Below are 56,950 nucleotides of genomic sequence, written 5' to 3'. Positions count from 1 at the left end.
ACGCCAAGTACAAACGAGAGAAACCGGCCGGCTACCCGGACGCGGACCTCTATCAGATGCTGGCTTACTGCACCGCGCTGCGGCTGCCACGCGGCCATCTGATCTACGCCAAAGGGAACGTCAATGCAGCCTCTCACGTGGTACGGCATGCGGGGATAGAAATCGTCTGTCACGCACTCGACCTCAATGAAGCGCCTGAGGTGCTTCTGTCGCAGGTAAGTCGCATAGTGGCCAATCTGGCGGCGGAGTCTCGGACGCCTGGAGGGAGGATAGCGTGGCACGGCTGAGGCATCGAGAGCGGTGGCCGCTTACACCGGAATCCACTCAGAGAATCAACGACCTCCCACAACAGTGTCGGCGACAGGATCGACCAACGCCTACTGCAGCGTAGTCCTCGCGCCGCATCCAGACGACCTCTACATGCTGTATCAATATGGCCCATTGCGGCCAGTTGTACACGTGGACGCGCCGCCTATGAGTCACCGCAAATTGCGCAGTCGGCGTATCCGAGTCACCGACATCATGGCGGTCGAGGATGCTACGGCCAAGAACTATCACCGAACATGCTGCGAGATGCTTTACCTGGTTGAGCGAAGCAGAACCACCCGCGATCAGTACAGGCGGTGCCATCATGTGTGAGAGCGACTTGGCGGTGTTCGTTCACGATACGAATCACAAATCAGGGGAGCTGAAGCTAGGGTACGAACAGGCGAAGGACCGAGGCTGGCTGGTGTTCCGCTACGACATTTGGGAGCAACGTGTGGGAAGGTTGACCATCATTTTCAACCCTAAACGGAGAGCCCGATGACAGGCCCTCCCCTACGGGACGACCTGATACAGGACTATCTACCCGGAGCGCTGGTGCGAGCTCGTGGCCGTCATTGGGTAGTGCTGCCAGAGAGCACAGCTGACCTCGTGGTGGCCCGCCCTATAAATGGTGACGGCGCGTTTGTAACTGGGCTGTTCCGGGACGAGGTCCTCCCCGCGAAGTTCCTGCCGCCGGTGCCCGTGCCGGGCGCCATCGGTGACCACCGCGCCGCATCAATGTTGCGCACCGCATTGCGGTTGGGTCCCGCAGCAAGCGCCGGGCCACTGCTGTCGCTCTGCGCGATTACCGTTACCCCACGACGGTACCAACTCGCCCCCCTGATTCTTGCCCTGCGCCAGCAGACGGTACGCCTCCTTATCGCTGACGATTTCGGTATTGGAAAAACAGTTGAAGCTGGGCTCATCGCCAAGGAATTACTCGCGCGAGGGGACGCACAAGGACTTTCGGTGATATGCCCACCGGCACTGGTCGAGCAATGGAGAGATGAACTGGCGAAGAAGTTCGCTATAGATGCAGAGCTGGTTCTGCCCTCTACTGCGGCGCGCCTACAGAGGGCAGCGGGAAACGACTCAATCTTCGAACGGCACCCGTTTACCATTGTCTCGACGGAATTCATCCAGCAGGAACGGCGCTGGAATCTATTCGCCCGTACATGTCCTGACCTCATTATCGTGGACGAGGCACACATCTACGTCAACTCGATCGGTAGTAGGCAACGCCAGAAACGGTATGAGCTACTGCGCAGGATCGGGATGAACACCGCCGCCAACTGGTCCTCCTCGTGCCGCGGGCAGAGTTTGTGCATGGCCTGAACGAGACGACTGCCACGATCAGCGCCAGCAGAAAACACACCGGCGATCGTCATCCGCTGGATTCGGCACACAGCAACGAGGTCCCCAGCCATCGCTGCTCAGGCCTCCTCGTCGAGGGAAAGGTCAGCGGCAACGATCCGCGCATAGTGATTTGGTTCAAATCCCCCTCCGGCATCAACTCTTGTGTAAGATCAAGGGTTACTCCCGGGCTGCGGCTCCACTCCAAGGAGCCTGAGCAGTTCGGCGGTTGGGACGAGATAGGCGACGCCGACGCGGATGATGCGACAGGGGAACTCGCCCTTCTTGGCCAGCTCGTACGCCTTGGTCCGCCCAAGCCCACGAGCCCGGGCGGCGGTGAGCAGGTCGACCGTCGCAGGCAATTGCTGCAGCTCGGCCAGGGTGAGGCCCTTCATTTCTTCTCCATCAAGCTTGCCGGCCGGGTGAACCCGACCACATCAGAACGAGCCGAATAGGACGCGTAGCGCACGACGTCTCCGGTGTGCGGCGCATGGATCATCTGGCCGGGAGCGACGACGATCCCGACATGCCCGGGCCCGCCGGCTCCCGGGTGCATGAAGACCAGGTCGCCTGGCTGCTCCTGGCCGCGAGTGACAGCGGGCCCCTGGCGCCACTGGTCGGCGGCGACGCGCGGCAGCAGGATCCCCGCGTACTGATAGGCGCGCATGGTCAGCCCCGAGCAGTCGAACGCGCCGGGCCCCTCAGCTCCCCAGGCGTACGGCTTGCCAAGCTGCATCCGCGCGTAGGCGAGGACACGGCCGGCCACGGCAGTCGGCGCCAAAGGAAGCGCGCACAGCTCCTCCCCCACGCCAGCCGAGCCCGAAGAGTAACCGCGGGCGAAGTCGAGGACCCGGCGGACGTACCAGTCGGCGTGGTTGTAGCGCCAAATGGCCCGGTACATGTCCGCCGGCGCTCCGCTCGCCTTCAGGTACTTCGCCGCCGACGGGATCGCGTCGGCCGGGTCGTAGACGTCGGTCCGCCCGTCGCCGTTCCCGTCCACGCCGTACGCCGCCCAGGTCGAACCGAGGAACTGCATGGGCCCCATCGCGCCGGCGCGGTTCGCACCATCCCGGGTACCGACGCCGGTACCGCGCCCGTGGTCGCTTTCGGCCTTACCGATCCCCGCGAGCACTTGCCAGGGGATGCCGTACCTCTGCCCGGCCTCCTGATACAGCCGTAGGTAGTTCGGCGGGATGTCACCGTCCTGTCCCTGACCGCAGCCAACGGAGCCGCTCAGGGCGGTGAACGCCAGGATCAGCCCGAGCGGTATCGCGATGAGCAGACCGGCGGCCGCCACGAGCAGCCGCACGGTCATCGAGACCGGCCGGTGTCACAACTCCCGCGCAGCTCGGTCCCGAGCCTGCTGCGTCGCCAGTCGTCCGGCACCCGGCCTGCTCTCGTCATTCCCACTGCCCCCCGCTATCGGATGGGGCTGTCGCAGCACGTCGAGGACCGCGTTCCACGAGTAGCGATAGTCCTTGCCGGTCCGCAGCGCCGGGATCTGGCCGGCGCTGGCCATGCGGCGAACAGTCTGCGCCGACAGCCCGAGCTTGGCGGCCAGCTCCTTGGTGGTCAGCACGTCCGGGTCACGGCCAAGCGGATCGCTCATGGTCACTCCTCGTGGTCAGCGGTCACCGTTCAGTTTCCCCCACGCGACTGCGACAGCACGTCTTGTGAATACCTGAAGACGGATGCAGCCGTTTGAGACTGCTTGCGCTCTGGAATACCCACGGAGCGTGACAGTCACGCTACCGATTGCGACAATCCATCGACCCCATGTCAGCAAAGGGAGGGCAATCCATGCTGGTCAGCGCAGTTGCCGACATGCTTCAGGCGGGGCCGGTGCCGAATCCGGCGCCGATCGCACCGCCGGGCCTAGAGAGGCCGATCACGACCATCCTCGGCTGGGGGAAGTGGGGCGTCATCGTCGCTGGCGTCGCCGGCCTGCTCATCTGCGGCGCGCAGATGGCGATCGGCCGCAAGAACCGCTCCTCCTTCGCCGCCGACGGCGCATCCGGCATCCCCTGGGTGCTCGGCGGGCTGAGTTTGGCCGCGACCGCCTCCGGCATCGTCGGGATGTTTCTCCGATGAAGGCACCCGTCCTCGTCCTGGTGCTGCTGACGGCGTGCGCCTGCGGCACGTCGACAACCCCGGCTTCCCCGGCTCGCCAGGCGCGCATCACTTGGCAGGACTTCCATGGAGTACGGCTGCCGCTGTCGGACCTCGACGGCCCACGCGTGCTTGACCATGACCGCGCCAAGGGCTTCTCCCACACCCGGGACGGTGCGCTGCTCGCCGCACTGCACATCGGCATTCGGGCGAACTCGCAGTGGGGTCCGACCGTGTTCGAGCCCACAATCACGGAGCAGGTAGTCGGTCCGGACGCAGGTCGTCTCTTGGAGCAGACGCGGACCACATACGAAGAGAGCAGGCAGGAAGCCGGGCTCCCCCAAGGCAGTCCGCTCGGGAAGGCCTACGTGGACGAGGAGGCCTACCGCTGGGAGTCCTATGCCACCGACGCCGCCACCGTCGACATCGTCAGCGCCGGCCCGGACCCACGTGGCACCACGGTCCGAGCCACCACCCGCATCCAGGTCGTCTGGCGGGACGGCGACTGGCGCGTGGTCGCGCCGCTGGACGGCGACTGGGGCAATGCCGCGACGGAGCTCAAGTCTCTCGACGGCTACACCCGCTTCGAGGAGTGACCAGCCATGCCGTGCGAAAGCCTGCTTTCTCCAAGCTGTTCGGTGACCGAGTACGTCGCCGGCAAGGTGGCCGCCGGGGCCGCCAACGGCGTGCTGGGTGAGATCGCCAAAGCCATCCAGGACGGCGTGGCGTGGGTGGTCGGCAACAGCATCTCCTGGTGGGTCAGGGTTCCCTCGCCCGACCTCGCCACCGAATCAGCCGTGGACCGTTTGCGCGAATGGACGTTGCCGATCGCGATCGCGGTCGCCGTGCTCGGCGTGCTCAGTGCGGGCGGCAAGATGGCGTTGACCCGCAAGGGCAGCCCGCTGGTCGACGTCGGCTCCGGCCTGGTCGTCATCGCGGCGACCTCGACCATCGGCGTGATGACCGCTTCGATGCTCGTCAAAGCCGGCGACGCCTGGTCCACCTGGGTTCTCGACACCGTCTCCCACGACGACTTCGGTCGGCGCCTCACGAAAATTCTGGCCCTGACCGGCGCGGCACCCGGTGTGGTGATCGTGCTGGGGATCGTCGCCATCTTGATCGGCGTGGTGCAGGCCGTGCTCATGCTGTTCCGCGAGGCGGCCCTGGTCGTGCTCGCCGGCCTTCTCCCCTTGGCCGCCGCCGGGTCGATGACCGTGATGACCAAGCCGTGGTTCCGCAAGGTGACCGGCTGGATGCTCGCCCTGATCTTCTACAAGCCCGCCGTCGCCGCCGTGTTCGCCACGACGTTCACCATGGTCGGCGAAGGCAAGGACGTACGGACCATCCTCATGGGGTTCGCGATGATGCTCCTGTCGCTGATCGCCATGCCGGTGCTGATGAAGTTCTTCACCTGGACGACGGGCTCGCTGGCAACCGCCGGTGGAGGTGGCGGCATTCTCGGTGCGAGCGTCGCCGGAGCCGTCGCCCTCAGCTCCTTCCGTAACTCGTCTTCGTCCTCCTCCCCCACAGGCGCGAGCAGCCACGCCGATTACTTGTCATCTCAGCTCGGGGGCACACGAGCGTCAACTGGCGCCCCTTCGTCGTCCGGGGCGGCCACCGCGGGCTCGACGGCGGCAGGAGCAGGAGCCAAAGCGGCGGGACCGGCCGCCGCTGCGGCGGCGACCGCGGCGAGTGGCGTGGCATCCGGTGCGAAGTCCGCGGCGAACTCCATGCGAGAGGACCACCAGCGATGACGGACATCCGTACCTACGGAGGCTGGCGCCGGCGGCGCGGTCTCGGCCTGCTCGGTCTCGGCACGACCGGGACGTTCGTCGCGCTGGGCGCGCTCACCGCACTGGTCCTCACCGTGTCCGTGGACCTCCGTGCCGCGCTCTACACCGGGCCGCCCGCTGCCCTGGCAGGAGCGCTGGTGCTGATCCAGGTCAGCGGCGTTCCCGTCGCCCACCTCATCACGCGTCGGATCCGCTGGTCGTACGGCAAGGCCCGCGGTCACACCCGCTACCGCGCCGGGGTCGTCGTCGCTCACCCGCGCGCCTTCCAGCTCCCCGGAGTTCTGGCCGCGACCCGGCTGATGTCAGCCGAGGACGCCTTCGGCCAGCCGTATGGCATCGTGTGGGACCGCCGCGCCGGGCTGTTCACCGCGACGCTGAAGGTATCGCCCGCCTCGACCTGGCTGGCGGAGCGGTCGGATGCCGACGCCTGGGTGGCCAACTGGGGTGCCTGGCTGGCCTCGCTCGGGCACATGCCGGCCGTCCGCTGGGTCACGGTCACCGTCGAGACCGCACCCGAGCCCGGATCCGCGCTCGCCGACGCCGTCGGTCACGCGCTGTCTTCCACGGCTCCTGAGGCGGCGGCCCTGCTCATGCGGCAACTGGTCAGTACGGCACCGCGTACGGCCGCCCGCGTGAACACCTACGTGAGCGTGACCTTCGACCCGGCCCGCTCCCCCGCCGGACAGGGCGACATGAGCACGGCGATCGGCGAGCTCGGCCGCACCACGGAGGCGCTGGCCTCCGCGCTCGGATCGTGCGGCGTCACCGTCACCGGCCGGGCAACCGCACCCGAGCTGGCCGGGATCGTCCGCGCCGCCTACGATCCCGCGGCCAGAGCCGACACCGCCCGCGCCGACGAGCTGACGTGGGCGGACGCCGGTCCGGTCGGTGCCGAGGAGCACCCGGATCGCTACCGGCACGACAGTGGCATCAGCGTGAGCTGGGCCTGGCACGAGGCGCCGCGCCAGAACGTGCCCGCCGACGTGCTCAGTCGGCTGGTCGCTCCGGGTCCATACCCGAAGCGGGTCAGTCTGCAATATCGCCCGCTGCCCGCCGCCGAAGCCACGCGGGTGCTCGAAGACGAGGTCAATGCCGCCGCGTTCCGTGAGCAGTACCGCCGCCGGACCGGGCGGGACGAGACCGCCCGCGACGCCTACGACCAGGCCCGCGCCCGGCAGGCCGCCGCCGAGGAAGCCACCGGGGCCGGGGTCACGCTCGTGACGCTGTACGTCACCACCACGGTCACTCACGAAGAGGACCTGGCCCAGGCCGTCGCGGTCACCGAGGCCGCCGCAGAAGCCTCCCGGATTCGGCTTCGCCGGCTGTGGGGCAGCCAGTCCGCCGGATTCGCCACCACCTTGCCCTGCGGCGTCTGCCCGGCCGAGCTGACCAGGAGGTCATGGTGAAGACTCCCGCGCGCGGCTGGCGAGAGCCGTACGGCGGATGCGTCGTGCACGTCGAGGCCGGCGCGGAGTTTCAGGCGACCACGGCACAGGTGTGCGGGCTGTTCCCGTTCGTGGCCGGCTCGGGCTCCCCCGCCGTCGGCACACCGATCGGCCGCCATCAGCTGTTCGGGGAGGTCGTGTGTCTCGACCCGCTGGCCTGGCTGCGCGCCGGGCTGGTCACCAACCCGGGCGTGTTCGTCCTCGGTCAGCCGGGGACCGGCAAGTCGACCCTGGTCAAACGCCTCATCGTCGGAGCCATCGCGTCCGGCTCCACCGCGCTCATCCTCGGCGACACCAAGCCCGACTACACGATGCTCGTCGAGCACGTCGGCGGGCAGGTCATCCGCGTCGGTCGCGGCCTCGACCGCATCAACCCTCTCGACGCAGGCCCGCTCGGCGCCGCCGTACGGACCCAGCGCGGGGCCGAAGCCGAACGTACGCGCTGGGAGCTGCGCGGACGGCGGCTCTCGCTGCTGATGGCGCTGTGCACGCTCATCCGCGAGGCGCCGGTCGGCAACGCCGAAGAGGTCATTCTCGGCCGGGCTATCGATCTGCTCGACGAACGACTCACCGCACCGACCGTGCCTGATGTGCTCGCCGTACTCGAAGAAGGCCCCGAAGCGCTGCGATCGGCCGCGCGGACCGACGACCCGGAGCGGTACCGCGAGCGGGTCAGCGACCTCGTCTTCACCCTCGAACTGCTCTGCACCGGTTCGCTTGCCGGCGTCTTCGACGGGCCGACCACTCACCCCATTGACCTGACCGCGCCCGCGGTCTCCGTGGACATCTCCCGCGTCGGCGCGGCCGGCGACAAGCTGCTGACCGCCGCCATGCTGTGCACCTGGGCGTACGGCTTCGCCATGGTCGACGGCACCACCGGCCACTCCTACCTGGCGGTGATGGACGAGCTGTGGCGGGCACTGCGCGGGGCACCGGGCCTGGTCGAGTACGCCGACAGCCTGACCCGGCTCAACCGCGCCAAGGGCATGGCCTCCATCATGATCACGCACTCGCTCGCCGACCTGGAGGCGCTTCCGACCGAGGAGGACCGGGCCAAGGCCCGCGGCTTCATCGACCGCAGCGCCATCACCGTGCTGGCCGGGCTGCCCCCGCGCGAGCTGGCCCGCGTCAGCGAGATCACCCGCCTGACCGGGCCGGAGCAGGAGCTGGTCGCCTCCTGGTCGGCACCGGACTCCTGGCAGCCAGGAGCCCGGCACCCGGGGCGCGGCAAGTACCTCATCAAGACCGGCGACCGGCTCGGCATCCCGGTCGAGCTCGCGCTCGTCGGCGTCGAACACGAGCTCTACGACACCGACCAGGCGATCCGATGACGAGGGCGGTGGGACCGCGCACCGGGTTCACCCCGCACGGCGCAACCGGAGCATGGGTGGCGCTCTTCACGGGGTGGGGTGTCGTTGCGTTCTTCGGTCTCATCTGGATTGCGGCCCACGTCGCGGCCAGTCTGTTCGGTGGGAGGGTCCGCGCGTTCGGCACCGGCTTCGCGTGGCGTGTGCTCGAAGGCCGTACGGCTTCCGCCTGGCCCGGCACCCCTACGCTCGCCGTTGTCGTCGTTGCCGCCGTCTTCGTCACAGCCGCGCTCGCCCTTGTCGTGGCCGGCTGGTGGTTCGTCATCGGACGGCTCCCCGATCCCGTGGATCCGGTGGCCGCCCTCGCCGACAATCCCGGGCTCGCTGCGCTGAAGCCGGAAGCGGCGGAGAAGAAGGCCCGCGAGCTGCGTCCCTCCTTGCGCGAGCCGGTGATGCCCTGCGACATCGGGCTGGCGCTCGGCGACCTGATGCGCAGCGGGCCCACGTTGTACGCCTCCTGGGAGGACACCATCGTGGCCTTCATGGCCCCCAGGTCGGGCAAGACGACCTGCCTGAGCATTCCTTACGTGCTCTCGGCGCCGGGACCGGTCATCGCGACGTCGAACAAGTCCGATCTGTGGGCGGCGACCGCCACCCTTCGCACCGCCGAAGGGACGGTGTGGCTGTTCGACCCGCAGCACATCACCTATCAGCCGCAAACTTGGTGGTGGGATCCGCTGCGCGGGCTCGCGACCGTGGAGGACGCTCACCGGCTGGCCGGGCACTTCGTCCTCACCGTCGACGACGGCACCAAGCGCGACCTGTGGGGACCCGCCGCGCAGGACCTGCTGTGCGCGCTGTTCCTCGCCGCCGCGTCCTCCGGGCGCACGATGCGCGATGTGGCCAAATGGCTCGATACGCCTGCCGTACCCACGCCGGTCGAACTGCTGGAGGCTGCGGGCTTCTCCCTGCTCGCCTCGTCGCTGCGCGGCGCGCAGAACGGCGCGGTCGAGACACGCGACGGCATCTACCAGACGGCTCGTACCGCAGCCAAAGCGTTGCGCGACGAAGCGATCATCTCCTGGGTCACACCGTCGACCCTCCCGGTCTTCGACCCGAAGGCCTTCGCCGCCGGAACCGACACCCTCTACCTGTTGTCGAAGTCGCGCTCGGCTGCCGCGCCGCTCATCGCCGCGCTCACCGACACCGCGATGCGGGCCGCCGAACGCCGGGCCGAGCGCATGGGCGGCAGGCTCGACCCGCCGATGGTCGTCTCCCTCGACGAAGCGGCTAACATCTGCCGGATCGCCGACCTGCCCGAGCTGTACAGCCACCTCGGCTCGCGCGGCATTGTTCCGGTGACGATCCTCCAGTCGTACGAGCAGGGCGTCACTGTATGGGGTGAGGCGGGCATGGCCGCCATGTGGGGCGCGGCGACCCGCAAGGTCATCGGTGCCGGTGTCGACTCCCCGCGCCTGGCTCGCGACCTCGCCACGCTCGTCGGCCAGCACGACGTGCCCGTCCGTTCCGTCTCGTATGCCGACGGCCGAGCGTCGGAGCAGATCTCGCTGCGCCGGCAGGACATCCTCGAACCCGCCGCCATCCGCGCGCTACCGCCGGGCACCGCACTGCTGCTGGCCACCGGCGGACGTCCCGCCCTGATCTCACTGCTCCCCTGGTACGAGAGTCGCGACGCCGACCGGATCCAGGCCTGCCGTGACCGGCTCGAGCGGCTCATCGCGGAAGGGGCGGCACGATGACCGAACCGGTCTACGAGACGGTCGAGGAATGGGTGACCGAGCGGTTCGTCCCCATGTACCGGCGGACGCTCGGCGGGGAGTTCCGTTGGTGCGCCCAGTGGTGGAGGCACGCCGAGGCCATCTCGCGGCTCACGGCGCTGTGGCACGCGTGGGAGGCGCTGCGCTTGGAAGCCGGCACCGGCATGGGCGTGTGGTACCGCGACCACCTCGACCACCAGCTGCCCATCCTGCTCGGTGCCCGCGGCCCCTTCTATCAGTGCAGCGAGGACGAACACCTCGAACCCCATCTGGCCAACGTCGACCCCGCCCCACCTGGCTGGTGGGGGCCTTCCACAGAATCCGCTTCGGATGGTCCGGCGGATGAGCCCGAGCTCGACAGTCATGTCTGAATCACTAGGAGGTCTCGTGTCCCTGATCGATGAGCTGTCCAAGGCGCACGCCGAGCTGGAGGCATGGCGCGACGTCGACACCGCTCTGCACGCGTTCCTGGTCGCGTCAGAGGCAGCCCGGGCCATGGAAGGCGCGAGCGCCCCAGAGGAGTTTCCCGCATGGGTTTCGGCCGGAAGCGCCGCGTTCGAGGGCGCGTCCGCGCTGAGGTCGGTTCCCGCCACGGCGTACGACATGCCGCTGGTCTTCAAGGACGCCGACGACCGGTCTGCAGTCACAGAGGCCATGGCTGCACTGGGCGGGCTTCTCCGCGAGGTGATGGCCGAAAGGGCTCTCGATCTGAAGACCCCGGACGCCCGGCTTGCCGCGCTGACCGCCTCACGCTGCGGCACCCGCATCCAGCTTGTTCTGGGCGAGTGAGCCGCCATGACAACGGTCTTCGGCGACTTCCTGCGTGAGGCGTCCGAGCAGATGAACACCGCCGTCTATTGCGCTGAGCGCTCCGTTTCCGGTGTCGCCGCCATCGCAACGATCGAGCCGGCGCACCGGATGACGACGGTCCTGCTCCGATACTTGGACGATCTCGCGCCCGAACGCGCCCCCGCGCACGAGCGGCTGTCTCATCTGTGGAACCGGGTGAACCATCCGCGCGTCCTGATTCAGGAAGCCGACGTGATCCTGCGCGACCTCGACCGGCAACTCGCCGGCCGGAATCGCAACACCGCGCATCCCGTCCCGGTCCATGTTGCCGGCGCCGCGCTCGCCCTCGGCACCGGCCATGACCTGCTGAAGACGCACTACAACCCGCGATCGGACTGGGCGAACGCTATCGAGGACATGGGCGTCCGGCACGCGGTGCTGGACGTCGTGGCACGCCAGGCACAGCTCCTTGGCCGAGTCATGAAGGCGGCCCGAGCCGAAGTGCGCAGGGCGGGTCTGGACAGCGTACGGCTCGACCGGTTGGTCACCGCCCTGCAGACCGCGGGTGACATCGCCTTCCGAGTGACGGCGCCGGGAGCCACCGAGACGCTGGCCGCCGTCCCCCTCAGGACGGCTCCGCCGCCGTCGACGCTACCTGCGATCGCTTCGGTCGAGCAGCTCTGCGCCGGGATCATCACGAACGCCGAGGGCATACGCACGGCCCAGCCCGAGGCGGGAGGACAGCTGTCGTCCGCGGACTGCCGACGCAACGCCACCGCCGCTGTCGTGGCCCTTCACTGCGCCTACCAGGCCGTCACAATGCTGACCCGGCGGCACACCGAACTGCATCCCGCCCGTGAACTGCTTGTCCGCCGCACGCTACGCCTGTCCGCGGAAGGTCTTCACCGCGTGCTCGACCGCTGGCAGGCCGTACGGCACCGCTGGCAGCGGCTCCTATTCGACCAGCGGCGTCCAGGCGCTGCGGATCACCTCGATCAGATGACTATCCGCCTGGGCCGTCTCATCTCGACCAACCCGGAGTGGACTTTCGAGCTGCGGAACCTGCCGACGCTGAAGTCCCCCGCCGAGCTGGCGCCGACGACTGCGGACATGTCGCAGATCCTGCTTTCCGTCCGGCACGCCGTAGAAGCCCTCGCCGTACTCGGCCATCGTGATCTGGCGCAGGTCACCGCCCCCGGCCAGATCGAAGCAATGCAGGCGATGTCGAGAACCACCGCTGCCGTGAACGGCCAGGTGGGAGCATCCGGGATACGAGCTCTTGTGAGCTCATACCGAGAAGTCATCGGCTACACGAACGCGGTGCTTGCGGATTTGAATCAAGCCGCTCTCGATACGGCCACTCCCGCAGAGCGTCCACACGTCATGGTCGCGCTGTCCATCCTCGACCGCCGCCGAAATCCCGCCCTGGTCTCGACACTCTTCGACGACACCACCGCGGTCAACAGAGCGACGGCATCCCAGCACACCTCGAACATCTCAGGGGTTCCCGTCAGCGCGGTCACGGCAGCCTCGAGGTCCGGGTTGCACGGCGAGCGGCGGGCAAGCAACCCGGCGAGGTAGTGGCGTGGAGCGACACGAAAGCAGGGAAGGCCTCACTTTTCTATCCCGCTTTCGTGTGTTCGGCCATTCTGGCCCTAGCCTACGACTTCCATGAGGGAGACCCGAAGCTAAGAGCAGGAGGATGTTCGTGATGGAGGGAAGGAAACGGCTTTTCCTCGTCGCTCGTTGACGCACACCCCCGGAGTTCAAGCCCGGAAGGTCGAGCATGTGACCAGGTCGATACCAGGACTGTCCGGAAATATTACACTTTCCGCCGGGGGAGATTTCGCTGATCAGAACGCCGTCAGCGACTTCACCCCCTTCGAAGACGCGGTAAGAGGTGTCTTCGGGTCGCTTGGCTCACCCATATGTCTAGCCGATCTCACCATGCATGGTGAGCATAATGTCGACTAACCGATCTTGCTCTCGCTCTCGTTCATGGTTGATCCATTCCTTTCCTTCGGCAGCGACACCTTCGAGAACGTGCAGGGTGTTTCCAAGTCCTGCGGTGTCGAGCGTCGCTTGTGACACGGTGCGCGCGTCGTCCTCCGCACCAGCCTCGGACTTTGGCGGAGGTCCGGTCACTTGGACCGTGATCGGATGGCCGTTGACCAGCGTCAGTTCGAACGTTCTGTGGCCGTCATCAGCCTCCGCGGCCTGCACCGCAGCGACGGCGTCGTAACGGTAGTTGATTCTTCTCCGGTTGTGAAAAATGGCCTTTTCGAAGTCGAGATCGACGGTCATCTGCCGGACGCCGTCGGCGGTGAGCAGGAAGACGAGGATCTCGTATCTGGAATAACGCCAGGGCCCTTTTGGGACGTGTGCCCGTTTGTAGGGAGTCGACGGGGCTTCGATGAAGGCATGGGCGATAACGTCGTGTGGTTTCAGCTTGTAGTGCTGCATCGCCTCCTCTGTCAGCGCCTTGCGGTCGCAGTCGAGCCAGCGCGCCATCTCCCGGTCGTCCGGCTTGTCGGAGAGCTTGCGCCTCCATCGCATGAAGGCTGCCCGGCGACCCTCCAGCAGCCGATCGGCTTCTTCCTGGTCGGCGGCGTACCTCTTGCGCTTCAGGACGATGTGCAACCAACCGCGTGCGGCGAACCTGCCTGCCGCCGAGGCGGTGATCGCGGCCCCCACGACGCTGAGCGGCGCGATGTTCAGCCCGCCCCAAACCAGCCAGGTCACACCTATCCCGAGGGCCACGACACCGAGAGCGAAGCAAGCCTTCATGGACGCAGGGACTTTGAGCCGGTCGCGGTACTCCCACAGTTCGCCCCTCTGCCAGCGGTCCTTCACGTCGCTGACGAGGTATCGGACGAGCCATGCGACCCGTTTGGCGTCGACCCTGCTCTCCCGGTACAGCTCGACGACCTCATCCCGTAATGCTTGGCGAACACCGGCCGTCTGTGCCAGCCACTCCCCTCTGTCCGTGTTACGCGGTACGTACCGTGCGAAATACTCGGCGAACTGCCGGTCAATCCGGCTCGCGAAGCCCTCTGGCGGCGGTTTCCGCACGGCCTGTCGCTCGCTGTCCTTGGCCCGCAGGCGTTCGGCCCGGAAGCGCCACTCCACACCCTCGCGGCCGCAGGCGTACGAGCCGGCGGTGACGAGCGCCAGAGCGAGAGTGGCCGCCGGCCAAGAATACCGCCACGCGTGGACGCCGATATGACCGATGGCGGCCAGCGTGATGGCCGTGGTCGTCATGGACGACATCCAGGTGCCGATCGTGGTGTCAGGCGGACGCGGCAGCCGTACCCGTGGCCCGATCGGCTCCGGCTGGAAGAACTTCCAGACCCGTTCCAGACGCCCTCGGTCGCATCGATCCCGCTTGGCGGCATCCAGGGCACGCACCCACATCGCGTCCCTGATCGAGCCGTGCAAGAACATCTCGAGATGACGGACGATCTCGTTGCGCCGGTCATCTTTCAGCTCGCTGAGTCGTTCCTCGATGGCGGAGAAATCCACGTCACGCTCCTGAAGCGAGGCCAGGAGGCGGTTGATCACCTTGATCGCGTGGGTCCACTCATCCTCGACGTTGCCGGTGAGCTTCTGCTGCGCGATGGCGAGAGGGGCGAGGTCCTCCTTCGGCACCTGCTGAAGCGTCCGCCCGCTCAGCAGGGCGAGCAGCACGTAGAAACAGGAACGGCTGGTGACGTAGCCGTCCATGACGGCCTCGCCGATGTGCTTTCTCGCCTTTCCTGACATGCCGCCGCTCAAGCAGCGCAGACCCACCTCGAACCTCTCCTCGGGAGAGGCGCCCGGCGGCACCTGGTACACATGGACGTCGCCATGCACGGTCTCGGCCTGAATACCGACCGTGGCAGAGCCGTCCGCGATATTGGTCGCACCGGCGCCAGCACTGCTCATGAGGCGCCTCTGATCGCGGTGATGATGGCTGTCACCTTGGAAGCCAGCTCGGCCAGGTCCATCAGCAAGCCGCGCAGTTTTCTGAGCGCGATCATCGCGCGGTGTCTGCCCTGTTCGCTGTCTCTCGACAGAGAATCGGCGGCGACGCTGAGCTCTTCCTCGGCTGCGGCGAACGTGTCCTCGTCAACCGTCCCTGAGGTCCGTGCCCGCGCGAGCTCGTCACGGAGTTCGGTGAGGAGCGCCCGCGCATCGGCGGTGAGCGCGGGCGGCTGTCCCACCGAGACATTGCCGTAGATGGCGCCCGCTTGCACTCCCACCCGCGCATGGTCGCGGGCGACGTTCCGTACACCGTCTGACATCCCCTTGTCCTCCGCCTTTCTCAACGAGGCAGTGCGCCACTTGTGATGTGGCTGCTTGGCAAGTTCCGCGGCGAGGGCGGTGGCGTAGGCCGCGGCGGCGACGACCGCCCGCGGCTGCCAGTTCGCGCCATCGGTGGTGACCTTGGTGCCGTCGGCTCGGTCGCTGACACCACGAACCACGATCATCGGCAACGACCTGTTGAAGTGGGCAGCCTGCGCAACACCGGCGGCCTCCATCTCGATCGCCAGAGCGTCGTTGTACGTCTGGCGAACCCATTGGGCATGTATGGAGATCGCGGAGTCCTGCACGACCTCACCGGCCGCGATTGGCCCGAACCGCACTTTTGGAATGTCCGCACCATCGGGCAGGCGCCGAGTCCAGGCGCCGCTGCGATCAAGGTGATGCGCCACCTGCGCCACCTCGTGCGAAATCTCCCAGACGCGGGGACGGGCCTTGAACCCGTCGTCCTCGCTGGTGCCCCCGTGGTAGGCGTAGACGTGGGTTGCGACCACCACATCGCCCAGGCCGACTTGCGGCCACAGAGCGCCGGCTACCCCGACGAACAGCAACGCGAGGGGATCGAACTCGCTGATCGCCCGTTCGGCGAGCACAGCGGCGGGGTGGTTGCCCTTGCCCACCAGACCCAGGACCACTTGGCAATCGCCGTCTGCCAGGTGGCCCACCTCGAACAAGGTGCCGGCGCGGTGGTGATGCGTCCGCAGCCCAGCCAGGTGCTTGCGGACGGCCCGATATTCCAGATCCATCGCGGTAAGGATCACGACAGGACGCTCGTTCATGCGAGCTCGCCTCCTTCGGGCGCGATTTCAGCAGCGTGACCGCCGAGGACTTCGTGTCCAGGCTGAGTGGAGCGGACCATGGGCGGATACAAGGCCTGAACCGGCCCAGCCTTGAAGAGCCGGGCGGGGCGGCCGTTCTGTGGACGCCGCATCGGGCCGGCCGCGACGATGAAGCCGCGGGCGCTCTGGACCTTGCGATAGAAGTTACGAGGATCGAGCCGGACTCCCCATACCGCCTCGTAGACCTGCTGGAGTTCGGAGATGGTGAAGGTCTTGCCGCAGAAGGCCGTGGCGAGTGACGTGTGCTCGAGCTTGGTCCGGGCCCGTTCGACTCCGTCGGCAAGGATCCGCCGATGGTCGAATGCCAGTTTCACGTATGCGGAGGCGGACAGGACGTCCTCAACCGGCGTCCAGCAGGCGCTGGCCGCATCCGTACCGGCGATCGGGTCCGGCAACCAGGGCGCGATGGCCAGGTGAGCGACCGAGACCACCCTGCCGCGGGGGTCGCGCCCTGGGTCGCCGTACACGCCGATCATCTCCAGGTGGACGTCGGCTAGGCCGGCCTCCTCTGCCAACTCCCGGCGTGCCGCCGCTTCGATGGCCTCACCCTCGTCGCGCAGGAAGCCGCCCGGCAGGGCAAAGGCTCCCCGATAAGGATCCACACCGCGTTCGACGAGTAGGACGTGCAGGCGGGCGTCGCGCAAAGTCAAGATCACCAGGTCGACCGCGAGTAGAACGCTCGGCGGCTCCCACCGGTCGTCAGTCATGAAACGACCGTAGCTTTTTGTCGGATTGACAGTAACTTACTAAGGGGTGACACTTCCCGTGCCAGCAACAGATCGATCGCCGCCGATCCACCATTCGACAAACAGCGGCTTAGACAACGACGTGCGGCCAGCTGAATCAGCATCGCCGCTCGAAGTCCCCGTCATTGAAGGACAGGCGGAGTCACGGCCTTGTGGGCCTGTGCCATGAAGCGCTTGCGGCGAGCGTCACCGCCAGGAGGGTTAGACCAACTGCGACTGCCAGCGACCTCGGCGCTGTACAGCTGGTCGATCTGCAAGATGGACAGGTGGGGAAGAGAACAGCAACTCCGTGATCTCACTCAGCATGATCAGCAACACGCACGTAGCCGAGCGGTGGAAGATCAGGATCCGCGCCAGGGCCAGTTTTACGTGTTGTAGACAGTTCTGAACGATGATGAATCGGTGCGGATACTGATCCTGGGAGGCTCGTGGTTCGTCGGCCGTGCCGTGGTGGAGGAGGCCGTACAGCGAGGCTGGGAGATCACCCTATTCAACCGCGGACGCAGCGCCAGGCCACCATATGGAGTGCAGCACGTACGCGGCGACTGGGAACGTCCCGAGGGTCTCGCGCAGCTCTCCGCCCATGGGCCATGGGATGTGGTGCTCGACGTGGCGGGAGCCGTACCCGCCCTGGTGCGCAACGCGGCGCGGGCGCTCGCCGGCAGCGTGGATCGCTACGTGTTCACGTCCACGATCTCGGCGTACCGCGACTGGCCGTACCGGCCCATCGACGAGTCCTCCCCCTCGTGGGATGGCGATCCCGATCTCGACCCCGGCACCCGCAGATGGGACCCCGACGCGTACGGCCCGCTGAAAGTGGGCTGCGAGCTGGCGATCCGGCGAGAGTTCGCCGACGACACCCTGTTCATTCGGCCGCACGTCATCCTCGGCCCCGGCGAGTACGTGGGTCGGCTGCCCTGGTGGTTACGTCGGCTCGGCCGCGGTGGCTGGGTGCTCGCCCCGGCTCCGCCTGACCGAACCATCCAGCCGGTCGATGTCCGCGACGTCGCCCGCTTCACTCTCGACCTGATCGAAGGGCAAGCCACGGGGGTCTACAACGTCGCCGCACCGATCGGCCGGGAGACCTACGGCGGCATGCTCCAGGCGTGCAAGCACGCCACCGGTTCGACTGCCGAGTTCGTTTGGGTGGAGGAGTCCTGGCTGGCCGAGCGCGGCGTGCTGGAGTGGACCGAGATCCCCATCTGGCGGACCCTGCCCACCGCATGGGCTATGAACACCGACAAGGCCAGAGCCGCAGGGCTCGTCTGCCGCCCCCTGAGCGAAACCGTCAGGGATACCTGGCAGTGGTTGCAGTCAGGCGGAGTTCCGGTAGATCACGAGCGATTCGCCGAACACGGGCTGAGCCCCGAGCGGGAGGTTGAACTGCTGAAGGAATGGGCGATCAGCAGGCCAACTCCTCGGTGAACATCCCGCTGAGCTCCTTGACGAAGGCCCTGTTGATGGCAGGGTCACGACCGTCTACATAACGCTCGGTCGGCTGGTAGCCGACCCCGGTGTACAGGGCGAGCGCCGCCGTGTTGCGTACGCCGGTCTCCAGGATGGAGCGCCGCGCCCCGTTCCGTGCGGCACGGCGTTCCAGCTCCTTGAGGATCCGCTCCCCCAGCCCAAGCCCACGGAAGCGGGGAACGGTGTACATCTTCTTCACCTCGACCGTGCGCGTCTGCTCGTCGAAGGTGCGGTAGCCACCACAGGCAACCGCGACACCGTCGAGATAGCCGACCAGGAAGAGGCCGTGGGGTGGAAGGTAATACGCGGGGTCGGCTTCGAAGGGATCGGCGTAGCCGTACCGCTCCTTTTGATCGTCGAACAGCGCGCGGACCAGCCGACGCGCATCCGGGTGGTCGTACGGGCGCGGGGACACGACGAAGCGGTGCGGGTCGAGCGAGTTGGTGGTGCCTGTAGTCATACGTGCGCGAGTGCCTTATCGAATGCGGGGAGGAATTCCGAGACTATCGGGGAACGGCTTCGGCGGGCGAAGTCCAGACGTAGCCGCCGCAGGTAGTTGATTCCGCGGATCGACTGGACTTCGCTCAGCCGGGTGAGCGTGGCTCGTGCCGCCGCGACGGCCGCCTCCAGCTCACCGCTCAGCAGGTACGCCTTCGTCAGGAAGGCACCGTGCAGCAGCGCTGACCTGGGGTAGTCGGGCCGCGCGCCGACCTTCGAGATGGGGGCGAGCAAGTCCAGCGCCTCACTGAGCAGGCGCTTGCGATATACCGTCATGTGCTCGCCCAATACCACGAGCGCCTGGCCGGCCTCCGCGATGAGTTGTTCGGGCTCCATGTAGTACAGGTACGCCGGAGCGCCGTCTGCCGAGGCCAGCAGTTCCCTCGCCTTCTCCGAAGCGCGTCGGAAGCCGGACAGGTCACCGGCCGCCGCTGCCGCAGTGGCGACGCGGCCGGTGATCCTCGCCTGGAGGATCGGATCGCGGGGTGAGCATTGCTCCGCCGCCGAAGCGATGTGAACCGCCTCCTGACCGTGCCCCGCGAAAGCCGAGACGTAGGCGAGCATGCCGATGGCGTTGGCCGCCCGGCCTTGCTCGCCGATCCCTCGTGCGACCCGCTCGCTGAGAAGCAGATATCGCTCGGCCGCACCGTACCGATGCGCGTCGAAGTGCACCCATCCGACGAGCTGGGCGAGGTCGGCGACGATGGTCATCAGGTCACGCCCGACGGCGGGCTCGTAGTCGGCGGACTGCACCAGGTCGAGGACGTTGCGCAGTTCGCTGGTGACATACCTCAAGCTGAGCGCGCCGCCACCATGCCGGTCATCGAGCTTGCGCAGGGCCTCGACGTGCGCGCCGATGAGGCGCACCTGCATCGGCAGGACTCGCTCGCGGCCGGCGCGCCGGTGGGTCCAGGACAGGCTCGTCCGAAGCCCGTCGAGCACGGCCGCCGCCAGATCGGGGCCGGACGCGGCGGCGACGTCGGGGTGTTTCCCTGCGCTCAGCGTCGTCAGCTCGCTGAGCGACTGCAGCATGTCATCGACGCTGCCGTCCTGAACCAGGCCGGACGCGGCGGGCACCGCCGCCCGCTGCCTACTCGGCCAGAGCTGATCCACCCGCACCGCATAGCCGAAGTGCTCAGAGAGCACAGCCGCCACGACCGAAGGGATCGGATCGTACGGCTTGTAGCCGTGTCGCACCCAGGCATAGGGCGCGGTGGGGTCGATGCGGCGGGAGCCCAGACCACGGCCTTCGAGCCACGCGTTAACCGCAGCGGCAAGCTGGCGCGGGTTCATACCAGCACGCCGCAGAGCCTCTGCCAGCGCCGTCCCCGGCTCTTGTCCCATCGGCACCTCCCGCTGCGAAGCGACGGTAATCCCATGGTCACCTCTCGTGAACAGTTTGGCAGCCCCAACGGCCCACCTTCACGACCTTCACGTAGAGATCGGGAGCTTCACGACCTTCACAGCGCAGAATCGTTCACTGTTCGCGTCCGTGCTGGTCCACTGGGTGACGAAAACGCGGCCGGTGAGCACCGGCCCGCCGAACAGACCCCCGGAGGTACGGCGTGGCACCCCCAGCCAGGCTCCACGACTACCGCGTGCTCGTGAAAGTCCTGCGGCCCGGCTCCGCCGCTCATCGGGCGCGAACCGTCGTCCGTCAGGTCCTCCAGGCCGCGGGCGTCGACGACGAGGGAGTGAGCGACGCGGAAAGCGCGGTGGCGGAGCTGGCGGCCAACGCCGAAACCCACGCGCGCCGGCCGTACGAGCTGCGCATCGTCACGGTGGACGGTCTACCGGCCTGGTGTGAAGTCGTCGACGGCGACGAGGACCTGGCCGACATCCCGAGGATCCTGCGCGAGTTGCGCACCTCGGACCCGTTCACCCTCTGGCTGAGGGAGAGCGGCCGAGGCCTTCTTATGGTCCACCGGCTCTCGGCCGGGCGGTGCGGCGCCTACCGCACGAGGACGTACGCCACCGGCATCCCAGGCAAGGCGGTCGCCTTCGCCCTGCCCATGAAGACCAGTCCACCTTCTGGTTCCCCCGTGCCGGAAGGCGGACTCCCCCAGGAGGCGGGCACCGCCACCAGCGCTCTCGTGCCGGTGCCCGCCTCCATCTGACCCGTCTCTCAGAGGACCTCTATGAGCACAGACGAACGCCCGATCGGACATGCCGTGGTCGTGGCTTCCGGCGGGCTGGATTCCACCACGCTGGCCTACTGGCTCCGGGCGAAAGGCACCGCCCAGCTCACCCTTCTCGGCGTCGACTACGGGCAGCGCCACCGCGTCGAGCTGTCCTACCTGGTCGGTACGGCCAAGGCGCTCGGTGCCGCCTACGTCCAGCTCGATTTGCCCGGCCTGGCCACTTTGATGGCGGGGTCTGCGCTGACCGACGCCCGTATTTCGGTGCCGCACGGCCACTACACGGACCTGTCCATGCGTGCCACGGTCGTGCCGAACCGCAACGCACTGTTCCTGGACCTCGCCGTCGCGCTCGCCGCGACCGCGAAGGCCGATGCCGTGGTGTTCGGGGCGCACGCGGGCGACCATCCGATCTATCCCGACTGCCGGCCCGGCTTCGTCCAGGCCTACCGGCAGATGTCGGCGAAGGCCACCGAGGGCTTCGTGGCGGACGGCTTTCAGATCATGGCGCCGTTCATCGCGATGACCAAGGCGGAGATCGTACGCCTCGGCGCGGACCTCGGGGTGCCCTTCGCTTACACCTGGTCGTGCTACCTGGGCGGGCGGCGACACTGCGGGCGTTGCGGCACCTGTGTCGAGCGCAAGGAAGCCTTCGCCCTGGCCCGCATCACCGATCCGACCGACTACGACGATCCCTCGCCGGTGGCGCCATGCATGTGATCGCCAAGAGGTTCCACTTCAGTGCCAGCCACCGCCTGGACCTCCTGCCGGAGGGTCACCCGTGCCGGCGGCTGCACGGCCACAACTACACGGTGGAGATCCAGCTCGCCGCTGACGAACTCGACAACGTCGGCTTCGTCGCGGACTTCGGCGAGCTCGACGCCGTACGGGACTTCCTAAGGGACTCCTACGACCATCGGCATCTCAACGACGTACTCGACGTGCCGCCGACCTCCGAGCGGCTCGCCCAGGTGATCCACGCATGGTGCGGCACCAACCTGCGCGTCGCGCCTCTCCTGTACGCGGTCAGGGTCGCTGAGACCGACTCGACGTGGGCCGAATATCGCGGAGGCGCGACATGAACCTCCTCGTCAGCGAGATCTTCGGCCCTACCTTTCAGGGCGAGGGGCCGTCGATCGGCCAGCAGGCCACGTTCCTGCGCCTGAGCAGGTGCAATCTGACCTGCACATGGTGTGACACCCCGGAGACGTGGGACACGAGCCGCTTCGATCTGGCGAGCATGACGCGTCGCATGGCCGAGTCCGAAGTGCTGCACGAGCTGCTGGCCGTTCCCGCCCCGCTGGTCGTCATCACCGGCGGCGAGCCGTTGCTGCAGCAGGACCGGCTCGTCTGGCTCGCCGACATGCTCCGTGCCAAGCAGCGACGGGTCGAGATCGAGACGAACGGCACGGTTGTGCCGATGCCCGGGCTACTCGCCGCGGTCAAGCACTGGAACGTCTCGCCCAAGCTGGCCTCCTCGGGTGTGCCGTACGACAAGCGGGTCAACCCGGAAGCTCTTCGAGTGCTCAACGGCTCACACCGAGCGGTCTTCAAGTTCGTCGCCGAGAGCCCCTCGGACCTGGAGGAGGTCGCCGGTTTGGAGGCCGAGTACGGCCTCGCGCCGATCTGGGTGATGCCGCAGGCGACGACGCCGGCCGCGGTGACGACGGTCATGAGGGAGATCGCGAACGAGACGCTGGCGCGGGGCTGGAACCTGAGCACCCGCCTGCACATCCTGCTGGAGGGCACCGATGTCCGCTGATCACGGGCCTGAGCGGGGCCGTCGTTCCGCGTTTCTCGGGCCGCGCGTGCTGGAGTGCAAGCCCTTGACTGACGGAGAATCGGGGATCGTTCCTGCCGCTCAGGTGACCCCCAGCGTACTCCCGCAGAGCCATTCACTGATGCCGTTTCTCGGCGAAAGACATCTGGCCGCCGCCCTTCGACAGTGCGGGCGGCGGCGTTCCTCCACCGGTGGCGACGGCATGACCTGGGCGGACTATCGGCGAACCGCCGCCGTCCGCATCCCTCGCCTGGCTCGGGCGCTGCGCGAGGGGACGTGGCTGCCGGGGCCGCTGCGCGTCAACCCGATCCCCACCTACTGCGGCAAGCAACTGCCTTGCGTGATTCCCACTGTGGAGGACCGGTTGGTGCACCGTGCGATGCGCAATGCCGTCGAGCCGGTCCTGGAAGCGCACGTCTTCGCCGACTGGGTGTCCGGCTACCGCCCGGGCCGTAACCGCCTGACCGCGCTCCGGCAGTCAATGGCCTTCGTCGAGCAGGGCTTCACCTGGGTCGCGGATGTGGACGTCGCGCACGTCTCACAGGGGTCCGACCCCGAGCAGGTGACGGGTTGGCTGGCCGCGCATGTCCACGACGGTGCGTTCCTGGACCGGTTCCGGACCGCGCTGGCCGGCTTGCCCTCCCCGCTGGCGCCCGGCACGGGTGTGTCCCCCCTCCTGATCAACCTGCGGCTGTCCCGCGCCGATCGGCTGCTTCCGGAGCTGCGCCTCGTCCGGTTCGCCGACAACTACTGCGCTTTCACGGCGAGCCGTACGGAGGCCGAAAGAGCGATGGAGCGCGTCGTGGACGCCCTCGATGCGATCGGGATGACCGCCAACGCGGCGAAGAGCCGCGTTCGCGAGAACGCGTGTGTCGAGGACCTCTTCCTCATCGCCGGATAACCCGAAAGGAGGAGAACCGTGGACGTCACCTGGATCCTCGTTCCCGGCGGAACCTGCCGGTACGGCGACGATGGCCGCCCGGTCGGGATTGCGCCTCTGTACTGGAGCGCCACTCCGGTCGCCGGAGACAGTGGCCATCCGCTGACGGGGCTGAACCGTGAAGAGGCCGCCGCTGCGGCGCGCGCCTTCGGTGGACGCCTGCCGAAGTCGGCGGAGTGGGAGTGGATGGCGGCCGGGCCGGACCGCCGGCTGTACCCCTGGGGCGACCAACCATGGCGGCCTGAGCTGGCCAACCTGCGAGAATCGAAGCTCGCGCAGCCTGGTCCCGTCGGCGCTCACCCTGCGGGTGCCACTCCACTCGGCCTGCTGGACGTGGCGGGCAACGTGTGGGAATGGACCGCTTCGACGATCATGGGCGGCGGGGCCATCATCCGTGGCGGCTCCTTCGCCTCACCGCCCCTCTACGCCCAGTGCACCTTCCTCAACGCCGCCCCGACCGAGCTGCGGTCGCGGGGAATCGGCTTCCGGGTGGTGCGTGAAGCGTGAACCTCGTCATCCTCGGCTGCTCCCGCCGCAAGCGGAACACGGCCGTCCCTGTACCCGCGCTCGACCTCTACGAGGGCGGCTGCGTCCCTCAACTGCGCCGACGCGTCGGGCACATTCCCGAGTTGCGCCACCAGGTCCGCATCCTGTCCGCGGAACACGGCCTCATCGATGCCGACCGGCCACTACTGCCCTATGACCGGGTCCTGACCCCGGCTCGCGCTGTCGAGCTGCGCTCCCTCATCGCCGCAGTGCTCGCCAAGGAGTTCGAGTTGTACGGCATGCCGGCCGAGGCTCTGGTGATCGCTGAACCGCTCTACCAGAGCGTGGTACGCGATCACCTGCTGGGCGTCTCGCTCCATCTTTTCGACAACCCACGCGACTGGGTGTCGGCCTCGGCCGTTCTCGACTCCTGGGGGTGGCCGTGACCGAGTCTCTCCGCGCTTTGCTGCAATGCCAGGGCAACGACCATCGCCGACTGACCCACCGTTTCGAGGCCGAGAACGGGCACGGGTGGCACGAGCCCGGAGCCGCCCCCGTGAACTCGGACGTGTCGGTGGTGATTCCGGCGTTCAACGTCGACCACTGTCTGCGTGCCGTCCTCGACGCCCTGGCTGCGCAGACGCTCACGCCCGAGGTCGTCGTGGTCGACGATGCCAGCACCGACGGCACCGCCGACATCGCCCGATCCCATCCGGTCGTCGACCGGCTCATCCGGCTTCCCGCGCGGCTGGGTGCCGCAACGGCACGCAACGTCGGTACGGCCGCCGCCAGCGGAAGCACGATCGTCTTTCTCGACGCCGACATGGTCATCCCACCCCACGTGATTGCGGACATCGCGGCCAGAGCCACCAGCGACGCGGTGCTCATCGGCTTCCGGCACAACATCGCGCACGGCGCCGAGCTCCCCCCGGCTCCGGACATTCACGCCGACCATCGCGTCACCTGGCGACCTCCCGTGGACACGCCGCTGATGTATTCGAGAATCGTCCTCGACCAGCCTCTCGACGGCCGTCCACTGGACGACACTCGGGACCTGGTCGATCTCGGTTACGGGCGGACGTACTACGACTGGGACCTGCCCCGGATGGTCGTCACGGCGCTGCTCGCCGTACCCCGGTCGGCGCTCATCGACGTCGGCGGGTTCGACCCGGAGTTCGGCCGGCTCGGGTGGGGCATGGAGGACACCCATCTCGGCGCGAAACTCATCGCCGCCGGCCTGCTCGTCGTCCCGCTGCGGCAGGCCGTCGGCTTCCACCTCGACCCGCCCGATGCTGCCGCCGCTTGGCAGGCCAAGCTCGCCACCTGGCCCTCGACGCTGCGTCACTATCGCCGCCTTCTGGAAGCACCGATGCCACGCGACGTGGCCGCTTCCTTCACCGCCACCGCACACCGCCAGCTCTCCCGATGCGAGGTATACCGATGATGCGAACCTTCCGCGTTGCCGAAAGGAAAGGAGCGACGCTGGCCCACGACCCGGCTACCGGCCTCACCCACCGGGCGGGCCGTGACCTGCCGACCGGACGTCTGGCATTGGACGCCCGCGAGGTCGGCCAGTGGCCGGTCGTCCATCCCGCCGCCTGTGGCGGGTCAACCCCTGTCAGCGTCTGCTGGTCCCCCGTCGTCCGCTGCAACCTGCACTGCCCGCACTGCCTGGACGACAAGAACGTCAGCGAACTCGGCACGGCCGAACGGCGCAGGATAGCCGGGCTCATCGGCGAAAGCGACATCCTCGGCGTGGACATCTCCGGTGGCGAGCCGCTCCTGCTGGGCGACCTCGCCGACCTGGCTGGCGAGCTGACCTCGGCAGGATGCGTCGTCAGCGTCACCACCAACGGCTGGCATCTGCGGCGGCGCGCCGCGGAGCTCGCGGACCACGTCGACGCCGTGAAGGTCAGTCTGGACGGCCCGACCGGGCTCGTCCACGACGCCTGGCGCGGCAAGGACTCCTACAACCGGGCCGTCGACGGCATCAAGGAGGCTGTGGACAGGGGCCTGACCGTGCAGATCCAATCCGTGCTCATGGCCTCCAACCGCACCCTCGCCCAAGACCTGGTACGGCTCGCGCAGCGCCTCGGAGCCAACGGCGTCACCTTCCTCCAGATGCTGCCGATCGGCGAGGCCGTACGGCTCGGCGGACAGGAAATGCTGAGCGACAGCGAAGCACGCGCGATCGTCGAAGATCTGGAGGTGCCCGACGACCTATCGGTCCGAGTGCGCACTCGGGACGGCGCGGGCGGGTTCACCGTCATCCGGGCCGACGGGCAGGTGTGGCGCAACGACCGGCCCGCGGAGCGCATCGAGACGCTGCATGCCCTCCGTACCCCGGCCGACCTCGCATTGACCGGCCCGGACGGTTCCGCATGAACCCCACTGCCTCCAGGCGACGTATCTTCGAGCAGAGGCGCCTGTGGCGGATGACGTCAGGCTCCTACCGAAGCGCCACCCGCCTGCTGGCCGAGGCCGCGCTGGAACGCCTCGGCTCTGTTCCTCAGGTCATCGGGATCGGCAACGGCGGGCGGGCCCCCGCGCTCGCGATCGCTATGCAACTGGACGCCTCAGTCAGCATGATCACGGCCAGGCACAATCCTGACGACACTGTCGGCCTGCCCGCCACCAGTGAGGTCTCCTGTGATCTCGGTACGCTCTCCTCTCAGATGCCGCTACAGGGGCCGATCCTGCTCGTGGACGACATCTGCGGCAGCGCCGGCACGCTGAGCACGGTCATCGCGGCCCTACAGGTGCCGGAAAACACGATCTGCACAGCCACCTTGTGCCGTAACGCCGGGGCGCCGGAGGGCTTGCCCGACCTCTACGTCTGGGACGTCGCCGACTGGGTCGTTTTCCCCTGGGAGCGGCTGCCTCACGGACGCGCCTTCACCTCGTTGCCCCCGCCGAAGGAGGTGCGGACAGCGTGATCGCATTCGTGCTGGCCTCGTACGCCCCCGACACCCCGGCCGGGATCGAACGGGCCACTGCCGCCCTGGCGGCCGGCCTCCGGCTGCGCGGCCACGACACCCTCATCATCTCGGCAGCGACCGAAGCCGAGGCCATCGTCCGGCTGGAAAGCCTGCGGGTGACCTTCCCTATGGACGACCGAGCGCTGCGCCGTGCAATCGAGACGTCCTCCGTCTCCGACGAGATCGCCGAGATCCTCGACCGGCATCGGGCTGACGTCGTCGTCTACACCGACGCACTGTGGGGACTCGGACGGGCGATGGCCAATCACCCAGCTCGGAAGGTGCTGGCCGTACACGTCGTGGGGCACGACGAGGATCTCCGTCCGGCGCTGTCGAGCGCGGACACCGTCATCGCTCCCTCGGTCACCGTGCTCCGGGAGGCCGCGCGGCACGATTACGAGACCTCGGCGTGGCAGGTCGTGCCCAACTGCCTGCTGTACGACGAGGGCGCGTGGCTCGACCAGCACCGGCGCGAACGGGTCCGGGCACACGGCCCGGTCCGCGTCCTGGCCCGGTCGGCCCCCGAGAAGGGCGTGGCCGAACTCCTTGACCATCTCCCGGAACTGGACCGGCGAGTGGAAGTGCTGCTGGCCCGCGCCCCGTTCGAGCAGCCCGACGGCCAGAACGAGGAGGTGCTCCACCGCTGCCTCAGCGTCGACGCTCCGTTCCTACAGGTCCGGCGGGGCGGACTGGCATGGCGGCACGTGCCCTCGTGGCTGGCCCAGGCCGCGGTGGTCATCGTGCCGTCGCTCGCCGAGACCTTCGGCCTGGTAGCGCTGGAGGCGATGAACGTCGGCACCCCGGTCGTTGCCTACGACATCGGCAACCTGCCCGAGCTCATCGGCAACGGCGGCGTCATCGTCAAGCGAGATGAGGGTCCGTACGGACTATGGCAAGCCGCCATGACGATCACACAAGATCCGATAACCTACCTGCGCACGTCACGGGCTGCGTACTACCGATCGCGGGACTTCCGGCCCACCACTGTCGCTGACATATTTCTGAAGGCGGTCCGGTGATGGAAGTCCCTCTGCTGCTGGTCGACGGCCACAACCTGGTCTGGCGGGCGACCTTCGGCTTCCCCGCTCCGATTTACTCCCGAGACAAGGTGCGCGAGCTCACCGGCATCTTCGGGTTCTTCGCCCTGCTGCGCGTGGCCATCCGCGACGAGCTGTCTCAACCGCCGGAGGTCGTGGTCGTCTTCGACGGCGAGTACGGCTCGGCTTTGCGGAAGGACGCCGACTCGGCGTACAAGGCGAATCGGCCGGCCGGCGAGGCCGCGCTCAAGCCGATCCTGGCCCTGCCCGACGTCAAACGCGGCCTCGACGCGTACGGCATCGACTGGCTGGAGATCGACGACGCCGAAGCCGACGACGTCATCGCCACCCTCGTCCACCACGCTCCCTGCAGGCAACGGCTGATCATGTCCGGCGACAGGGACTTCTACCAGCTCCTCACCGACGACGTACACGTCCTCAACACCGCCATGCACCCCGGCAAACGTCACATCGGTCCCGCCCACGTCATCGAGCGGTACGGCGTGACGCCCGCCCAGTGGCCATGCTTCCGGGCCCTGTGCGGCGACCCATCCGACAACATCCCCGGCGTACACGGGATCGGCCCGACGACCGCCGCCCGGCTCCTGACCGACGGCCTCGCGCTGGAGGACCTGCCGTCCTCAGGACGACTGAACGGCGCCAAGGGCCGACGAATCAGGGACTCTTTCGACCAGGTCCTGGCATGGCGCGCACTGATCCGCACCCGGACCGACCTCGCCCTATCGTACGAGTCGAGCGGAAGGCCGAGCCCGCAGCTACCCAAGCCGGCGGAGGTTGTCGAGAAGCTGGGGCTGTGGTGAGCCCGGGGTCGATGCTCGCAGTCATGGCCCACCCGGACGACGCCGAACTGTGGGCTGGTGGCACGCTCGCGCTGCACGCGGCCGCTGGGGCGAAGGTCACCGTCGCTGTACGAGCCCACGATCCGGTCCGGGACGCGGAGGCCTCCGCCGGAGCATCCGTGCTGGGTGTGGCGCTTCGCCTGCTTTCCGAGATGAGCCCGGACGCAGTCGCCGCGCTGCTCACCGACCTACGCCCCGAAGTTGTGATCATCCATGCGCTCCGGGACGTCCACCCCGACCACCGGCAGGCGGGCCTGGCCGTGCTCGACGCCCTGCCACACGTGGTGATCGCGACAGGTCACCCGCAGCGGTTGTACGCGTGCGAGTCTTACAACGGCCTCACCCTCGACGGCCCGACGACCCCGCACACAATCGTCGACATCAGCGCGACCTTCAGTCGGAAGATGCGTGCCCTCACCGTCCATCGATCCCAGCCCATCGCTGAGCATTTCGGGCCCATGGCCGAGACCCTCGCCCGCCTGCACGGCGCGCGGATCGGTGCCGCGTACGGCGAGGTATTCACCCCCGTCCCCGTGCTCGGGCGGATTCCCGCAGCCCATTTCCTGTGACTTCCCCGGAGGGCCATCATGGCGCTCGATTTCTACCAGTACAGCCGACTCACCGCCGAGGCCCAGGCGCGTCTCGCGAGCGAGATGATCGCCGCCGGCCGGCTCGGTTCGATCGGCGGGGTCTATGTGCCTCTACTCGAGACTGCCGTGGCCATGCGCACCGGGCGCGCGCATGCGATCGCGATGTCCAGCGCCACGGCGGCGTTGGAAGTGAACCTGCGAGCCCTTGGCATAGGTGCGGGCAGCGAGGTCGTCGTTCCCGCCCTCGGCTGGGTCTCGGTCGGCACGGCGGTGACCGCCACCGGCGCCGCCGTACGCGTCGCCTCGGTGGGCGAGTACCTGACCCCGTCGTGGGACCAGGTAGCAAGCGTGCTGTCGCCCGCCACGGCAGCCGTCATCATCGCCCATCTGCGCGGCATGGCCGCGGCCGGCATCGCCCGGATCGCGGCCGAGCTGCGCGAGCGCGGTATTCCCCTCATCGAGGACTGCGCGCAGGCATGGGGCGTGCCGGCGGCCGGCTCCCACGGCACGGCCGCGTTCTTCTCCACCCAGGCATACAAGCTCATCGCCACTGGTGAGGGCGGCATCGTGGTCTGTGACGATCCTGCCCTCACCGCGGGCATCCGCGCTCTGTCCGGAGACACCCGGGTGCGGACGCCGGAGCCGGTGTGGCGCGGCAACACCCGGATGCCGGAGATCACCGCAGTATTGGCGATTCCGCAATTGGAGCGTCTAGACACGTTGGTGGAAGGACTGCGCGCGGTGCAACGCCCTGCCGCTGAACTGCTCGGCAAAGTGGGGGCGGTCCTTCCCATCGAGGGAAGCAACGGAAGCCATGTCGGGGTGTGGTGCGACACCCCCGACGCTGCCGCCGCCTTGTCCGCCCGGCTCGACGCCCTCGGCCTCCGCAACTGGCATCCAAGGTCAGGTGATCTGCATATCTGTGACGCATGGCCCGTACAAGGCGGCTCCTCGCCGGACTGGGGCAGGTACCTCGACATCCAGATCCCCTATCTGGAAGGCGACGACCAGCGAGCATTCCTCGACCTTCTTCGACAGGCGTTGGCGGAGGGCTCGGCGTGAGCATCCGTTGCGCCATCGTGGGCTGCGGTCTGGTGGCCATGGAATACGCGCAGACGCTCAGCGCGAGCAGCCTCGTGGACCTGGTGTCCTGCTCCGATATCGACATCGAGCGCGCCCGAGCCTTCGCCATACGGCATGCGATCCGCGCTGTCGCAACGGTCGATGAGCTGGACGCCGAGCTGGTCGTCGTGCTGACCCCGCCGGCGCAGCACATCGAGGTCGCCTCGACCGCCATACGGGCAGGAATGTCGGTCTACATCGAGAAGCCCCTCGCCCTGTCGTCGAGCGACGCCGCGGCGCTGCTGGCCTTGGCCGCAGATCACGGAGCCTTGGTTGGGGCCGCCCCGGACACCTTCCTCGCCCCGCCCGTCCAGTCCGCCGCCGAGGCGCTGACGGCCGGCCTTATCGGCGAACCGGTCGCCGCCGCGGCAGCCCTGCTGTCCCCCGGGCCGGAGCGCTGGCACCCCCACCCGGAGCCGATCTACGACCTCGGCCCGTTGCTCGACATGGGCCCGTACTACCTGACCGCCCTGATTCACCTGCTTGGCCCTGTCGCCTCGGTACGCGGAGCCAGCACTGTGACACGCCCGCTCCGCACCAAGGTCTCCGGAGACACGTTCACCTCGACCGTCCCGACCCATGTGGACGCCCTCTTGCAGACCTGCGGTGAAGTCCCGATCACCGTGACCACGAGCTTCGACGTCCAGGGGACGACCCGCCCCCACCTGGAGATCTACGGGACCGGCGGCACCCTCGTCCTGCCCGACCCCAACTTCCATCAGGGAGTCGTACGGCTCCGCTGTCGCAGCGAGACGACCTGGAACTTCCTGGCCCCTGCCTTTCCCCGCGTCGATGTGGTCGGTCGTGGCATGGGCCTCCTCGATCTCGCCGACGCCCTGAACAACGGAGGCCCAGCCCAGGCGACGGGGGACCTTGCTCTGCACGTCCTCCAGGTCATCGAGGCGATCGCGCGGGCCGCTGCCACCGGCACCTACCAGGTCATATCGAATGCCGCCGACACTCCGCTGCCGGCGAAGGGACCTGCCCGATGACCGACAGAGCACGGTGCAGGGCGTACCCCGACATCCAGACAGCATGGAAACGGCTGGCGGCCTACCTCGGCGAACGCTTCGATCCCGCGCTCACCGATTTCGAGTGCCTGCGCCGGTTTCTCGACCAGGAATGGGCACTCCTGCACCCGCACTTCTACGAGCGCAGCATCGGCTACCTATATGACCTGACCTGGTTCCACTACATGGACGCAAAGGACGGCTTCTTCCGTACACTGCTGGAATTCTCCAACGAGCACAGGCTCAACCGCATCGCCGACATCGGCTGCGGCGTCGCCCTCGACGCCCAGGCACTGCTACAGGCGGGATACGACGTCCACGCTTACGACCTGGACAATCCTTGCCGGGCCTACGCTCGATGGCGGTTCGACCAGGACCTCGGAGAGAGCGGCCGGGTGCGCTGTTTGAGCGAGCTGGGCGCCCATCACTACCAGCTCGTCTATGCGGTCGACGTCCTCGGTCATGCCGACGAACCCGAAGCCCTCGCGGCGCTGCTCTTCGAGGCTGGAGACTACGTGGCGATCAGCCTGCTCCCCCACGACTCCCGCCACCGCTTCGGGCCCACCGACCTGCACCCCCAACTCGATCACCGACGCATCCTCCCCGTCTTGCAAGCCCACGGAGAACTCGTCCGAGTAGCCGCTGCAGACGAGTCCGTCGTCACCATCTGGCGAGCAATTATGAGAATCGGTCAGGAGCAATAACCTAGCAAGCGTGAAGAGAGTTTCCCGAACTACGACTACCGCCACTTCAAGTTTGCGCAGGTCCTCTAAGAGAAGAGTTCCCTGGACTCGACCAGGACTGAGGTCCCGTAGGCTGGCCAGCAATGCTGGCGCACAACTCAGTCAGGCGGCGCGTCGCAACGGCTCGATGGAGCCGAGCAGGAGGGCTGCTGGGCCTTGGCCTGACATCAACGCAACGGTGCTGCTCGTCGCGCCTTGGCTGTAGGTTAGGGCGATGGGTGACGCCGAGCGCGTACGCGCTAGCAGAGACGGGGACAGGTTCCATTACTACTGGGCTGCCCGCCGCGCGCTGCGTCTCCTGGACATGACGAGTGACCTTAAGGTCGTCGGCGTCGAGGGACTCCCTGAGGGCGAAGAAGTCACGGGCGAGGAGGTCATCGACGTCGCCGAGTACCACGGCGGGCGCGACGCCTCCACCTGTAGGACGTTCCGCTATGTACAGCTCAAGCATTCGACTATGCGAACCGAGGATCCGATAGTCGCCTCAGAGCTCAAGAACACTCTGGAGAAGTTCGCCACGATTTACCGGACGGAGATGGAGAAAGGACGGGAGACAAAGCTTGAGTTCGTCTTCGTCGCGAACCGCAGGTTGAACGATAAGGTTCGGCTCTCACTCGAGGAACTCGCCGCTGGCGCCAAGACACTAAGCAACAAGCCTGAGGCCGAACTACTGCGTAGATACATGGGGTTCGGCGCGGATACCCAACATGAAGCCGACTTCTGTCGACGCCTAAAGGTCGAGGACGGCAGTCCCGGTATCGCAGATATGGAGCAGTTGCTCCGTGGCGAGTTACAACAGTTCTTGCCGGGTGGCGGTACTGGCACAGAAATGTCGCAGCTCATGGAGACTGTCTCTCGTTGCGCAACGTCGCTCGTGGACAAGCAGACCCTTGAAGCAGGCGATATCTTGGTTGCTCTACGTACGACGGAAGAGGAGCTATTTCCGGCGCGTAGCGCAATCGAGCAGCTTGATCACATCATTCATACTAAGAACGTTGATGATGTCTCCGCAGAGCTTCGGAACGGGCCCAACAACAAGATTCTGATTACTGCGGTCGGCGGCGTCGGCAAGTCAATTCTGACGTCGATCCTGCCACGGGTCTTGCCGAAAGGTTCGGTGACCATCGTCTATGACTGCTTCGCTGGCGGCGACTATCGGAAGATTACCTCTCAACGGCACGAGCATCGAACCGCTCTTACCCAAATCTCCAATGAGCTCGCAGCCAGTGGATGGTGTACTCCGCTTATCCCTACAGAGGCGACGGAGGCTCTCTACACGCAAGTGTTCATGCGCCGTATCCGGTCGGCTGCAGATCAACTCGCGCATAACAATCCGGACGCGCTCCTCACGGTTGTCATCGACGCTGCCGACAACGCGGCCATGGCTGCTGAAGAACAGCAACAGCGCACGTTTGTCACCCACTTGTTCTGGGAAGATTGGCCACCGAACGCACGGCTAGTACAGTTATGCCGGCCCGAACGAAAGCATCTACTGAAAGTGCCGAACGCCGGCGTAACAGAAATTACGCTGGGCGGGTTTCAGAAGGCCGAGTCCCTGGAGCATCTGCGAACGAGGTTCCCGGATGCCACCGAGCCAGAGGGCGCTGAGCTGCATGTGCTCAGCGACGGGAACCCGCGTGTCCAAGCGATGGCAATGGAGAACGCGGAGTCAGTTACAGAGGCCCTTGCCGCCATCCAGATTGCAAGAACCGTGCCCGGGGAGGTCCTGGACAGCCTGCTCGCTAAGCAGGTTCGCGATGTTGCCGACCAAGGGCATTTGCTTCCCAACGAGCTTTCGCGATTGTGCAAAGCCCTGGCAACGCTGCATCCTCCGATGCCACTAGACGACCTGGCCGCCATCACGAACTTGGATGCAGACGCAATCCGAAGCTTTGCTGTTGCGCTTGGACGCGGCCTCCACGCCGCAGGCAACATCCTTCAGTTCCGCGACGAACCGACTGAAACGTGGTTCCGGACAACGCACGGCGTAGAACTCGCCCAGAAAAGGGAGTTCGCGATGAGCATAAAGCAATTCGCCGCGAGGTCGCCTTACGTCGCCAGCACGCTTCCGCAGCTTTTCTTCGAGGCGGAAATGCTCGACGAGCTTGTCGAGCTAGCGCTGTCGGACAGTGGTTTGCCAGGTGAAATCGAGGAGCTCCAAGCTCAGGAGATTGCGCGTTCGCGTGCCCGGTTCGCTCTATGCGCGATGCTGCGCGCTGAACGCAACGCGGACGCCGCGCTGCTGGCGGTAAAGGCCGGCGACATGTCCTCTGGTCACTCGCGCAAGATGACTTTGTTCCGCACTCATACCGACCTAGCTGCCAGATTCTTGGACGCTAATGTCATCGAGGCACTTTGCTCGGGTCGGGAACTTGCCACCGACTGGCCTGGATCGAACCTGCACGTTGAGGCAGCCCTGTTGTCGCATATTGACCGATTCAAGGACCTAGCCCGCAGCAGACTAAGGTCGGCGATCAACAACTTCATTGCTATCTTGAAACTGCCAAATAACGAGCAGTCCCGCCTCGACAAGGGCATCACAGCTGATGCGGTCGCGGACCTCGCGATGGTAGCCACTAATGTTGATGGACCCAAGGGCGGGCTTGTTTTCATATCTCGCTGGCGTCCGGAAAATTTTGTTCACGAGGTGGCAGTGAAGTTGTGCGCCCGCCTCGCAGATGCCGGACGCTACGACGATCTGGCTGGGCTTATCGTGACTGGTAAGCAGCACGAGCAGGTTCAGGTTGCTGCGGCAGAGACACTGTTCAGATACAACGTCGTCCCGTCTGATGAAGCCATCGAGGCCTTGGTCGAGATGCTTGGCAGGAGGAAGGAGCCATTCAGGCCGGTTCGTGACGCCTTACCTCACGAACATACGAATGTTCGCGCGGTCGTGTGGGGATTGGTATACGGCCTGCGAGCCAGACGCCTGAGCGACGCTGAAACTCTACGTATTCTCGACATCCACCTCCCTGATCACCTCCCCGACAGCGCCGGCTCGCGTCTGACTACGCTCTCCCTCAGCAGCCTCCTGCTCGCGTATGCGCTACGCGCCCGCCTCACTGGAGATATTGTCAAGGTCGAAGATGTCGCGAGCGAAAAGCTGCTTAAGCTTATGGAGCAGAAGGAGCAGTCAAGCGACCACAACGTGCGAGATTTCAAGGCGAACATTCCAGGCATTTTACCTTGGGCCGAATGCTGGCTGGCTGCAATCATGGAGGGCGACACGGAGGAGATTGCTTCCCGGCTCCACACGCTGACATCCAATTATTTGAAGCCGGTCAGCAGCTACAATCCACCGTTCGTATACCTCAACGCGGTCGCCGAGATCGCAGCCCGAATACTGACTCTCATTCCTAGGGGAAACCTTATTGAAAAGTTCGCGAGCTGGCACAAGGCCAATGACGAGCCGCTGACTCGTTCACGCCTCGCTGTCGCGCGCATCGCATCGCGATCGCCGCATCTTCAGACACTTGGACTTGAGACAGTGACGCGTGGGATTGAGGCTGCGCAATGTGATCGGACGGACGCTGAGACCCGGGTCGAGACATTGGTTGACCTTGCGCGAACGCTACTCGTTGTCAACGAGACCGAAGCACGGGCCACCTTCGAGGCGGCAATGGCTGAGGCTGAGCAGGTGGGTGATGACCTCTACGCCCGCTGGCAGTCCCTCGTGGACACAGCGAAGACGCTGGCTACCGGCGTAGAACCTGTCCGTGCATACCGCCTATTTCAGATTGGCGAGAGTCTGGACCGTGCGCAGGTCGATTTTCATACGATCGAGTTCGCTGAGCGGCTTCGCGGGATGCATGAGCCAACCTACTTCGCGGCCACCTCACGGGCACGCGACAGGCGCACCTTTCCTGTCGGCCTGATGCTCACTCCGGCTTTCAAGGGCGCAGCGGGCCCAGGACCTGAACGACTCGCCCTTCTAGCGCTGTACGCGTTTGAGCCACAGATGGGATGGGAGACTCCGGTCGCCGGCCTTTCGCCAGACTCCGCAGCGACGGCGACCAGCGTCTTCGAAGCCTTCACCCGCTACGAGCGCCCGCCCGGTGAGGTCCTGGAAGAGCCGTATCGGAGTCCCAGCATCTTTGGCGAGCGCGAGAGTGATCCACCCTCCGATCCAGCCGTCCAGTTCGCAGACAGCGACTTCACCACTGAGGACGCTTGGAACAAGGCATTCAGCGAACTCCGGTGGCGGGCTGAGGAACGAAGGGCGCTGGCCGAATTCGCCCTCAACAAACACCCGAACCGGCGCCCAGAGGTGCTGGACGCACTTGGTCGTGCTACAAGGGCGACCAAAATCGACTTCGCGAATCTCGCCCAGGCTGCTGCGCAGCAACCCCAAACTCTCGCGCTGAAGAAAGCCCGCGAGCGGCTCGCCACCACACTCGCAACCCGCTTCGCACGGCACATCTGTACTCGGGCCTACGAGGACCCCGACACCGTCACCGTAGCCGAAGCGACCGGGACTACGGTCAGCGAACTGACACAGATCTCGTTCCGAGAGCTCGGCCGCAGCGCCCACAGACTGACCTATCGGGAATATTTCTTTCTTGCTTCCCACCTCGCCAACGCATTGGACACCGAGGCCGCTGGCGGCGTTTTTGATGCTCTCGCAAACTTGTTCGAGGATCTTGCACCGTCTGATACGTCCTCCGACGGCCCCTATGAGTCGCTGCCGTCCCCATCGGCCGATTTTGCGTCCTATATCGCCGGCTTACTCTGGGCCGCGTTGGGCGACATCTCCAGCGAATCACGATGGCGGGCAGCGCACGCCGTCCTGCTGCTGGTACGTCTCGGCTGCAAGGGTGAACTCGATGCGCTCGCTCAGTTCGCTGACGGCACTGAGCCGCTGACACCGTTCGTCGATGCGCGCTTCCCGTTCTACTCACTCCATGCCCGCATGTGGCTGCTGCTGGCTCTCGCGCGGGCAGCAAAGGAGCCGAATGCTGTAACGATGACCGGTTTCACCAGCTGGCTGGCAGATGTCGTCCGCGGTCCGCACCACGCGGCGAACCAAGTACTTGCCCAGCGAACGTTGGTCGATCTGTCCGAGCGCGACCTAATCGCCCTCGCACCTGCGGACGCCGATGTGCTCACGACGCGAGTCGTCGCTGACTGGGTCGAGATGGAGTACAACGAACGGCGAGCTCGCCCAAACCCATTGGACCACGGCGATGAGACTGGTGGCATCGAGCCCGAACGGGACCGTTTCTTCTTTGACTTCGAGCAGTACTGGTGCAGGGACGTAGCGGAAATTTTCGGGAGCACCGAGAGGGACATCGCACGGCGCGCCGCCGAGACCGTGACCAAGTTCGACGGATACGACGTGTTCGCAACCACGAAGGACCCGCGCTCTAGCGCAGGCGTCTATGACCAGCGGCGCTCATACCCGGACCATCGAAGCTGGCCTGGAGAGGACATCCACTCGTTCTACATGGGTATTCATGGATTGCTTACCGTCAGTGCCAAACTTGCCGAGACCGAGAGCGCATACAAGGAGCCCGACTCAATCGAGGACTCCTACACGGGCTGGCTCGCGCAGTTTCTGCCGAAGCGGCCCGACGGCAGATGGCTCGCGGACCGCAGGGATCCTCCGCCAACCCCAGCCCCCGATAGGGCGCTTGCGTTGCAGGAGTCGAAGGCGGACTGGCCATGGACGCTGTCGAAGAGCGATTTTGAGCGGGTGGCCGGCGCCGGAGGCGACTGGGTGACAGTGCAGGCGAACATCGACTCGACACACGGCAAACTGTCAGAAGACACGCTGGTTGGGAGTGCGCTTGTCCCTAACGAAACGGCGCGTTCGCTCCTGATCGCGCTGCAGACCTCGCCGCTGGGTCCGTGTTCGTTCAGGATGCCGACCACCGATGACCCGTACGACCGCCCCGATAAGCATCCGTTCGAACTCATCCCATGGCTGGACATGAAAGAGAACCACTACGGCGTTGACGAGCGGGACGAACGCGGGGGCGGCATTCGCTTCCCCCCGACGAGACCCGGCGAGAACATCATCAGCCGATTCAACCTCACGACTGACGAAGACCAGCGCGTGTGGTTCCACAACGGCCTACCAGTGTTCCGCAGCAGAGTCTGGAGCAACATGAGGCCCGGACTGCATGACCGCGAAGATGGAACCCGCGGCGAACAGTTAGAGGTCCATCACGAGTTCTTGAAGACAGTTCTCCAGGAGCTTGGCATGACCCTGGCCCTCCAAGTCGGGCTGCGCCGCGACAGGCACCGCCCGTATTACGAACGCCGAAAGGGAGGCGACGATGAGTTCGATTGGCTCGAACGATCCGGCAAAGTCTATCTCATCGGTCCGAGAGGAGACTGGCTCGAGTACTGACGACGCCCTCGAACTCGGGCGAATGCTCGCGGCTCACTTCGAAGACCTCGACACCGTCGGGCGGTGGATGGCGCATCATTTGGCCGAACTCATTGTGGCCGCACAGAACGATGCAACCACGACCGTGGAGCAACGGCAGCAAATCGTGGAAACCATCCTGAAGGTGTGGGCACATCGTCACCACTATCCCGGCAGAGCACCTCTTGACGAATTCTCATCGGTGCTCATAGCGCTAAACCGTCTCGGCGACGACCGCACGTGGAAATTCTCTCGGCTGTTCGACACAGACACCGAGGTGCCTGTGCCTGACTCGGATACCTCTGGCATGCCACTCCTGGCCACCGCGGCCGAACTCGAACGGCTCACACGCGAAACCTTGATACGCCTTATTTGGCTGGCAGCTCGGGACGCAAGGGACAAGAACCAGGAGTGGCTGCAAGCGGCCGACAAGGTCGCATCGAATCTAGAGAGCGATGTGACCACGACTCTGTGGCAACTTCGCCGACGTATCGCACGCCGCCGCCTTCAGGTCGAAGGCGGCGATCCGAGACTTGTCACTAAGATCGCCACCGTTACACCAGCAAAGGACGCCAGCGTCGACGGCGACCCCGAAGACGCACTCGAAGGGCTAACAGAGAGCACGGCAGCAGACGGCGCTGCGGGGAGCGGCCTCGATGACAGCGACGAAGACCTGTTTGACGATGAAGATGAGAGTGAGAGTAACCCGCTGAGCGACAGCAACCACGTCAAGCGCATACGCGAGATGGCCGTCCTACTCAACTCTCTCGCCGACGCCCTCGGCACCGCGAGGCGCACCGAACCTAGAAAGAGCGGTCAGGAACAACGATGAGATCGAGAACAGTCCTTGTCGGTCGTTCCTACAAAAACCAAAGCCCTCCAAACTTATCGGTGTACCCTTTCAGGATCTACACTGGCGAGCCAGCGATCGATCACTTATTGCCTTATGTGAGTGAAATTTAGCGCCCCTCATTCAGCTGGTGCTGAGTCACATCGGAGGTGGTATAAGTCTTTGCGCGGGAGCTCCACAGTAGTTGTCGCACTATCGCGCAGGCCCGCACAGTGGCTTAAATTGGGGGAATCCGCCGGCAGCCTGGCCCCATAAGCTGATGAGGATAGCTATGCACGGTTGGAGTAACGATCACGCTTCGGTTCATTTCCTCCCCTCTGCTGGGCTTTGCCGCGTTCGAGGCGGGCGGCGCTGATGATGAAGTCGGCCACGAGCTGGCGGCCACCGTCGGACATCTCGACCAGGGCGCGGAGCGCCTCACGGTTGAGGCCAGAATCGCCGATTAAAGATGATGCCACTACCTGGTCGGCCGTCGTCTCGGCCTCCTCGTCGTCGCCGAAGTAGCCGATCGGCACGCCGAAGAACTTCGCCAGCGCCTTCAACGTCTTGAGCTGGGGGTTGTCCGACCTCCCCGTCCGCAGCTTCCAGATCGTCGTCGAGGACAGTTCCTCGCCCGTCGCCTCCGAGATCGCCGCCGCCGCCTCAAGGTTGTTCTTCGGTGGCCTGCTGCCCGCCGGCCAGCGGTTCTGGATCAACCACTCGATCTTGTCGGCGAGAGACCGCATGGTGTTCGCCGCGCTTCGGTCGTCAGCCACTGCTCACCACATCAAGTTGGAGCGACACATACCCAGCTCTATCGCTTTTAGTTGACAGTCGGTGACGGAGAGTGCCTATCCTGCTCTCGTCATGAACTTTAGTTGATGGAGTCCGCCTCTCCACGCCCGAAGGTTACCGATGCGAGCCACACCGATGCGAGCACCTGACGAGAGCAAAGCTCGTCACGAACGACTCGTCCGCCTCGGCCTTGAGGTCAGCCGTCACCGACCGGCCCGGCTGATCCGCCGCCGCAACGGCCAGTGGGCCCTCACCGTCGGCACCGAAACCGTGTACTGCGCGGGCGCCGAAGGCGTCTACGCCTACGTCACTCACCACGGCCTGATCCTCTCCCCCGCCAACGACGAGGGCGTCGCCCGAGCCGCGACCCACCTTGCCGGAGGTGGCGCTCGGTGACCCGCAACCTCACCCGGGCCGTCACTCTGGCCGCCTGCGTCGTGGCTCCGCTCGTGGTCGCCCTGGCCGTACTGGGCGGGATCGGCTCCTTTGCCACGCTGCGGCACCTCGCCGAGCCGTGGTTCGGCCCGCAGGCGTGGATCGTCCCGATCGGCATCGACCTCGGCATCCTCGCCCTGCTGGCCTGGGACCTCCTCATGGAGTTCACCGATCTGCCCTGGCCGGTCCTGCACTGGATCGCCTGGGCGTTCATCGCCGCCACCGTCGTCCTCAACATCGCCGCCGCGCAGGGCGACCCGATCGCCGGCCTCATGCATGCGGCCATGCCCGTCCTCTTCGTCACGGTGATCGAGGGAATCCGCCACCTCATCCGCCGCTGGGTCGGCCTGACAACCGGCACCCGACGCGAGCGCGTACCCCTCTCGCGCTGGCTCCTGGCCCCCATCTCCAGCTTCATGCTCTGGCGGCGCATGGTGCTGTGGAACGTCACCAGCTACGCCCGTGGCCTCCAGCTCGAATACCTCCACTTGGAAGCCGTCTCCGTGCTCCACCAGGCGCACGGCCGCTGGCTGTGGCGATGGAAGGCACCTCTGTCCGAGCGGACCTCCGTACGACTCCACCTCGCGGGCGCGGCCTTTCCGACTCCGCAGATTCCGCAGCAGCAGGACTCCGACGACCAGCTCATCCAGGCGGCTCAGGCCATCGTCGCCAGGGCCGAGCAGCGCGGCGTACGGCTGAGCCAGATGGACCTGGCCGCCCAGCTCCGCGCTCAGGGCCACCGCATCGCCAACGAGCGGCTGCGCTGGCTGGCCACCACCATCGGGCTCCGCCGCGAGACCGTCTAACGCCAGCCGAATGTGGACCTGTCCCATGCTCATCAACATCCACCGGCAGGCCGAGCTCTTCTTCCAGGCCTGCCGCACGAACAGCTGGGTCCCCGCTTACCTCCGCGACCGCGGCTTCGACCTCGGCACCCAACGCAGCTGGCGCGTCGGCTACGCGCCGAACGACTGGCGAGCGCTCACACGACACCTGCGTACCCGTGGGTTCAGTGACACCGCGATCGAACAATCCGGCCTTGCCAGGCGGACCAACCGCGGCATGCTCATCGACTTCTTCCGCGACCGAGTCATGCTGCCGATCAAGGACCCCGACGGCGCCACGATCGCCTTCGTCGCCCGCAGCCGAGACAGCGAGCCCAAGTACCTCAAAAGCCCTCGCACGCCTCTCTACGCTAAGGGGCGCGCCCTGTTTGGCGTACACACTCTGACCGCGGATCTCAAACCCGTCATCGCCGAAGGCCCGCTGGACGCCATCGCGATCAGCGCCGTCTGCAAGGGACAATTGGCCGGCGTTTCACCGTGCGGCACCGCGCTCACCTCCGAGCACGTCGCGGCCCTGCGCGCGGCCACGGCCCTCACCAATGGCGTCGTGATTGCCTTCGACGGAGACTCGGCCGGCCGTACAGCTGCCGTCCACTCCTACGCCCTGTTCAAAAACATCTGCACAGCTGAGGCAGTCGTGTTCTCTGCCGGTCAGGACCCGGCCGGCGTGCTCCGCGACGCGGGACCAGACGCACTGGCCAAGATCCTGCACACCCAGGCCCGCCCGTTGGCCGACCTCGTGACGGATACGGCCATCGAACCCTGGCAGGAGCACCTCGTCTACCCCGAGGGCCGCCTGAATACCCTGCGATCTGCGGGGAAGGCCATCTCCGCGATGGCACCGGCTGACGTGGCCCGCCAGGTGGCACGAGTGGCCGACCGGCTCGACTTCGACCACGCCGCAGTCACCGAGACCGTCGCAGACTTCGTGACCACCAGGCTCGCACTCGCCGACTTCCCCACACCGCCCACGATCAACGGTGCAGCAGCGTCACCAGCAGGAAGGAAACCCAGTGAACGATCACTACGCGGACCCACTCCGTGAGGCCGCGGCCCAGGGAGTACAACGTGCTGCGCGCATGGCTCCCATCGCCGTCACGACTGCCCAGGTCCTGCTACAGCTGAGAGCTCAGCGCGTACGGGAACAAGCCGAGCGACAGCGCCAGGCAGCGGATGCCCTCCGCGCCCGGCAACGCGCCGCCCACCGGGCGGCGCGCCTGCAGTGGCTGCCCGCGAACGATCCGGCATGGCTACGCAGCGCAGACCTGCTGCAGGTGAGCCGCGCCTGGGGAGCGGCCCTGCCGTACGCGACGAGCGACCCGGGCGCTGAGCGCGCACTGCTGAGGTGCGAGAGCCGGCTCCGGGAGCTCCACCCGTATGCCATGTACCGCTATGACCGCCTGCGGGTCGAAGGACATACTCCCGAAGCAGCCATGCGAGAGGTCGCCCCCCTGTTCGCCCGGGAGCCACGTCCCCGCACCGGATACCGCGCTCCCGTTCGGCCTCAGCTGCCTCCGGCCGTGAAGCTCGCTCAGGAGGACTTCCCGCACACCATCGACAAGGTCGTCGGAACGTGCGGCAACGCCAGGACGACTGCGGGAGCTACGGCGAAGCCAGCGCGGACAGCTGCACCTAATCGCCTTTCGTGATTGTCTGATTACGGAAGGATGTGAGAGGTGGACGCCCTCGCGCACAGCTATGTGTTCTGGATTGGCCTGATCCTGCTGCTCGTTGTGCTGTACCTCCTGCCCGCGCTGATCGGGCTCCTGCGCGGTGTCGAAAACTTCGCCCTGCTCTTCGCGCTCAACTGCCTTGGCGGCTTAACGTGCATTGGCTGGCCGGCAGCGCTGATCGCGGCGTTCATGCTCCCCACGCGCCACGACCGCCGTTGATCCTGGTCCAACAATCAGGTGAGCAGTTGCCGAGCGGCCGCCTCCTGGCTACAAGTCCTCAAGTAGCGCCCGGTCCAGGCAGGCGCGGAGCGCCCTTCCAGACTCCGGATCGCGCCGCTGTTGTCGACCGTGCAGGTGATGCCGTAGGGCCAGTCACCGAGGAACACCCCGAGGATCAAATCTTCCATGCCACCTTGGACGATGCGATGCAGCCGCTCGGCGGCGGCACCGGGCGAGGCGACGACGAACAGCCACGGCTGGTCCTCGGGAACACCGGCCCCCGTACGCTGCCCCGTTCGCCTGACGATCTCCACTTCCAGCTCGGTCACCACCTCCTGCAAGGTGTCGAGCACCACCAGCGCAGGGACCCTCTCGTGCTTCGCTTTCTGACCGAAGAGGCGGACCGCGTCGTCGCGTGGCATGAGCACCTGGGCCGTAATGTCCCGTCCGGCGAGCAGCTCAAGGAGCATCGCGCGTGCTACGTCCTCCGCACCCTGACCAGTTAGTCCCATGCCGTTCAGGGCTGCTAGCGCGAGCAGATAGCCCAGGCTCGTCGGCTCCTCCCCGAACTTGGCATCGAGCGTTGCGTCGGCCGCCTCCGCGTCGGCCCTTACGACGGTGACCGACTCTTCCGAGGCTTCCACCGGTGGGAACGGCAACGTGTCCCTCACCTCGCTGTAGCGAACCAGTCGATCGCCCTGCCTCGTCAGGCGGGCGCGCCGCCACCACGTCACCGCACCGCCGGCCAGCTGGCGTCGTCGGCGGTAGGCGATGGCGAGGACAAGCAGCGCGGCGAGGCCCGCAGGAATCGTCAGGGGCAACGTCGACGCCGACGACTCCAGAGCAGTGTTGGCTGCGGAGGGTGCCGGCTTTTCGGTGAGCGTCGGCCGCGGTGCAGGGCTCCTCTTTGGCCGCGTCAACGGCTTGGCTGAAGGCGTTCGGGTGATGATTGCCGTTGGCTGGCGACCAAGCCCACGTCTCGCCGCCGCTTCCTCTATCACCAGCGGCTTCTCCCTCGTGACCGCTGCTGCCGGGCTCGCCGCAGGATGGCCTGTCCGCCGGTGATCGCGCCGGGGCCGGTTCTGGACGTAATGCTCCTCCGCTTCACGGTCACGGCTTACTGGTGCCGCCGCCTCCGGCTTCTCGGGACTCTTTGTAACCATGGGAGAAGGTGTGGCGGCTGGAGCAGTTGTCGACTGCTGCGGGACCTGCGGAAGTGGTACGACCTGTTGGGGCTGCTCCGGGGCCGGTTGGGAGGCCTGCCCGCGCCACGAGTCCCGTACGGCGCGGCCCACGTCGATGCTGTTGCCAGCGAGCCAGTTCTGCACCTCGCGCTGCATGGCCGCACACAACTTCGTGTTGTCGACGTACCGGCCTGCCGTACCGGTCAGGTGCGGGCAGCCGGGCGGCGGGTCCGCCTGAGCCGTCCCCGCCACGGCCAGCGCTGCGGCGCCTGCCAGCACTCCTGCGGCAGCCGACCGCCACATCGCCGTCCGGCCTCGGAACGGATTGCTGGCTGTCACGACGGCACCCCCGGGTCGATCACGAAGCGAAGATGATCAACCACGATAGGCAGCTAGGCCGGTGCAACAGCGCAGCTCAGAGCCGAGTCGCACGAGCAAAATAACGATCTTCCAGCTACCTATGCCGGGGTGACGCGGACGGTGCCAGAGGACCGGCGGAACGCCCGGACGAGCGCGGATTTTGGCCGGAATCCGTGCCGAGCGGCCTGGCGGCGGGCTGCGGGAAGTCCGCCGCGGCCAGCCGTACCGGGGCACCCGCCGCAGGTGACGCCACGGCGAGCTGTTGCGCGGCCGCTCGTGCCGCGACCGCCTGGGCCATCCTGCCCTGGGCCGTACGGAGCTCGGCCACGGCGGCGACGAGCGCCGCGATGTCGGCGATGAGCGATCCTGCGGGCCCGCGCGCCCCGGCAGCGAGCCTTCGCACGGCCCTCCGCAGCTCCAGCCCTGCTCGTGTCGGGGGCGGAATCCGCGCGTACGGCTCCCGCGCGGCACGATCGAAGGCCTCTACGGCGTTGTGCAGCCGCCGGTCCTTCAGCAGGCGCGCCGCGACATGCAGCAAATCAGAGGTGGCGCCGGGCACGTCCGCCGCGCCGCCCGGTTCGCCGGCTGTGGCTTCACGCAACTGCGCGGCGGCCTGACGGGCAGCCGTCGTCACCAGCTCCCAGATCTCCCGGCGTTCGTCCGCGCCCGTACCGCCGGGGTGGTGATCGCTTCCGCTGCTCCACCGCGCACGGAGTTTCGGAAGAGTGAGGTCGGCGGCGAGCCTGCCACCGCCGAACCACACCAGCTCGCCGGCGCGGTTGCGATGCTTCGGCAGCGCCACCGCGTACCCCGTCACCTCGCCGGGATTGCGCTGGCTCATCCGCTGCCGCACCAGCACCCCGGCGGCTTCCAACGACCGGAAGAACTCCTCTTCCGAGGCCGCTGCGGCGGCTGCGGTGACGACGTGCTGCCGTAGCACCGTCCGCGGCACCTCATCCCACCCGCGCCGCCGGGTCTGTTCCGTCTCGCTGCGGGTCGGCCGGCGCGCCGCCGTCCGGTCCCCCGGGGCCGTCATGCGCAGGGCGTACCGGCGCTCGACGGCTTGGCAGGCCTCCCGTACGCGGTAGAAGTCGTTCCAGGTCCGGGGCTTGGTGCCGTCCTGGCGGGCGAGCGTGGCGACGATATGGATGTGGTCGTCGGCGTGCCGTACGGCGACCCAGCGCACGCCGGTGTCATCGTCGGCCGACGCGAGACCCGTGCGGGTCATGATCTCCTGGGCGACCTGCGCCCACTCGTCATCGTTCAGGATGCGGTCCTGGCGTGCGGCACGGGCGACGCAGTGCCACACCGGCTCGGCGTACCCGCGCTCCCCCAGCGCGGCGAGCGGCTGGTTGAGCAATCCGATCAGATTTCGGAAATCCCGCCCGCCTTCCGTACGGAGCGACGGCTCCAGCTCGGCCGGATGCCGCCATCCGGCGACGACGTGCGGGTTGACGTGCTCGTTGGCCCGGCCCGGGCCGTACAGGTAATACAGCAACCCGCCGACGCGGCGCCCGCGCATCACCTTTCCTATCACCGGAGCGCCTTCCGGACCGCTTCCGCAATTCCGTCCAGCCGCTGCAACGCCCGCGCACACGCGGCGGCGTACGGAACGAGGTTGCCGGGATCAGCGCCGGTCGCGTTGAGCGCAGCGACGGCCTGGTTGAGGTTGACCCCGATGCGGCGCACCTGGCCGGCGGCGTGCATCAGCTCGATCAGCGCCTCGCGCAGCGGGTCGGGCATCGGTGGGTTCACCATCCGCGCCGCCGCCAAGGCCGCCTCTGCCGCGTACGCCCCGTGCGCCAGCCCAAGACGCTCGGCGGCCGTGCGGAGGTCGGCGTACTCCTCCTCGGTCAGCACGAACTTCACCACGTGCGGCCGCGGCACCGGCTGGCGTTGACGCCGCCGCTGCCGCACCTGCTTGGACCCCCTGCTGGACCCGGTGTCCTCTCCCCCATCGGACATGCTCGTGACCACTCCCCCGACGACCGCGCCCGGTCGCTATCGATCAGAACCCACCCCCGACAGGTAGCGGGAGTGGGCGGTTCTGATCACGAATGTCCCCCGCTGCATCCCGCCGGATGCAGCGGTAATGGGACATTACGAATATCTTGCTCTCCCGCCCTGCGGGACTCAGACTGCGGGTGCAGCGCCGTGAGCCGACTGCCGCCATTCCAACGCCTCGGGCACATCGCGGTACTCCAGCAGGTGCTGGCCGGCGATCTTCTCCAGCAGGTCGCGGACCTCCGCTGGTGTGGCGTAGAAGAACTCACGGCGAGTGTTGACCTTGTTGACCCGCCGCTCGCGCAGTTCGTCGTGGAGCCGGCCTTCGAGGGAGACGGCGTCGTCGCTGAAGATCAGCGCGTGGGTGTCGAACTTGAACGGCACCGAGGCGTCCCCCAGCTCACGCACCCGGTCTTCGGGTTCCAGCCGCCGGGTCATGCCGATCTTCACGACGTTCTCGCCGAACGCGCCGATGTTGGAGATCACATACACATAGCCCGCCCGGATGTTGGCCTCGCGCGCCTCCACATCGGCGACCGCGGCGCCGATCTCTTCCAGCTTCGCCTTCAGCTCCTCCGCGCCTGCCGTGTCGCCGTTCGCCAGCAGCTTGGCCAAGGCGGTGCGGTAGTGGGACTCCTCCTTGCGCAGGCGGGCCTTCTCGCGTTCGAACTCCCGGCGCGCGGCCTCCTCCTCCCGCTGCCGCTCCCGCTGCGCGCGGACCTGTTCCTTTTCCTCCTCGACTTTGGCCAGGTAGTCGGCGGTCAGCTGCAGCTCGTACACCCGTAAGCGGTGGTAGTCGTCGCTGACGTGGATGTGCATCGTCTTGCCGAGCTTGACGATGGCCTCGCCGGCCTTGCTCAGCCGGTCGATCGCCGACTGCAGTTTGTACGGCCGCATGGTGCGTACGCAGTTGTCGGCCTCGGCGTTGTAGGCGCGGAGCATCAGCTTGGAGAAGTCCCGCACCATCCGCCGCCCCTCGGCTGCGGAGCCGTTGACCGTCCAGTTCGTCGCGCCCAGCACAGCCTGCCCGGCGCGGGCCATGCTCTTGATCTTGTCCTTGACCTCGGCCAGCTTGGCCTTGTATGCGACCGCGTCGCCGAGGGGATGCTGGTACTCATAGACGCCGACCTCCTGCAGCAAGGCGACGTCCTCGGTCTGCACGATCTGCGTTTCGATCTCCCGCAGCCGGTGATCGGCGTCCTGGATCGCCGCCTGCAATCGGGCCTGCTCCGCGCGCAGTTGCTCGGTCACGGCGGTGATCTGCATCGCGTCCAGGCCGCCGAGCCGCTCGACCCACTCCCGCAGCTGGGCGTTCTCCGCCTCCAACCGCTTCTTGCCGCCGAACAGCCCGCCGCCGGAACGTTCCGGAACCGGAACTACGGGAGCCTCACGCACCGGCATGGCGTGACGGCCGTTCGTCCCAGCAGGAGCAGGAGCAGGCGACGGAACGGGTGCGTGAGCGGACCCGTCGTCGGCCACCCAGAACTGCCAGCCTGCGGGGGGCGGAGGCCAGGACGGGTCCGGCTGCCATCCAGGAGAAGGCCGCCATCCAGGAGGCGGGGCCGGCCACCCCGGCGGCGAGTTGAACCGGTACTCCGTCATCAGCGCCCTCCCTCGCGTCAACCCGGCTGGTCACCGGTCGAGAAGGAGGACGGCCAGCTGATAACGGCGGTGCACGAACATCAGGCGGCCACAGGCAACTGTGATCGAACCGTGAGCACGGGACGCGTCCGGCAAAAGCGGCACGCACGCCTAGCGGCCGGGGTTGGTTGGCAGGCAGCACGGCGGACGTGGTCGAGCGAGGCAACACAGCGAACCGTGGGGGCACCGCGGATCAACTGGCCGGAGTTCCAGATTCCAGAGCGATTCCGCCTCGCACACCGACACCATCGGCAACAATACGTGCGCGAGCTATGACGAGTAGTAATCAGCGCAGGACTGGCGGCGACCTGCGAGGCAACTCCCCGACCGCCGTCAGTCACACCCGTACTGCTCTGAAGGATGTTGAGGCAGCGTGAACCACCCCTGGGTCATCTACCTGCGAGCATGCCTTGCCGTTCGGATACAACGCGCACGAACGGCCCCCACTCGCGGAGCCTCAGCGGTCGAGTGGGTCATCATCACGGCAATCATCGCCGGCGTTGCGCTGGGCTTGGCCACCCTGATCAAAACCGTGGTGGAACAGAAGCAAGGCGAGATCCAACAAACCCTCGGAGGGGACAGCGGAGGTACGTGATCCTGAACCTCCGCTCCGCCATCACGTCGCCTCGGCGCTCATCATGCAGGTCGATTAACGACCGCCCGGCCACACCGCCGCCCTGCAGACGCCCCACTTCACGCGCTTGTTCGTACCGATCTGCCCCTGACAGAGCTTGAAGACCTTCACCGATCCGAACAGGGAACTGTCGGTCGCGCAACCACCCTGCGGCGCCCGCACCTCGAACGGCTTCCGCGCATCGACGGGATTGTCGTTGTGCCAGACCGCCTTGTAGGCCAGGTTGTCCACCGTGGCGTCGCACACCTTGATCATTGATCGATCTGCCGGCACGGTCACCCGACCGTCACCGTAAGCGTCGTTCCAGCCAGGCGTCCCCGCAGACACCGCTCCAACTGGAACCAGAATCAGCGCCCCGACGACCAGCGTGATCGACACCCCTGCTCGCGATCCCATTTATCCCCCCGATAAATCGCTGCAGGACAAATACTTTGCGTAGCCAGGCAAGTACGTCAAGCACTCGCAAGATCGTGTCGCCACGTACGAGGGGCGCCGACGGCTCTTCGGGGACCCCCGACCTCTGATCGCCGCTCCCTAACCACCCAGGCGCAGGCCCGAACTCCGCCGCCTGGCTTCGGAATCTCAACTGCAGAGCTGGACTGAGAGGATGCACGGGCGACTCCCTGTTGCCCTCGGCTGCCAAACTGGTCCGAAGCGGCGCCAGGATCGGACGATCCCTTCTCTCCTTGGAGTTCGCCCTATTCGCCGACAGGCTTGGAGATCTCTACGGATTCCGTCCAGCTTTGATAGGTGGTGGTGAACTCAGACTCATAGGTTCCACGATCACCTACGGGGATCTTCCAGATCAGCTTGAATCTCTTCGGCCGGTTGTCAGCGTCGATCGTAAGTGTGTAAGCGAGGTAGGAGCTGCTGCCGGTCTCATCCAGATCCCCTCCGAGCCAGGAGCTCAGCAGCATCCTCAGGCGACCGCTGGTCTCCTTCCCGGGCAGCACTCCGGAATACGTGCGGCCCTTCCTGTGCATCTGGGTGCTGTTCGCGACCACCTCGTGGATGACAGACGGCCCAGCCGTACCGGCGACCATGAGGGCATACCAGCTCGCGTCTGCTGGACTCTGTTCCTCCAGCAGAAGAGCCTTCGCTCGCGATTTGTTCAGGTATAGGTCGCCGTTGCCCAGAATGACGTAGTGCCCAGCCGTATCTTCGGAAGGATGGACGTCCATCTCGAAGTCGTCGTAGTAGCGGGCACCGCGGCTCAGGACGCGGCCAGTAGCCTTTGCGAAAGCGCTGCTTTGGGTGAAGCCGCCGTCGAACGAAAATCTGGCTGCCGGCGTAACACTGAGTGCCAGGTCGAGGGCGGCGGCGAGTTCCACCGCGGTCTCAGGCACCGGGAGGGGGGCCGCAGGACTGGTTGCGACGACAGACACATTCGGCGTCGAAGACGGAGTTGCCGAACCATTGGAGGATGCTTGGTTGGACGGAGCGACAGTCACGGCTGCAGATAGCGGATGCTGCTGAGTGGTTCGTTCAGGGAGGAGAGTGAGAAGCAGCGCACCTACGCTCGCGATGACGGCCACCGAGGCCGCGGCAGTTAGGTACCGCCGTAGTTGACGTCGCTGCGGATGCGGCAGCTCCGATGGCCAATTCGGAGCCTCGTCCAAGCGGAAGGTCCAGGTACTGTCCAACAGCGCTGTGATGTCCGCTGCGGGGCTCCAGATCTTGGTTGTGCCTTCCCCATGTCGGTCACGCCAGATACGGGCGACCTCCGCGAGGACGTCGTTGATGGTGGGACGTGCAGCGGGTGATTTGGCCAGAGCAATGTCGACCAATGGGCGAAGTCCCCCCGGCAAGCTCCCGGTGTCAACCTCTTCATTCATAACCTTGAGAGCGAGAACCTCTGGGCGACCCGTTCCGTACGGATGAGCCCCCGTCGCGGCGTACAGGACGACAAGTGCCCAGCCGTACACGTCCGAGGCTGGTCCGACCCGGCCCCCGGCATAGTCCTCCGGACTCACCCATCCGGGGGAACCGATTACCAGCCCGGTCCTTGTGAGGGAGGTCGCGTCCATCGTGCGGGCGATCCCGAAGTCGACCAGTCGTGGCCCCGTCGGCGACAGCATCACGTTAGAAGGCTTGAGATCCCTGTGCACCACCCCTACGGCGTGCACGGCGACCAACGCCTCCGCGAGCCCGGCCGCCAATCCGAACAGCTCGTCCCCGCGCAGCGGTCCGTGTACGCCGACATGATCACCGAGTGTCAGGCCAGAGATGTACTCCGTCGCGAGCCACGGTTTAGCGGCATCGGGATCTGCCGCGAGAATCCTCACACAGCATGCGCCCTGCACTCGGCGCAGCGTGGCGATCTCTCGCCGGAACCTGATCCTGAACTCCTGGTCCGCAGCGTGCATCTCGTGGATCAGCTTGACCGCTGCTCGCTGCCCGACGTGATCGACACCCGCGTAGACGATTCCCATTCCGCCGGCGCCGAGCCGTCCGACTATCCGGTAAGGCCCCACCTTCGCTGGGTCGTGTCCCTGCAGCGGCGAGACGCCTCGGGGCCGGGAGCCCGACACCGAGCCAGGCGGAGAAGGCTCGGTCCACCACAGCCAGTACGGCGGCGCGGCCGGCCAACCGGGATCGGGGCCTGCCCAGTCGACTGGTGGCTCCCATCCCTTCGGAACGGTCCATCCCGGTGGCGGGTTGAACGACCAACGTGCGTCAGGACGCGGAGGGATGATCAAGGGGGTCCCACTTCGGGCGATGTGGATGATCGCGAGAGATTATCCCCAATGAGAAGGATCAGCACCAGATGATGTCGGCACGGCGGTGCCCCTCCTATACCGCGTCACATAGCATGCGACAAAGGGGGCGAAACTTCTCTTCAGAGACGCCTCCCTGATCACGCCCTGGAGGGTGACTCCATAGGTAAAGCGAGGATGTGCCCGGCCGCGATCGCCTCCCGAACGCTTCGCGCCAGAGTCTCTTGGGTAGCCTCAGCTTGAACGCCAAGCATTCGCATACCTTCAAGATCGTCCGTATGTGCCAGAAGGTCGCGATACTTGTCGTTGCTCTTCAGGAGTTCTTGAGCCCTAAGCGCCGCATCCGCCTCCTGTACGCGGCGTGCATACATCTCAAGTTCGGCCACCCGCTTCGCAACGGCCTGGACGGAACGCTGTAGCGCCATGTGCTGAGGTTTGATCACGGCGAGCAACTCAGGCGTGACGGCTCCCCGGAGCGCTCTGGCCTGTTCTCTCCGAAGGCTCGTCTGGCTCCTGAGCATCCGTGCGATCTCCCACAGTTGCCGCGGGAGGATCAGGTCGTTGGCCATCCCGTCAAGCAGACCCAGTTGCTGAACCTGCGAGGCTTTGACAATCCGAACAGCGAGGCCGGCTCGTTCGAGCAGCATCAGAGCATCGAAATCGAGGTCGGCTGGAATGACGTACCTGGATCGATAGAGGCCGATCAGGCGCTCGGGTGATGCCCGCTCTTGATGGATGAGACCCACCAATTGCTTCACGAGGAAGGGCAGGATAACCAGGGCGAGGCATCCATATGTAGCAGCGGCGACACCGTCTCCCTTCCAAGCGAAGCGCAGGCTCAGCCACCCGAACCAGGCCGAGGCGATGAAAGCCACGACCGCCCCGAGGCGCTTATTACCCCCTCTGCTCGTCGGGTGTATGAGCGGACGGAGGCCAGTGAGCGCAGGATTGCCTATCATGCGACGCTTGTCGACCTCCGGAATGTCCGGATCCATCACTGGCCATGGGCCGCCCCACACAGCCCTCATGACCGCACCGATCCTCTCAACCCTTCACGGGCACTTTCCGAGGCACGTGTACGGCGGCAGCGACAGGAACGAAAGGGAAGATCACGCCGACAAGATCTCACGGGAGGACAGTACTCGCGACGCACCGTCGCTCTCTAGCGGCAGTGCACCGGATGGGCTCCTGTTGAGCAGCGCGCAGGAGCTCTGCAGTACGTGCGGCCCATCCTCGCGTGCGGGCGTATGACGCATCTTGACGACGTTTGAAGCACGAGACCACGGCCTTTACAACGTAGATTCGCTGCGTCGAATCCCGCCAAAACGGACAGCTTCCTGCGATGGCGAGAAGGTTCATTTGAACACGGCGGCCACGCGCACCTTCGTTGACCGTGGATCCCCTGGTCAGCTCCGGTATTGACGGGCACCGGTCGGGAGCGGTCGGCACGTTCGCCTTCACGGTCAAACGACGGTCAGACAACAAAAGAGCCTGATCACTTGGAGAGTGATCAGGCCTCTGACGTGCTAAAACAGTGTCGGGACGGCGGGATTTGAACCCACGACCCCTTGACCCCCAGTCAAGTGCGCTGCCAAACTGCGCTACGTCCCGTGGCCCGGTCACCCGGGCACATGCAAACCTTAGCGCAGTTTCCGGCTGTGTGCGTACATGACCGGCCGGGTGCGCCTAGGCTGGTGATCATGTCGAGGAAGACGCGCATCGACCAGGAGGAGCTCGCACGGCTGGCCGCTGAGGGATGGACGAACGCACGCCTCGCCGACCACTTCGGCGTGACGGAGTCGGGCATCCTGCAGGCGAAGCGGGCAGCGGGGCTGTCGAAGCGCATGACGGACCACAGCCGCGCTCTGCCGTGGACGCTCCGGCGTGAGCACAGCCAGAGCGGCCCCGCCACCAACCTGCGCAATCTTTCGGCTGTGGCCCAGGGCCGCCATATCCCAGCGGACAAGCTCAACACCGCCGTACGGTGGGCCAGCCGGCTGGTCGGCAACGGACTCGACATCGCCTACGACCCCGAGCGGGGCTTCCACGAGGTGCCCGCCGGAGCCGACTCCCACATCGCCCGGGTTCTCGCCGAGGCCCGCCGCGCCACCGAGCAGGCCCAGGAAGCGTCGGGCCAGACCCGCTGAGCGATCGGCCGGGCCCGGGAGGCGGGGACCAGGCCGGCAAGGGACCGTGACATCCGTGCGTCCATGCACGCGTCCCGACAGGTCCTCGAGTACGGCTCACACGCCGTCGCGCGGAAGGGGTGTGGTCTCCTCGCGCACGTGTACGCGGCGCTCCCCCGGGTGGACGGTGCTGTGCGTCTCGGTCTCGCGCACGTGGGTGGTGTGCGGCTCGGCGGCCGGGTCCACGGTGTACATCGTGTCCGGCTCGATGGTCTCCACCGTCTCCTCGGCCACCCGCGGCCTGCGGGTGTAGCGACTGGTGAGCACCATTCCGGCGATGCCCACGAGCATGAGAATCCACCCGATCATCTGCAGGTCGATTCCAGGAACGTCCCATTTGACGGCGAACGCGAGAACCGCGCCGACCGCGATGAAGGCGAGACTGGCCCCGAAGCCCATGGCAACCTCCTCTGCTGGTCAACGGCCCTTTACCCGCAGAATCCGCGATTACGCAATGCGTGAAGCGCGTATTCCCGGGCAGTGCGGATGAACAACGCACTCACCCCTGGAGGCAGATATGACCGCCGTAGCATGGGTGGCCGTCGCGATCGTCGCCGTGCTGGTGATCCTGGCAGTCGGCTACCTGGTGTCCGCGCGCAACCGCCGGCGCCACCTGCAGGACCGCTTCGGCCCCGAGTACGACCGGGCCGTACGGGAGAGCGACAGCCGCAAGGAGGCCGAGCAGGAGCTGCGCGCCCGCGAGGAGCGCCACGCCGAGCTGGACATCCGCCCGCTCGACCCGCAGACCCGGAACGAGTACTCGCGGAAGTGGACCGACGTGCAGGAGCACTTCGTCGACGCTCCCGGGTTCGCCGTGACCGAGGCGGACGCCCTGGTCACCGCGGTCATGGCCGAGCGCGGCTACCCCACCGACGACTTCGAGCAGCGGCTGAGCGACCTGTCGGTGGCCCACGCGACCACGCTGGACCACTACCGCAACGCTCACGAGATCAGCAGCCGGGCCGCCCGCCAGGACGCCACCACCGAAGAGCTTCGTCAGGCGATGGTCCACTACCGGGCGCTCTTCCAGGAGCTTCTCGGCGACGGCGCCGACGCCCCTGTCAACGGCCGCGCGAACGGCCACGTCGACACCCGTGTGAACGGCCACGGGGACGACGCCGCGGGGAACGGCACCGCCCGCACGACCGACGAGTACGACGACTACGACGGCGTCCGGGTGAACGGCCGCCGGACCGACGTGCGGAATGCGGGGCGATGACCATGCGGACGAACCGGTACGACCAGCGCGGCGAAGTCACCGAGCAGCGCGACGAGATCACCGAGCAGCCGACTCCCGAGACCCCCGAGCCTCTGGAGGAGGAGGCCCGCCGCGAGCGGGCTCTCGATGACGCCAGGCGGGACGAGCACGAGGGTCCCGGCCCGGTCTACGCGCCCAGCGACGCCTACGTCGCCGGCTACCGGGACGGCTCGGTCCAGGACACCACCGACGACGCCGCGTACGGCGACGGCACGGTGCGGGACACCGTCGACGACCCTGACTACGCGAACCATGCGGACAGGGACGAAGCGGACCGCGCCGACGACCGCTACCGGGACGCGCACGGCCGGGCGGGCGACGACGTCCTCACGTCGTCCGACGAGTCGCTTCGTAACTCGCACCACGACTCGCACCGTGACTCACACCGTGACTCACACCGTGACTCGCACCGTGACTCGCACCGTGACTCGCGCCGGGACGGCGTCGAGGGCGACGTCCTCGTCGCGGGCACCCCGGCCGGGTACGAGCCCGCCGGCTACTCCACCGCCGACGGCGACCACACGGCCGGAGCCCACGAAGACCGGCGGAGTCACGACGACGTGGACCACGGCGTCACCGGCGACATGACCACCCCCGGCGCGGACCGGGACGCCCTGACGCCCACGGGCACCGCCGCCGACGGGCCGGTGGCCTACCCCACCGGCACCACCTCGGACGGCACCACCCCGGACACCGCCGGAACCCTCGACGGCCCGGTGGCCTACCCCGCCGCGACCACGAACGCCTCCGGCACGGCGGCCGTTCTGGACGACGCGCTGGAAGGCCGGTGGCGTGAGATCAAGTCGGGGTTCGTCGACGATCCCCGTCAGTCGGTCGAGCAGGCGGACGCGCTGGTGGAGGAGGCCCTGTCGGCCTTCACCTCCCGTCGTGAGGCACTGCTCGGCCAGTGGAAGGACAACGAGCGGGGCGACACCGAGGCGCTGCGCCTGGCCCTGCACGAGTACCGCACGTTACTTGCCCAGTTGACCCGGAAGTGAGGTAACTATGCTCGCCATCGCCGCGGCGGTCGTCTTCGGGATCGCCTTCCTCCTCGACCTCCTCAACGCGAGTATCGGCATCGGCATGACCGCGCTGATCGCCCTCGGCCTGTGCCTGCTCGCCCTGCACCAGGCCGGCGTCGGCACCGCGGGCGTCAACTCCTGGCGCGGCGGCTGGCGCGGCGGGCGCGTCCGCCGCTGACCCGGGCGCCCGCCCCTGGCCATTCCTCTGTGAAGGACTCGGCGGGTCTCGCGGGAGACACTCCCAATGATGAGGACACCGGTCCAGCCGACCGGCGTTCGAGCAGGCAGCGCCGAGAGGAGGCGCGCGGATCCCAGGCGGCGACCTCGTTCGGCTACATGGATGCGGTTTACATACGGGTGGT

The 56,950-nt window shown here is 66.7% G+C and carries 55 protein-coding genes and 1 tRNA gene (1 of these 56 cut by a window edge); 38 read left to right on the top strand and 18 right to left on the bottom strand.

Going from position 1 to position 56,950, the window contains the following annotated elements:
* Together HHX40_RS34760 and HHX40_RS34755 are read left to right on the top strand one after the other, a co-directional pair.
* Positions 1–287, top strand: partial view of an McrC family protein gene (locus HHX40_RS34760; RefSeq protein WP_182883947.1) — the 3' portion only. The gene continues 922 nt to the left of window position 1, outside the view; the window shows 287 of its 1,209 coding nt (coding positions 923–1,209); its start codon lies beyond the left edge, outside the window; its stop codon occupies positions 285–287.
* Between the two features lie 601 nt (positions 288–888).
* Positions 889–1,641, top strand: a complete 753-nt coding sequence (locus HHX40_RS34755; protein WP_310738409.1) for a DEAD/DEAH box helicase — start codon at positions 889–891, stop codon at positions 1,639–1,641.
* A 191-nt stretch (positions 1,642–1,832) separates the two neighbouring features.
* Here the strand turns inward: HHX40_RS34755 and HHX40_RS34750 are convergent, their stop codons facing one another.
* From HHX40_RS34750 to HHX40_RS34740, 3 genes are read right to left on the bottom strand one after another with little or no spacing between them, the layout of a single operon-like run.
* Complete coding sequence (locus HHX40_RS34750; RefSeq protein ID WP_182883945.1) at positions 1,833–2,054, bottom strand: DNA-binding protein; 222 nt, start codon at positions 2,052–2,054, stop codon at positions 1,833–1,835.
* Positions 2,051–2,974, bottom strand: coding sequence for an NlpC/P60 family protein (locus tag HHX40_RS34745; RefSeq protein WP_182883944.1), 924 nt, complete (start codon positions 2,972–2,974; stop codon positions 2,051–2,053). Before HHX40_RS34745 ends, HHX40_RS34750 begins: the two co-directional genes overlap by 4 nt.
* Positions 2,975–2,989: 15 nt before the next feature.
* Positions 2,990–3,268 (bottom strand): helix-turn-helix domain-containing protein, encoded by a 279-nt coding sequence (locus tag HHX40_RS34740; RefSeq protein ID WP_182883943.1) that lies wholly within the window; start codon positions 3,266–3,268, stop codon positions 2,990–2,992.
* A gap of 191 nt (positions 3,269–3,459) precedes the next feature.
* On the opposite strand from HHX40_RS34740, the gene HHX40_RS34735 reads away from it, so the two are divergent.
* The 9 genes from HHX40_RS34735 to HHX40_RS34695 all read left to right on the top strand — a co-directional run bounded on the left by HHX40_RS34735 (position 3,460) and on the right by HHX40_RS34695 (position 12,461).
* Positions 3,460–3,750: a hypothetical protein gene (locus HHX40_RS34735; RefSeq protein WP_142624562.1), complete on the top strand. Its 291-nt coding sequence runs from the start codon at positions 3,460–3,462 to the stop codon at positions 3,748–3,750.
* Entirely contained in the window at positions 3,747–4,364 is a 618-nt protein-coding gene (locus HHX40_RS34730; RefSeq protein WP_182883942.1) for a hypothetical protein, read from the top strand. Before HHX40_RS34735 ends, HHX40_RS34730 begins: the two co-directional genes overlap by 4 nt.
* Positions 4,365–4,430: 66 nt before the next feature.
* On the top strand, positions 4,431–5,522 hold the full coding sequence (locus tag HHX40_RS34725) for a hypothetical protein (RefSeq protein WP_182883941.1): 1,092 nt from the start codon (positions 4,431–4,433) through the stop codon (positions 5,520–5,522).
* Positions 5,519–6,967, top strand: a complete 1,449-nt coding sequence (locus HHX40_RS34720; RefSeq protein WP_182883940.1) for an SCO6880 family protein — start codon at positions 5,519–5,521, stop codon at positions 6,965–6,967. Before HHX40_RS34725 ends, HHX40_RS34720 begins: the two co-directional genes overlap by 4 nt.
* Positions 6,961–8,337 (top strand): hypothetical protein, encoded by a 1,377-nt coding sequence (locus HHX40_RS34715; RefSeq protein WP_182883939.1) that lies wholly within the window; start codon positions 6,961–6,963, stop codon positions 8,335–8,337. The genes HHX40_RS34720 and HHX40_RS34715 overlap by 7 nt, the downstream gene beginning before the upstream one ends.
* Positions 8,334–10,073 carry a type IV secretory system conjugative DNA transfer family protein gene (locus HHX40_RS34710; protein WP_182883938.1) on the top strand — a complete coding sequence of 580 codons (1,740 nt, stop codon included), beginning with the start codon at positions 8,334–8,336 and terminating at the stop codon, positions 10,071–10,073. The genes HHX40_RS34715 and HHX40_RS34710 overlap by 4 nt, the downstream gene beginning before the upstream one ends.
* A complete protein-coding gene (locus tag HHX40_RS34705) occupies positions 10,070–10,462 on the top strand; it encodes a DUF4913 domain-containing protein (protein WP_182883937.1) in 393 nt (130 codons plus the stop codon). The genes HHX40_RS34710 and HHX40_RS34705 overlap by 4 nt, the downstream gene beginning before the upstream one ends.
* Positions 10,463–10,478: 16 nt before the next feature.
* Positions 10,479–10,880, top strand: a complete 402-nt coding sequence (locus HHX40_RS34700; RefSeq protein ID WP_182883936.1) for a hypothetical protein — start codon at positions 10,479–10,481, stop codon at positions 10,878–10,880.
* Positions 10,881–10,886: 6 nt separating this feature from the next.
* The gene (locus HHX40_RS34695) at positions 10,887–12,461 is read left to right on the top strand and encodes a hypothetical protein (RefSeq protein WP_182883935.1); all 1,575 of its coding nucleotides are present in this window, start codon (positions 10,887–10,889) and stop codon (positions 12,459–12,461) included.
* A gap of 351 nt (positions 12,462–12,812) precedes the next feature.
* Here the strand turns inward: HHX40_RS34695 and HHX40_RS34690 are convergent, their stop codons facing one another.
* From HHX40_RS34690 to HHX40_RS34680, 3 genes are read right to left on the bottom strand one after another with little or no spacing between them, the layout of a single operon-like run.
* Positions 12,813–14,804: a hypothetical protein gene (locus tag HHX40_RS34690; protein WP_182883934.1), complete on the bottom strand. Its 1,992-nt coding sequence runs from the start codon at positions 14,802–14,804 to the stop codon at positions 12,813–12,815.
* Positions 14,801–15,961 carry a 5'-methylthioadenosine/S-adenosylhomocysteine nucleosidase gene (locus tag HHX40_RS34685; protein ID WP_182883933.1) on the bottom strand — a complete coding sequence of 387 codons (1,161 nt, stop codon included), beginning with the start codon at positions 15,959–15,961 and terminating at the stop codon, positions 14,801–14,803. Before HHX40_RS34685 ends, HHX40_RS34690 begins: the two co-directional genes overlap by 4 nt.
* Positions 15,958–16,728, bottom strand: a complete 771-nt coding sequence (locus tag HHX40_RS34680; RefSeq protein ID WP_182883932.1) for an NUDIX hydrolase — start codon at positions 16,726–16,728, stop codon at positions 15,958–15,960. The genes HHX40_RS34685 and HHX40_RS34680 overlap by 4 nt, the downstream gene beginning before the upstream one ends.
* A 441-nt stretch (positions 16,729–17,169) precedes the next feature.
* Between HHX40_RS34680 and HHX40_RS34675 the strand changes: the two genes are divergently transcribed.
* Positions 17,170–18,192 (top strand): NAD-dependent epimerase/dehydratase family protein, encoded by a 1,023-nt coding sequence (locus HHX40_RS34675; protein WP_182883931.1) that lies wholly within the window; start codon positions 17,170–17,172, stop codon positions 18,190–18,192.
* On the opposite strand, the gene HHX40_RS34670 is transcribed toward HHX40_RS34675, so the two are convergent.
* Together HHX40_RS34670 and HHX40_RS34665 are read right to left on the bottom strand one after the other, a co-directional pair.
* A complete protein-coding gene (locus HHX40_RS34670) occupies positions 18,170–18,694 on the bottom strand; it encodes a GNAT family N-acetyltransferase (protein WP_182883930.1) in 525 nt (174 codons plus the stop codon). The two genes, HHX40_RS34675 and HHX40_RS34670, sit on opposite strands and share 23 nt — an antisense overlap.
* On the bottom strand, positions 18,691–20,025 hold the full coding sequence (locus HHX40_RS34665; RefSeq protein WP_220499951.1) for a hypothetical protein: 1,335 nt from the start codon (positions 20,023–20,025) through the stop codon (positions 18,691–18,693). The genes HHX40_RS34670 and HHX40_RS34665 overlap by 4 nt, the downstream gene beginning before the upstream one ends.
* A gap of 272 nt (positions 20,026–20,297) precedes the next feature.
* Between HHX40_RS34665 and HHX40_RS34660 the strand changes: the two genes are divergently transcribed.
* The 18 genes from HHX40_RS34660 (at position 20,298) to HHX40_RS34575 (ending at position 39,618) form a co-directional block, all read left to right on the top strand.
* Positions 20,298–20,849 (top strand): ATP-binding protein, encoded by a 552-nt coding sequence (locus HHX40_RS34660; RefSeq protein WP_182883928.1) that lies wholly within the window; start codon positions 20,298–20,300, stop codon positions 20,847–20,849.
* 21 nt (positions 20,850–20,870) lie between these two features.
* Positions 20,871–21,590, top strand: coding sequence for a 7-cyano-7-deazaguanine synthase QueC (gene queC / locus HHX40_RS34655; protein ID WP_182883927.1), 720 nt, complete (start codon positions 20,871–20,873; stop codon positions 21,588–21,590).
* Positions 21,581–21,952 carry a 6-carboxytetrahydropterin synthase QueD gene (gene queD / locus HHX40_RS34650; RefSeq protein WP_182883926.1) on the top strand — a complete coding sequence of 124 codons (372 nt, stop codon included), beginning with the start codon at positions 21,581–21,583 and terminating at the stop codon, positions 21,950–21,952. Before queC ends, queD begins: the two co-directional genes overlap by 10 nt.
* On the top strand, positions 21,949–22,632 hold the full coding sequence (locus tag HHX40_RS34645) for a 7-carboxy-7-deazaguanine synthase QueE (protein ID WP_182883925.1): 684 nt from the start codon (positions 21,949–21,951) through the stop codon (positions 22,630–22,632). Before queD ends, HHX40_RS34645 begins: the two co-directional genes overlap by 4 nt.
* Positions 22,622–23,551: a reverse transcriptase domain-containing protein gene (locus tag HHX40_RS34640; RefSeq protein WP_259404168.1), complete on the top strand. Its 930-nt coding sequence runs from the start codon at positions 22,622–22,624 to the stop codon at positions 23,549–23,551. Before HHX40_RS34645 ends, HHX40_RS34640 begins: the two co-directional genes overlap by 11 nt.
* 18 nt (positions 23,552–23,569) lie before the next feature.
* On the top strand, positions 23,570–24,097 hold the full coding sequence (locus HHX40_RS34635; RefSeq protein WP_182883924.1) for a formylglycine-generating enzyme family protein: 528 nt from the start codon (positions 23,570–23,572) through the stop codon (positions 24,095–24,097).
* Positions 24,094–24,522: a DUF6884 domain-containing protein gene (locus HHX40_RS34630; protein ID WP_182883923.1), complete on the top strand. Its 429-nt coding sequence runs from the start codon at positions 24,094–24,096 to the stop codon at positions 24,520–24,522. The genes HHX40_RS34635 and HHX40_RS34630 overlap by 4 nt, the downstream gene beginning before the upstream one ends.
* A complete protein-coding gene (locus HHX40_RS34625; protein ID WP_182883922.1) occupies positions 24,519–25,520 on the top strand; it encodes a glycosyltransferase family 2 protein in 1,002 nt (333 codons plus the stop codon). The genes HHX40_RS34630 and HHX40_RS34625 overlap by 4 nt, the downstream gene beginning before the upstream one ends.
* Positions 25,517–26,461 carry a radical SAM protein gene (locus HHX40_RS34620; protein ID WP_182883921.1) on the top strand — a complete coding sequence of 315 codons (945 nt, stop codon included), beginning with the start codon at positions 25,517–25,519 and terminating at the stop codon, positions 26,459–26,461. The genes HHX40_RS34625 and HHX40_RS34620 overlap by 4 nt, the downstream gene beginning before the upstream one ends.
* Positions 26,458–27,012, top strand: coding sequence for a phosphoribosyltransferase (locus HHX40_RS34615; protein WP_182883920.1), 555 nt, complete (start codon positions 26,458–26,460; stop codon positions 27,010–27,012). Before HHX40_RS34620 ends, HHX40_RS34615 begins: the two co-directional genes overlap by 4 nt.
* The gene (locus tag HHX40_RS34610; protein ID WP_182883919.1) at positions 27,009–28,073 is read left to right on the top strand and encodes a glycosyltransferase family 4 protein; all 1,065 of its coding nucleotides are present in this window, start codon (positions 27,009–27,011) and stop codon (positions 28,071–28,073) included. Before HHX40_RS34615 ends, HHX40_RS34610 begins: the two co-directional genes overlap by 4 nt.
* A complete protein-coding gene (locus HHX40_RS34605) occupies positions 28,073–28,912 on the top strand; it encodes a 5'-3' exonuclease (protein ID WP_182883918.1) in 840 nt (279 codons plus the stop codon). Before HHX40_RS34610 ends, HHX40_RS34605 begins: the two co-directional genes overlap by 1 nt.
* A gap of 23 nt (positions 28,913–28,935) precedes the next feature.
* Positions 28,936–29,520: a PIG-L deacetylase family protein gene (locus tag HHX40_RS34600; protein ID WP_259404167.1), complete on the top strand. Its 585-nt coding sequence runs from the start codon at positions 28,936–28,938 to the stop codon at positions 29,518–29,520.
* An 18-nt stretch (positions 29,521–29,538) separates the two neighbouring features.
* The gene (locus HHX40_RS34595; protein ID WP_182883916.1) at positions 29,539–30,603 is read left to right on the top strand and encodes an aminotransferase class I/II-fold pyridoxal phosphate-dependent enzyme; all 1,065 of its coding nucleotides are present in this window, start codon (positions 29,539–29,541) and stop codon (positions 30,601–30,603) included.
* Positions 30,600–31,655 (top strand): Gfo/Idh/MocA family oxidoreductase, encoded by a 1,056-nt coding sequence (locus HHX40_RS34590; protein WP_310738408.1) that lies wholly within the window; start codon positions 30,600–30,602, stop codon positions 31,653–31,655. Before HHX40_RS34595 ends, HHX40_RS34590 begins: the two co-directional genes overlap by 4 nt.
* Entirely contained in the window at positions 31,652–32,377 is a 726-nt protein-coding gene (locus HHX40_RS34585) for a class I SAM-dependent methyltransferase (protein WP_182883914.1), read from the top strand. The genes HHX40_RS34590 and HHX40_RS34585 overlap by 4 nt, the downstream gene beginning before the upstream one ends.
* 253 nt (positions 32,378–32,630) lie before the next feature.
* Positions 32,631–38,768: a hypothetical protein gene (locus HHX40_RS34580; protein ID WP_182883913.1), complete on the top strand. Its 6,138-nt coding sequence runs from the start codon at positions 32,631–32,633 to the stop codon at positions 38,766–38,768.
* On the top strand, positions 38,695–39,618 hold the full coding sequence (locus HHX40_RS34575) for a hypothetical protein (protein ID WP_182883912.1): 924 nt from the start codon (positions 38,695–38,697) through the stop codon (positions 39,616–39,618). The genes HHX40_RS34580 and HHX40_RS34575 overlap by 74 nt, the downstream gene beginning before the upstream one ends.
* Positions 39,619–39,905: 287 nt before the next feature.
* Here HHX40_RS34575 and HHX40_RS34570 read toward each other — a convergent pair whose 3' ends face one another.
* Complete coding sequence (locus HHX40_RS34570; RefSeq protein WP_182883911.1) at positions 39,906–40,331, bottom strand: helix-turn-helix domain-containing protein; 426 nt, start codon at positions 40,329–40,331, stop codon at positions 39,906–39,908.
* A gap of 214 nt (positions 40,332–40,545) precedes the next feature.
* Here HHX40_RS34570 and HHX40_RS34565 point away from each other — a divergent pair, with 214 nt between their 5' ends.
* The 4 genes from HHX40_RS34565 to HHX40_RS34550 all read left to right on the top strand — a co-directional run bounded on the left by HHX40_RS34565 (position 40,546) and on the right by HHX40_RS34550 (position 43,582).
* Positions 40,546–40,806 carry a hypothetical protein gene (locus tag HHX40_RS34565; RefSeq protein WP_182883910.1) on the top strand — a complete coding sequence of 87 codons (261 nt, stop codon included), beginning with the start codon at positions 40,546–40,548 and terminating at the stop codon, positions 40,804–40,806.
* Positions 40,803–41,651, top strand: a complete 849-nt coding sequence (locus HHX40_RS34560; RefSeq protein ID WP_182883909.1) for a DUF2637 domain-containing protein — start codon at positions 40,803–40,805, stop codon at positions 41,649–41,651. Before HHX40_RS34565 ends, HHX40_RS34560 begins: the two co-directional genes overlap by 4 nt.
* A gap of 25 nt (positions 41,652–41,676) precedes the next feature.
* Positions 41,677–42,735, top strand: coding sequence for a toprim domain-containing protein (locus HHX40_RS34555; protein ID WP_182883908.1), 1,059 nt, complete (start codon positions 41,677–41,679; stop codon positions 42,733–42,735).
* A gap of 631 nt (positions 42,736–43,366) precedes the next feature.
* Positions 43,367–43,582 (top strand): superinfection immunity protein, encoded by a 216-nt coding sequence (locus HHX40_RS34550; protein ID WP_182883907.1) that lies wholly within the window; start codon positions 43,367–43,369, stop codon positions 43,580–43,582.
* A gap of 14 nt (positions 43,583–43,596) precedes the next feature.
* Here HHX40_RS34550 and HHX40_RS34545 read toward each other — a convergent pair whose 3' ends face one another.
* The 8 genes from HHX40_RS34545 to HHX40_RS34510 form a co-directional block, all read right to left on the bottom strand.
* A complete protein-coding gene (locus HHX40_RS34545) occupies positions 43,597–44,403 on the bottom strand; it encodes a hypothetical protein (protein WP_182883906.1) in 807 nt (268 codons plus the stop codon).
* Between the two features lie 817 nt (positions 44,404–45,220).
* Entirely contained in the window at positions 45,221–46,648 is a 1,428-nt protein-coding gene (locus HHX40_RS34540; protein ID WP_182883905.1) for a relaxase/mobilization nuclease domain-containing protein, read from the bottom strand.
* Positions 46,649–46,659: 11 nt separating this feature from the next.
* On the bottom strand, positions 46,660–47,091 hold the full coding sequence (locus tag HHX40_RS34535) for a plasmid mobilization protein (RefSeq protein WP_182883904.1): 432 nt from the start codon (positions 47,089–47,091) through the stop codon (positions 46,660–46,662).
* Positions 47,092–47,259: 168 nt separating this feature from the next.
* The gene (locus HHX40_RS38055; RefSeq protein WP_310738407.1) at positions 47,260–48,525 is read right to left on the bottom strand and encodes a DUF4041 domain-containing protein; all 1,266 of its coding nucleotides are present in this window, start codon (positions 48,523–48,525) and stop codon (positions 47,260–47,262) included.
* Between the two features lie 895 nt (positions 48,526–49,420).
* Positions 49,421–49,783 carry a hypothetical protein gene (locus HHX40_RS34525; protein WP_182883902.1) on the bottom strand — a complete coding sequence of 121 codons (363 nt, stop codon included), beginning with the start codon at positions 49,781–49,783 and terminating at the stop codon, positions 49,421–49,423.
* Between the two features lie 320 nt (positions 49,784–50,103).
* A complete protein-coding gene (locus tag HHX40_RS34520; RefSeq protein WP_310738406.1) occupies positions 50,104–51,879 on the bottom strand; it encodes a serine/threonine-protein kinase in 1,776 nt (591 codons plus the stop codon).
* Positions 51,880–52,262: 383 nt separating this feature from the next.
* Positions 52,263–52,997, bottom strand: coding sequence for a hypothetical protein (locus HHX40_RS34515; protein WP_182883900.1), 735 nt, complete (start codon positions 52,995–52,997; stop codon positions 52,263–52,265).
* Between the two features lie 662 nt (positions 52,998–53,659).
* A tRNA-Pro gene (locus HHX40_RS34510) sits at positions 53,660–53,733 on the bottom strand.
* Between the two features lie 89 nt (positions 53,734–53,822).
* Here HHX40_RS34510 and HHX40_RS34505 point away from each other — a divergent pair.
* Entirely contained in the window at positions 53,823–54,269 is a 447-nt protein-coding gene (locus HHX40_RS34505; protein ID WP_182883899.1) for a hypothetical protein, read from the top strand.
* A 96-nt stretch (positions 54,270–54,365) separates the two neighbouring features.
* Here HHX40_RS34505 and HHX40_RS34500 read toward each other — a convergent pair whose 3' ends face one another.
* Positions 54,366–54,707 (bottom strand): DUF6458 family protein, encoded by a 342-nt coding sequence (locus HHX40_RS34500; protein WP_111700664.1) that lies wholly within the window; start codon positions 54,705–54,707, stop codon positions 54,366–54,368.
* Positions 54,708–54,825: 118 nt separating this feature from the next.
* Here HHX40_RS34500 and HHX40_RS34495 point away from each other — a divergent pair, with 118 nt between their 5' ends.
* Genes HHX40_RS34495 through HHX40_RS34485 form a run of 3 tightly spaced genes read left to right on the top strand, consistent with a single transcriptional unit; the run spans position 54,826 to position 56,766 of the window.
* Positions 54,826–55,527, top strand: coding sequence for a hypothetical protein (locus tag HHX40_RS34495; protein WP_182883898.1), 702 nt, complete (start codon positions 54,826–54,828; stop codon positions 55,525–55,527).
* Positions 55,524–56,564 carry a hypothetical protein gene (locus HHX40_RS34490; protein WP_182883897.1) on the top strand — a complete coding sequence of 347 codons (1,041 nt, stop codon included), beginning with the start codon at positions 55,524–55,526 and terminating at the stop codon, positions 56,562–56,564. Before HHX40_RS34495 ends, HHX40_RS34490 begins: the two co-directional genes overlap by 4 nt.
* A 7-nt stretch (positions 56,565–56,571) precedes the next feature.
* On the top strand, positions 56,572–56,766 hold the full coding sequence (locus HHX40_RS34485) for a hypothetical protein (RefSeq protein ID WP_111700666.1): 195 nt from the start codon (positions 56,572–56,574) through the stop codon (positions 56,764–56,766).
* Positions 56,767–56,950: the final 184 nt, after the last annotated feature.

Origin of the sequence: Microbispora sp. H10949 (genome assembly GCF_014161435.1) — a bacterium.
Taxonomy (GTDB): domain Bacteria; phylum Actinomycetota; class Actinomycetes; order Streptosporangiales; family Streptosporangiaceae; genus Microbispora; species Microbispora triticiradicis.
Note: the sequence above shows the minus strand (reverse complement) of the source record. Positions and strands in the feature narration are given on the sequence as shown.

What these genes read in the sequence shown, in the direction of transcription:
- HHX40_RS34750 (WP_182883945.1), bottom strand. Translation starts at nt 2,054, where the DNA reads ATGAAGGGCCTCACCCTGGCCGAGCTGCAGCAATTGCCTGCGACGGTC.
- HHX40_RS34745 (WP_182883944.1), bottom strand. Translation starts at nt 2,974, where the DNA reads ATGACCGTGCGGCTGCTCGTGGCGGCCGCCGGTCTGCTCATCGCGATA.
- HHX40_RS34740 (WP_182883943.1), bottom strand. Translation starts at nt 3,268, where the DNA reads ATGAGCGATCCGCTTGGCCGTGACCCGGACGTGCTGACCACCAAGGAG.
- HHX40_RS34735 (WP_142624562.1), top strand. Translation starts at nt 3,460, where the DNA reads ATGCTGGTCAGCGCAGTTGCCGACATGCTTCAGGCGGGGCCGGTGCCG.
- HHX40_RS34730 (WP_182883942.1), top strand. Translation starts at nt 3,747, where the DNA reads ATGAAGGCACCCGTCCTCGTCCTGGTGCTGCTGACGGCGTGCGCCTGC.
- HHX40_RS34720 (WP_182883940.1), top strand. Translation starts at nt 5,519, where the DNA reads ATGACGGACATCCGTACCTACGGAGGCTGGCGCCGGCGGCGCGGTCTC.
- HHX40_RS34715 (WP_182883939.1), top strand. Translation starts at nt 6,961, where the DNA reads ATGGTGAAGACTCCCGCGCGCGGCTGGCGAGAGCCGTACGGCGGATGC.
- HHX40_RS34710 (WP_182883938.1), top strand. Translation starts at nt 8,334, where the DNA reads ATGACGAGGGCGGTGGGACCGCGCACCGGGTTCACCCCGCACGGCGCA.
- HHX40_RS34705 (WP_182883937.1), top strand. Translation starts at nt 10,070, where the DNA reads ATGACCGAACCGGTCTACGAGACGGTCGAGGAATGGGTGACCGAGCGG.
- HHX40_RS34695 (WP_182883935.1), top strand. Translation starts at nt 10,887, where the DNA reads ATGACAACGGTCTTCGGCGACTTCCTGCGTGAGGCGTCCGAGCAGATG.
- HHX40_RS34690 (WP_182883934.1), bottom strand. Translation starts at nt 14,804, where the DNA reads ATGAGCAGTGCTGGCGCCGGTGCGACCAATATCGCGGACGGCTCTGCC.
- HHX40_RS34685 (WP_182883933.1), bottom strand. Translation starts at nt 15,961, where the DNA reads ATGAACGAGCGTCCTGTCGTGATCCTTACCGCGATGGATCTGGAATAT.
- HHX40_RS34680 (WP_182883932.1), bottom strand. Translation starts at nt 16,728, where the DNA reads ATGACTGACGACCGGTGGGAGCCGCCGAGCGTTCTACTCGCGGTCGAC.
- HHX40_RS34670 (WP_182883930.1), bottom strand. Translation starts at nt 18,694, where the DNA reads ATGACTACAGGCACCACCAACTCGCTCGACCCGCACCGCTTCGTCGTG.
- HHX40_RS34665 (WP_220499951.1), bottom strand. Translation starts at nt 20,025, where the DNA reads ATGAACCCGCGCCAGCTTGCCGCTGCGGTTAACGCGTGGCTCGAAGGC.
- queC (WP_182883927.1), top strand. Translation starts at nt 20,871, where the DNA reads ATGAGCACAGACGAACGCCCGATCGGACATGCCGTGGTCGTGGCTTCC.
- queD (WP_182883926.1), top strand. Translation starts at nt 21,581, where the DNA reads ATGCATGTGATCGCCAAGAGGTTCCACTTCAGTGCCAGCCACCGCCTG.
- HHX40_RS34645 (WP_182883925.1), top strand. Translation starts at nt 21,949, where the DNA reads ATGAACCTCCTCGTCAGCGAGATCTTCGGCCCTACCTTTCAGGGCGAG.
- HHX40_RS34640 (WP_259404168.1), top strand. Translation starts at nt 22,622, where the DNA reads ATGTCCGCTGATCACGGGCCTGAGCGGGGCCGTCGTTCCGCGTTTCTC.
- HHX40_RS34620 (WP_182883921.1), top strand. Translation starts at nt 25,517, where the DNA reads ATGATGCGAACCTTCCGCGTTGCCGAAAGGAAAGGAGCGACGCTGGCC.
- HHX40_RS34615 (WP_182883920.1), top strand. Translation starts at nt 26,458, where the DNA reads ATGAACCCCACTGCCTCCAGGCGACGTATCTTCGAGCAGAGGCGCCTG.
- HHX40_RS34605 (WP_182883918.1), top strand. Translation starts at nt 28,073, where the DNA reads ATGGAAGTCCCTCTGCTGCTGGTCGACGGCCACAACCTGGTCTGGCGG.
- HHX40_RS34600 (WP_259404167.1), top strand. Translation starts at nt 28,936, where the DNA reads ATGGCCCACCCGGACGACGCCGAACTGTGGGCTGGTGGCACGCTCGCG.
- HHX40_RS34595 (WP_182883916.1), top strand. Translation starts at nt 29,539, where the DNA reads ATGGCGCTCGATTTCTACCAGTACAGCCGACTCACCGCCGAGGCCCAG.
- HHX40_RS34585 (WP_182883914.1), top strand. Translation starts at nt 31,652, where the DNA reads ATGACCGACAGAGCACGGTGCAGGGCGTACCCCGACATCCAGACAGCA.
- HHX40_RS34580 (WP_182883913.1), top strand. Translation starts at nt 32,631, where the DNA reads ATGGGTGACGCCGAGCGCGTACGCGCTAGCAGAGACGGGGACAGGTTC.
- HHX40_RS34575 (WP_182883912.1), top strand. Translation starts at nt 38,695, where the DNA reads ATGAGTTCGATTGGCTCGAACGATCCGGCAAAGTCTATCTCATCGGTC.
- HHX40_RS34565 (WP_182883910.1), top strand. Translation starts at nt 40,546, where the DNA reads ATGCGAGCACCTGACGAGAGCAAAGCTCGTCACGAACGACTCGTCCGC.
- HHX40_RS34555 (WP_182883908.1), top strand. Translation starts at nt 41,677, where the DNA reads ATGCTCATCAACATCCACCGGCAGGCCGAGCTCTTCTTCCAGGCCTGC.
- HHX40_RS34540 (WP_182883905.1), bottom strand. Translation starts at nt 46,648, where the DNA reads ATGCGCGGGCGCCGCGTCGGCGGGTTGCTGTATTACCTGTACGGCCCG.
- HHX40_RS34535 (WP_182883904.1), bottom strand. Translation starts at nt 47,091, where the DNA reads ATGTCCGATGGGGGAGAGGACACCGGGTCCAGCAGGGGGTCCAAGCAG.
- HHX40_RS34505 (WP_182883899.1), top strand. Translation starts at nt 53,823, where the DNA reads ATGTCGAGGAAGACGCGCATCGACCAGGAGGAGCTCGCACGGCTGGCC.
- HHX40_RS34500 (WP_111700664.1), bottom strand. Translation starts at nt 54,707, where the DNA reads ATGGGCTTCGGGGCCAGTCTCGCCTTCATCGCGGTCGGCGCGGTTCTC.
- HHX40_RS34495 (WP_182883898.1), top strand. Translation starts at nt 54,826, where the DNA reads ATGACCGCCGTAGCATGGGTGGCCGTCGCGATCGTCGCCGTGCTGGTG.
- HHX40_RS34490 (WP_182883897.1), top strand. Translation starts at nt 55,524, where the DNA reads ATGACCATGCGGACGAACCGGTACGACCAGCGCGGCGAAGTCACCGAG.
- HHX40_RS34485 (WP_111700666.1), top strand. Translation starts at nt 56,572, where the DNA reads ATGCTCGCCATCGCCGCGGCGGTCGTCTTCGGGATCGCCTTCCTCCTC.